The sequence below is a fragment of the Streptomyces sp. NPDC050619 genome (genome assembly GCF_040654815.1).
Lineage (GTDB): Bacteria > Actinomycetota > Actinomycetes > Streptomycetales > Streptomycetaceae > Streptomyces.
Genome location: NZ_JBFAIR010000058.1, coordinates 1 through 47,093 on the forward strand (window position 1 = coordinate 1; position 47,093 = coordinate 47,093).

The 47,093-nt window shown below is 70.9% G+C and carries 41 protein-coding genes and 1 pseudogene; 16 read left to right on the forward strand and 26 right to left on the reverse strand.

Going from position 1 to position 47,093, the window contains the following annotated elements; translation table 11 throughout:
* Positions 1 to 122: 122 nt before the first annotated feature.
* Positions 123 to 620, reverse strand: a complete 498-nt coding sequence (locus AB0I77_RS49390; protein WP_363289548.1) for a hypothetical protein — start codon at positions 618 to 620, stop codon at positions 123 to 125.
* Positions 621 to 953: 333 nt separating this feature from the next.
* On the opposite strand from AB0I77_RS49390, the gene AB0I77_RS49395 reads away from it, so the two are divergent.
* Positions 954 to 1,625, forward strand: a complete 672-nt coding sequence (locus tag AB0I77_RS49395; protein ID WP_363289549.1) for a class F sortase — start codon at positions 954 to 956, stop codon at positions 1,623 to 1,625.
* A gap of 59 nt (positions 1,626 to 1,684) precedes the next feature.
* Here AB0I77_RS49395 and AB0I77_RS49400 read toward each other — a convergent pair whose 3' ends face one another.
* Positions 1,685 to 2,530, reverse strand: coding sequence for a polysaccharide deacetylase family protein (locus tag AB0I77_RS49400; protein WP_363289550.1), 846 nt, complete (start codon positions 2,528 to 2,530; stop codon positions 1,685 to 1,687).
* A 169-nt stretch (positions 2,531 to 2,699) separates the two neighbouring features.
* On the opposite strand from AB0I77_RS49400, the gene AB0I77_RS49405 reads away from it, so the two are divergent.
* Positions 2,700 to 3,170 carry a universal stress protein gene (locus AB0I77_RS49405; protein WP_363289551.1) on the forward strand — a complete coding sequence of 157 codons (471 nt, stop codon included), beginning with the start codon at positions 2,700 to 2,702 and terminating at the stop codon, positions 3,168 to 3,170.
* 168 nt (positions 3,171 to 3,338) lie between these two features.
* Here the strand turns inward: AB0I77_RS49405 and AB0I77_RS49410 are convergent, their stop codons facing one another.
* Positions 3,339 to 4,487, reverse strand: a complete 1,149-nt coding sequence (locus AB0I77_RS49410; RefSeq protein WP_363289552.1) for a CapA family protein — start codon at positions 4,485 to 4,487, stop codon at positions 3,339 to 3,341.
* A 210-nt stretch (positions 4,488 to 4,697) separates the two neighbouring features.
* Between AB0I77_RS49410 and AB0I77_RS49415 the strand changes: the two genes are divergently transcribed.
* From AB0I77_RS49415 to AB0I77_RS49435, 5 genes are all read left to right on the forward strand, one after another.
* Entirely contained in the window at positions 4,698 to 5,243 is a 546-nt protein-coding gene (locus tag AB0I77_RS49415; RefSeq protein ID WP_363289553.1) for a sigma-70 family RNA polymerase sigma factor, read from the forward strand.
* A 146-nt stretch (positions 5,244 to 5,389) separates the two neighbouring features.
* Complete coding sequence (locus AB0I77_RS49420) at positions 5,390 to 5,905, forward strand: hypothetical protein (protein WP_363289555.1); 516 nt, start codon at positions 5,390 to 5,392, stop codon at positions 5,903 to 5,905.
* 158 nt (positions 5,906 to 6,063) lie between these two features.
* Positions 6,064 to 6,717, forward strand: a complete 654-nt coding sequence (locus AB0I77_RS49425; RefSeq protein WP_363289556.1) for a zf-HC2 domain-containing protein — start codon at positions 6,064 to 6,066, stop codon at positions 6,715 to 6,717.
* Positions 6,718 to 6,828: 111 nt separating this feature from the next.
* Positions 6,829 to 7,221, forward strand: coding sequence for a hypothetical protein (locus AB0I77_RS49430; protein ID WP_363289557.1), 393 nt, complete (start codon positions 6,829 to 6,831; stop codon positions 7,219 to 7,221).
* Positions 7,218 to 9,044, forward strand: a complete 1,827-nt coding sequence (locus tag AB0I77_RS49435) for a caspase family protein (RefSeq protein ID WP_363289558.1) — start codon at positions 7,218 to 7,220, stop codon at positions 9,042 to 9,044. The genes AB0I77_RS49430 and AB0I77_RS49435 overlap by 4 nt, the downstream gene beginning before the upstream one ends.
* A 1-nt stretch (position 9,045) precedes the next feature.
* Here the strand turns inward: AB0I77_RS49435 and AB0I77_RS49440 are convergent, their stop codons facing one another.
* Both AB0I77_RS49440 and AB0I77_RS49445 read right to left on the reverse strand, forming a co-directional pair.
* On the reverse strand, positions 9,046 to 9,909 hold the full coding sequence (locus AB0I77_RS49440) for a DNA-formamidopyrimidine glycosylase family protein (RefSeq protein ID WP_363289559.1): 864 nt from the start codon (positions 9,907 to 9,909) through the stop codon (positions 9,046 to 9,048).
* Positions 9,910 to 9,940: 31 nt separating this feature from the next.
* On the reverse strand, positions 9,941 to 12,028 hold the full coding sequence (locus AB0I77_RS49445) for a SpoIIE family protein phosphatase (RefSeq protein ID WP_363289560.1): 2,088 nt from the start codon (positions 12,026 to 12,028) through the stop codon (positions 9,941 to 9,943).
* A 135-nt stretch (positions 12,029 to 12,163) separates the two neighbouring features.
* On the opposite strand from AB0I77_RS49445, the gene AB0I77_RS49450 reads away from it, so the two are divergent.
* On the forward strand, positions 12,164 to 13,585 hold the full coding sequence (locus AB0I77_RS49450) for a lipase maturation factor family protein (RefSeq protein ID WP_363289561.1): 1,422 nt from the start codon (positions 12,164 to 12,166) through the stop codon (positions 13,583 to 13,585).
* Here AB0I77_RS49450 and AB0I77_RS49455 read toward each other — a convergent pair.
* From AB0I77_RS49455 to AB0I77_RS49490, 8 genes are read right to left on the reverse strand one after another with little or no spacing between them, the layout of a single operon-like run.
* On the reverse strand, positions 13,573 to 14,409 hold the full coding sequence (locus AB0I77_RS49455) for an amidohydrolase family protein (protein ID WP_363289562.1): 837 nt from the start codon (positions 14,407 to 14,409) through the stop codon (positions 13,573 to 13,575). The genes AB0I77_RS49450 and AB0I77_RS49455 overlap by 13 nt on opposite strands.
* The gene (locus AB0I77_RS49460) at positions 14,394 to 14,708 is read right to left on the reverse strand and encodes an L-rhamnose mutarotase (RefSeq protein WP_363289563.1); all 315 of its coding nucleotides are present in this window, start codon (positions 14,706 to 14,708) and stop codon (positions 14,394 to 14,396) included. Before AB0I77_RS49460 ends, AB0I77_RS49455 begins: the two co-directional genes overlap by 16 nt.
* Positions 14,705 to 15,727 carry an aldo/keto reductase gene (locus tag AB0I77_RS49465; protein WP_363289564.1) on the reverse strand — a complete coding sequence of 341 codons (1,023 nt, stop codon included), beginning with the start codon at positions 15,725 to 15,727 and terminating at the stop codon, positions 14,705 to 14,707. Before AB0I77_RS49465 ends, AB0I77_RS49460 begins: the two co-directional genes overlap by 4 nt.
* Positions 15,724 to 16,479: an SDR family oxidoreductase gene (locus tag AB0I77_RS49470; protein WP_363289565.1), complete on the reverse strand. Its 756-nt coding sequence runs from the start codon at positions 16,477 to 16,479 to the stop codon at positions 15,724 to 15,726. Before AB0I77_RS49470 ends, AB0I77_RS49465 begins: the two co-directional genes overlap by 4 nt.
* On the reverse strand, positions 16,476 to 17,828 hold the full coding sequence (locus AB0I77_RS49475) for an L-fuconate dehydratase (RefSeq protein ID WP_363289566.1): 1,353 nt from the start codon (positions 17,826 to 17,828) through the stop codon (positions 16,476 to 16,478). The genes AB0I77_RS49470 and AB0I77_RS49475 overlap by 4 nt, the downstream gene beginning before the upstream one ends.
* Positions 17,829 to 17,864: 36 nt before the next feature.
* Positions 17,865 to 18,893, reverse strand: a complete 1,029-nt coding sequence (locus AB0I77_RS49480; protein WP_363289567.1) for an ABC transporter permease — start codon at positions 18,891 to 18,893, stop codon at positions 17,865 to 17,867.
* Positions 18,886 to 20,376 (reverse strand): sugar ABC transporter ATP-binding protein, encoded by a 1,491-nt coding sequence (locus AB0I77_RS49485; protein WP_363289568.1) that lies wholly within the window; start codon positions 20,374 to 20,376, stop codon positions 18,886 to 18,888. Before AB0I77_RS49485 ends, AB0I77_RS49480 begins: the two co-directional genes overlap by 8 nt.
* Complete coding sequence (locus AB0I77_RS49490; protein WP_363289569.1) at positions 20,373 to 21,449, reverse strand: sugar ABC transporter substrate-binding protein; 1,077 nt, start codon at positions 21,447 to 21,449, stop codon at positions 20,373 to 20,375. Before AB0I77_RS49490 ends, AB0I77_RS49485 begins: the two co-directional genes overlap by 4 nt.
* A 163-nt stretch (positions 21,450 to 21,612) precedes the next feature.
* Here AB0I77_RS49490 and AB0I77_RS49495 point away from each other — a divergent pair, with 163 nt between their 5' ends.
* From AB0I77_RS49495 to AB0I77_RS49505, 3 genes are all read left to right on the forward strand, one after another.
* Positions 21,613 to 22,329 carry a FadR/GntR family transcriptional regulator gene (locus AB0I77_RS49495; RefSeq protein ID WP_363289570.1) on the forward strand — a complete coding sequence of 239 codons (717 nt, stop codon included), beginning with the start codon at positions 21,613 to 21,615 and terminating at the stop codon, positions 22,327 to 22,329.
* 19 nt (positions 22,330 to 22,348) lie between these two features.
* A complete protein-coding gene (locus AB0I77_RS49500) occupies positions 22,349 to 23,104 on the forward strand; it encodes a DUF2071 domain-containing protein (protein ID WP_363289571.1) in 756 nt (251 codons plus the stop codon).
* 140 nt (positions 23,105 to 23,244) lie between these two features.
* Positions 23,245 to 24,282, forward strand: coding sequence for an alpha/beta fold hydrolase (locus AB0I77_RS49505; RefSeq protein WP_363289572.1), 1,038 nt, complete (start codon positions 23,245 to 23,247; stop codon positions 24,280 to 24,282).
* Positions 24,283 to 24,294: 12 nt separating this feature from the next.
* Here the strand turns inward: AB0I77_RS49505 and AB0I77_RS49510 are convergent.
* Together AB0I77_RS49510 and AB0I77_RS49515 are read right to left on the reverse strand one after the other, a co-directional pair.
* Positions 24,295 to 25,830, reverse strand: a pseudogene (locus tag AB0I77_RS49510) (alpha-L-fucosidase).
* 15 nt (positions 25,831 to 25,845) lie between these two features.
* Entirely contained in the window at positions 25,846 to 27,690 is a 1,845-nt protein-coding gene (locus tag AB0I77_RS49515) for a family 20 glycosylhydrolase (protein WP_363289573.1), read from the reverse strand.
* Between the two features lie 249 nt (positions 27,691 to 27,939).
* Between AB0I77_RS49515 and AB0I77_RS49520 the strand changes: the two genes are divergently transcribed.
* The gene (locus tag AB0I77_RS49520; RefSeq protein ID WP_363289574.1) at positions 27,940 to 29,283 is read left to right on the forward strand and encodes an amidase family protein; all 1,344 of its coding nucleotides are present in this window, start codon (positions 27,940 to 27,942) and stop codon (positions 29,281 to 29,283) included.
* A gap of 19 nt (positions 29,284 to 29,302) precedes the next feature.
* Here the strand turns inward: AB0I77_RS49520 and AB0I77_RS49525 are convergent, their stop codons facing one another.
* Together AB0I77_RS49525 and AB0I77_RS49530 are read right to left on the reverse strand one after the other, a co-directional pair.
* Entirely contained in the window at positions 29,303 to 29,785 is a 483-nt protein-coding gene (locus tag AB0I77_RS49525; RefSeq protein WP_363289575.1) for a GNAT family N-acetyltransferase, read from the reverse strand.
* Positions 29,786 to 29,842: 57 nt separating this feature from the next.
* A complete protein-coding gene (locus AB0I77_RS49530; RefSeq protein ID WP_363289576.1) occupies positions 29,843 to 30,016 on the reverse strand; it encodes a hypothetical protein in 174 nt (57 codons plus the stop codon).
* 307 nt (positions 30,017 to 30,323) lie between these two features.
* Between AB0I77_RS49530 and AB0I77_RS49535 the strand changes: the two genes are divergently transcribed.
* Together AB0I77_RS49535 and AB0I77_RS49540 are read left to right on the forward strand one after the other, a co-directional pair.
* Entirely contained in the window at positions 30,324 to 30,761 is a 438-nt protein-coding gene (locus AB0I77_RS49535) for a hypothetical protein (protein WP_363289577.1), read from the forward strand.
* Positions 30,762 to 30,786: 25 nt separating this feature from the next.
* A complete protein-coding gene (locus AB0I77_RS49540; protein ID WP_363289578.1) occupies positions 30,787 to 31,602 on the forward strand; it encodes an SDR family oxidoreductase in 816 nt (271 codons plus the stop codon).
* A 25-nt stretch (positions 31,603 to 31,627) separates the two neighbouring features.
* Here AB0I77_RS49540 and AB0I77_RS49545 read toward each other — a convergent pair whose 3' ends face one another.
* The 8 genes from AB0I77_RS49545 to AB0I77_RS49580 all read right to left on the reverse strand — a co-directional run bounded on the left by AB0I77_RS49545 (position 31,628) and on the right by AB0I77_RS49580 (position 42,716).
* Positions 31,628 to 32,662, reverse strand: a complete 1,035-nt coding sequence (locus tag AB0I77_RS49545; RefSeq protein ID WP_363289579.1) for a hypothetical protein — start codon at positions 32,660 to 32,662, stop codon at positions 31,628 to 31,630.
* A complete protein-coding gene (locus tag AB0I77_RS49550) occupies positions 32,659 to 33,330 on the reverse strand; it encodes a hypothetical protein (RefSeq protein ID WP_363289580.1) in 672 nt (223 codons plus the stop codon). The genes AB0I77_RS49545 and AB0I77_RS49550 overlap by 4 nt, the downstream gene beginning before the upstream one ends.
* Before the next feature lie 107 nt (positions 33,331 to 33,437).
* Positions 33,438 to 34,922, reverse strand: a complete 1,485-nt coding sequence (locus AB0I77_RS49555) for an SDR family NAD(P)-dependent oxidoreductase (RefSeq protein ID WP_363289581.1) — start codon at positions 34,920 to 34,922, stop codon at positions 33,438 to 33,440.
* A 118-nt stretch (positions 34,923 to 35,040) separates the two neighbouring features.
* A complete protein-coding gene (locus AB0I77_RS49560) occupies positions 35,041 to 36,369 on the reverse strand; it encodes a wax ester/triacylglycerol synthase family O-acyltransferase (protein WP_363289582.1) in 1,329 nt (442 codons plus the stop codon).
* A 268-nt stretch (positions 36,370 to 36,637) separates the two neighbouring features.
* A complete protein-coding gene (locus AB0I77_RS49565) occupies positions 36,638 to 39,268 on the reverse strand; it encodes a PA14 domain-containing protein (RefSeq protein ID WP_363289583.1) in 2,631 nt (876 codons plus the stop codon).
* A 135-nt stretch (positions 39,269 to 39,403) separates the two neighbouring features.
* Complete coding sequence (glgC, locus tag AB0I77_RS49570; RefSeq protein ID WP_363289584.1) at positions 39,404 to 40,624, reverse strand: glucose-1-phosphate adenylyltransferase; 1,221 nt, start codon at positions 40,622 to 40,624, stop codon at positions 39,404 to 39,406.
* A gap of 134 nt (positions 40,625 to 40,758) precedes the next feature.
* Positions 40,759 to 41,922, reverse strand: a complete 1,164-nt coding sequence (gene glgA, locus AB0I77_RS49575) for a glycogen synthase (RefSeq protein WP_363289585.1) — start codon at positions 41,920 to 41,922, stop codon at positions 40,759 to 40,761.
* Between the two features lie 38 nt (positions 41,923 to 41,960).
* A complete protein-coding gene (locus AB0I77_RS49580; protein WP_363289586.1) occupies positions 41,961 to 42,716 on the reverse strand; it encodes a (2Fe-2S)-binding protein in 756 nt (251 codons plus the stop codon).
* A 210-nt stretch (positions 42,717 to 42,926) separates the two neighbouring features.
* Here AB0I77_RS49580 and AB0I77_RS49585 point away from each other — a divergent pair, with 210 nt between their 5' ends.
* Positions 42,927 to 44,060: a DMT family transporter gene (locus AB0I77_RS49585; RefSeq protein WP_363289587.1), complete on the forward strand. Its 1,134-nt coding sequence runs from the start codon at positions 42,927 to 42,929 to the stop codon at positions 44,058 to 44,060.
* Here the strand turns inward: AB0I77_RS49585 and AB0I77_RS49590 are convergent.
* A complete protein-coding gene (locus AB0I77_RS49590) occupies positions 44,050 to 45,327 on the reverse strand; it encodes a transglycosylase family protein (protein WP_363289588.1) in 1,278 nt (425 codons plus the stop codon). The two genes, AB0I77_RS49585 and AB0I77_RS49590, sit on opposite strands and share 11 nt — an antisense overlap.
* Before the next feature lie 304 nt (positions 45,328 to 45,631).
* Between AB0I77_RS49590 and gndA the strand changes: the two genes are divergently transcribed.
* Positions 45,632 to 47,093, forward strand: a 1,462-nt coding sequence (gene gndA, locus AB0I77_RS49595; protein ID WP_363289589.1) for an NADP-dependent phosphogluconate dehydrogenase, incomplete at its 3' end; no start/stop codon positions are given.

The window sequence follows — 47,093 nt, forward strand, 5'->3', positions numbered from 1 at the left end:
CCCCGGATCCCTGAAGGGACCGGGGCGAAGGCCTGCGCACGTGCGAGCAGCTGTCTGCGGGGTCAGTCGCCTCCTTGGAAGGAAGTCGGAAGGAAGGAAGAAAGAGGGAAAGGAAGAGAGCGTCAGATCCGCTTCTCGGACCGGCGGCGCATCCAGAACACCCCGCCGCCGATGGCGGCCACGGCCACGAGCCCGCCGCCGATGGCCATGTCGGTGGGCGTCGCCCCGCTGGAGCTGCTGCCGCCGAGGCCGCCCTGGACGCCGCCGATGACGGTGAAGGCCGCCGGGTTGCTCAGGGTCTGACCGTCGCACTTGACCGTGATGCTGTGCGAACCCGGGCGGGCGTCGCTCTTGACCGTCGCGGTGCCCTTCGACGTCTGGTTGGCGCCGCCGATGGGCGAGAGCGTGGTCGTCGGGAACGCGTCCGAGCTCATGGTGCCGCCATTCGGGCAGCCGTCGACCGTGACGGTCAGCTGCCCCCCGCGGGCGATGACGCTGGGCAGGGCGACGATGTTGCTCGGGCGAGCGCCCATGCCGTCCAGCGCGACGGCCATGGGGGCGGCGAGCCCGAGAGCGGCGACCGCGGCGCCGGTGGCCGCCAGGGCACGAGTAGTACGCATGTGATCCTCCGCGGGAGGCGCCCCGGGAACCGTCCCCGGTCGATCGGCGAGAAAACGCCTCCCAGAAAGACCCTCAGACGCCTTGCGCGGACCCGCATTTCGGGAATGGTCCGTCCTGGTGAGGGGACACGCCGAGCGAAAAGCGCACAATCGGATATCACCGCAGGTCACGGACCGTCAGAAAATTCCTGGCCACGGCAACTCGGATGGCGCACCGAGGCAGCCGCGGGCCACCCGTTCGCATGCGCCCCGTCGCCGGTTTCGCACGCGGGACTTAGCGTTCTCGTATGCGCGAACAGACGTGGCGACGGCCGCGTCGAGAGGGGAAGTCGAATGTATGCGTCCAACCTGGCCGAACTGGCCGAAGAGGAGGAGCGGCGGAAGAAGCGCGCTCCTTGGGGCGTGATAGCGCTTGTTCTGCTGACCGGCCTCGCGCTCATTCGGAATGGTTCGGGCGAGTTCGACGTCGGGCCGCCGCAGCCCGCGGCCGCCGCCGCGGCGGACACCCGGATGCCCAAAGACACCTTCGGCCGGGCTCCCGAGCCGCTGCCGTACGCCCTGCCCGACCGGGTCGCCATCCCGTCGATCAGGGTCGACGCGCCGATCCTGCCCGTCGGGCTGGACGCGGACGGCTGGGTCGGCGCGCCGCCGCCGGAGGACCCGAACCTGGCCGGCTGGTTCACCGGATCGGTCACTCCGGGCGAGAAGGGCACCGCGGTCCTCGTCGGCCACGTCGACAACCAACAGGGCCCGGCCGTTTTCTACGGACTCGGGGCCCTGAAAAAGGGAAATCGCGTCGAGGTCGCCCGCAAGGACGGAAAGACGGCCGCTTTCGAGATCTACGGCATCGAGGTCTTCGAGAAGAACAACTTCCCCGGCGACCGTGTCTACGGTTCCAAGGGCTCCCCCGAATTGCGGGTCATCACCTGCGGGGGCGGTTTCTCCAAACAGGGCGGCTACAACGGGAACGTCGTCGCCTTCGCCCGCCTGGTCGAGGTCCGCTGAGCGCTCCCCGGCCGGGCGGGCGACGTCCGGTCATGCGTACCGCCGGTGGCGCCCCCCGGTTATGCGTACCGCCGGTACGGCACGGTGATGTGGTAGCCGGAATCCAGCAGTTGCGGCAGATAGTCCCGCAGCGCCCGGACACTCTGGGCGCGGTCGCCCCCGGCGTCGTGCGAGAGCACCACGACACCGGGGGCGGCGCCGCGTTCCACGCGCCGGACGATGGTGCGGGTGCCGGGCGTCGACCAGTCGAGGGTGTCGACGGTCCAGGCCAGCGGTTCCATGCCCAGTTCGGCACCGAGCTGGAAGACCGCCCGGTTCCAGGCTCCGTAGGGCGCGCGGAACCACAGCGGCCGTTCGCCGTACGCCTCCTCGATGACGTCGCAGGTACGTTCCATCTCGGAGCGGATGCGCCCGCGGGTGAGGCGGGTGAGCATCGGGTGGGACCAGGTGTGGTTGCCGACGACGTGTCCCTCGTCGGCCATGCGGGCCAGCAGGTCGCGATGCTCGACCGCCATCTCCCCGCACACGAAGAACATCGCGCGGACGTCGTACTTCGCCAGGGTGTCCAGGATGTCCGGGGTGTAGCGGGGGTCGGGCCCGTCGTCGAAGGTCAGCACCATGGAGCGGCCGCGCCCGGACACGCGCAGGAACGGCTCGCGCCGTACGAGGGTCCGGCCGGGCTCGGTCCGGGGCGGGCTGTATCCGGCCAGGGGCTGAAGGCGGTAGGCGGAGGGCTTGAGCGTGCGGCGCGCCTGGGGACCGGTGGCGGGGGCGGGCCCTGCCGGCTCTCCGCCCGGGCCCAGCGAGAGCAGACCGGCCGTGCCGGCCGCCCCGAGCGCGGCTGCGCCGGCGAGCAACGCCCGGCGCCGCGTGCACAGCCGTGTGAGCAACTGATCCTTCGTCATGACTCATCAGTCGCCCGCGGCGGACCCGACGCACCACAACAACACCGGGCCGGCGGCACGATTCCACCCACGCGGCCTATGACTTGGCGGCCTCCAGGTGGAATCCCGCCCACCCGTCGAGCAGCCCCGCGGGGCGGTGCGACCTCCGTCCTCCGATAGCCTCACAGCCGTGACGGAACAGCACTCGCAGCACTCGCACCAGTTCGAACGGGGCACGGACGGGCCGAAGGTCATCGTGGTCGGCGTGGACGGATCCGACTCCTCGCTCCGGGCCGCGGCGTATGCCGGCGGCCTGGCCCGACGGCAGCACGCGCTGCTCGCCGTGGTGTACGTGCAGCCGGTGATCGCGGGGGGCGCGGCATTCGGGGCACCGGTCGCCGACACGACCGGGGAGATAGCCGAGAACCTCGTGGCGCAGATCCGGGAGGCGGCCGAGCACACCAAGGGGATATTCGACGTGCGCTGGGAGTTCCACACCTTCACCGGCGACCCCTACAACGGCCTGGTGAAGGCGGCCGACCAACTGAAGGCGGACGCGGTGGTCGTGGGCGCCTCCGAGCAGGCCGGGCACCGGATCGTCGGCTCGGTCGCGGTGCGGCTGGTGAAGGCGGGGCGGTGGCCGGTGACGGTGGTGCCGTAACCGGTCCGTGCGTGCCGCCGGGGGGCGCGGTCGGGCTCCCGCTGTCGGTGTCAGTCGGTGTCGGTGTCGCGGCAGGCGCTACGGCCGTCTGTCCCATCCGCCGACCGTCGTCCGTCGCGTCCGTCTCGTGCATCCGTGTGCTCGGCGGGACGCTGACCGGCGAACCGGCTACCGCCCCATGGCGAGCCCGTCCTTCGCCGCGCCCCGGCTCAGCGCCACATCCCGGATCCGGTCGCGCACGGCGCGCATGTCGGCGCCCGCGGCAATCGCGTCGTTGAGGTTCACCACCCGGCCCGCGTCGACGTCGAACCACTGCGGGACGAACTCGGCCTTCGTCACCTCCCAGCGGCCACCCGGCTCGGCGGGCGGGGCGAAGGTGAAGCGGCCGAGGGTGGACTGGTTGCCGCGCGGGTCCTGGGCGCCCTGGTGGTTGAACATCTCGCCGGCGATCTGGTCGCCCATGCCGTAGATCACCCAGGTGCCGTTGACCTTCTCGTACGCCTGCGGGACATGGGCGTGGGTGCCGAGGATCAGGTCGATGTCGGGACGGCCGCCGGTGCGCGCGGCGGTGAGCCGCCGGGCCAGGGCGAGTTGCCGCTCGTCGGGCGCGTCCTGCCATTCGGTGCCCCAGTGCACGGACACGACGACCACGTCGGCGCCCGCCTGCCGGGCCGCCCGGGCGTCCGCGAGGACCTTGTTCTCGTCGATCATGTTGACGGCCCAGGGCTGCCCCTGCGGGAGCGGGAGGCCGTTCGTGTCGTACGTGTACGCGAGATGCGCGACGTTCGCGGGGCCCGCGCGCAGGACCGTGACGGTGCGCGCCTCGGCCTCGGTGCGCGCCGAACCGGCGTGCCGTACGCCCGCGCGGTCGAGGGCGTCCAGCGTGCGCAGGATGCCCTGGGCGCCGTCGTCGAGGCTGTGGTTGGAGGCGGTGGAGCAGCCGTCGTAGCCGGTGGCGGCGAGGCCCTTCGCCACCTCGGGCGGGGACTTGAAGGTGGGGTAGCCGGTGTAGTCGCCGCCCGCGCCGTAGACGGTCTCCATGTGACACAGCGCCAGGTCCGCGCGGGAGACGACGGGTTCGATCCCGGCGAGCATCGGGCGGAAGTCGTAGCCGGTGCCGCCCGCGTCGAAGCGCGCCCGGTCGATGATCGAGCTGTGCGGGAGGACGTCGCCGGAGGCCACGAGTGTGAAACCGCGGGGACCGGTCGCGGACGGGGCCGGCCGCCCCGGCGCCTCGTGCTCGTGGGCCTGACAGGCGGCACCCGCGGCGAGGACGGCCGTGAGGGCCAGGGCCACCTGTCGACTGCGTGCAATCATCAGCTCACCCCTTGTAGTCATATTTACTCACTAAAGGTACGAAGCTGCGCGCGCCCGCAAACAATCCGGCCATTCCTCTTAGCCCGTCCGGGGTACCGGGCGGAGCGGAAGGAACCGTTCACCGAACCGTTCGCCGACGCGATCGACCGTCCGCCGCAGACCTGCGTCCCCGCCCTGTCCAGAAAGGCCTCCTTGTTGTGCCATACGGCCATGACGGCCGGAACCACTCTCACGAACGGGACGACCGCCGAGCACGAGCTCGCCGCACTGCAGCGCGAGCACGGCCGGCCCCTTTTCGCATTGCTCCTCCGGCTCTGTGACGGCGACCGACAGCGCGCCGAGGACCTCGTCCAGGAAACCCTCGTACGGGCCTGGCAGCACCCCGAGGCACTGCGCGCCGACGACTTCGAGTCCGTACGGCCATGGCTGCTGACCGTGGGGCGGCGGCTCGCGATCGACGCGCGGCGGGCCCGGCAGGCGCGGCCGGCGGAGGTCGGCGACGCGATCCTGGAGAACGCCCGGGTGTGCGCCGATCATGCCGAGCGGGCGGCCGCGACCCTCGATGTGCGCGAGGCTGTGAAGACACTCACTCCGGAACACCGTGAAGTCCTGGTGCTGGTGTATTTCCAGGGGGCGAGTGTGGCGGAAGCCGCGGAGGTCCTGGGAATCCCGCCCGGTACGGTGAAGTCCCGTGCGTACTACGCGCTGCGTGCCCTGCGCCGGGTGCTTCCGGGTTATGCGGCCGACCTGCGGTGAAACCGATTGTTGAGTCAAACCTCCGTAAAGCGCCTTGCCCCTGACCCCGGTTGAGTAATCGGCTGTCCTCATCCGTGTTCCGGACTGGGGCCCGATGAGGGCCCGGCGACGGGCGACGCGCACGCACCGGAGGAAGGCAGGAAGGGATGCTCCACAGAGGTCAAGAGAGCACGGACGGCACCGGCGGGGGCGAACTGACCGTCCCCATGGCCTGGTTGTACGCCGAGTACATCGCCGACGAGCTGCTGCGGTCCGGCGATCTGATGCCGCCGACGTCCTTCGAGTTCCGGGCCGGGCGGGACGCGCTGGCGCTGACCGTCTTCCTGTCCGACACCGACGGGGAACTGTCCGGCATCCAGGTCGTCTCCCAGCTGGAGACCTGGCTGTCGCTGACGGCGTACGACCAGCCGTGGCAGGACTGGGTGAGCGAGCGCATGGCCGCGCTCACCGCCGAGGCGGTCGCCGCGAACACTCCCGCGCCCGACCTGGAGCTGGCCCAGGCGGCCTGGCGCTGGCTGGAGGAGACCGAGCTGCTCGCCCCCGATCTGAACGCGGTGCCGGGCGGCGGTCCGGTGGTCGGCGAGGACGAGGGGCCCAAGGTGTGGACGCCGGCCTGGCAGCTCGGGTTGCCTCTCGGGCACCTCGCCATCCACCTTTTTTAGACTCGTTTCGACTGGGACCAATCCGTGGGTCCGGCCGCTCCGAATCCCTTGGTCGCGATTCTGTGTACGCCTTGAGTGATTCGGCTGCCGGGTGCGTACCGGTGGTAGCAGGGAGCAGGGAGTAACCCCGCTCACACCCAACGGCACGAGGATTCGGCATGAGGTCCCTGGAAAGGCATCGCGACGTCGGCGCTTACGCGCTCGGCGTGCTGGACGAGGCGGACGCCTTCCGCTTCGAGGACCACCTCATGGAGTGCACCCGCTGTGCGGTGCACGTGACCGAATTCGGCCCCACCGGCCGGCAGTTGATGCTGTACCGGCGGGCGACGCCGCGTGTCGTGCACCCCATGACCCAGCCCGGCCCCCGGCTGCTGGACCGGCTGCTCGGCGAGGTGGCGGCACGCAACCGGGCACGGCGCAGGCGGCTGCTGTACGCCGTGGCCGCGTCGGTGGTGCTCGCCGTGGCCGGGCCCTGGATCGCCATGTCGGCGGGCGGCGCCGACGAGTCGGCCGTGCGGCTCACCGCGACCGACGAACGGTCGGGTGTGTGGGCGCAGGTCACCACCGAGGGCGAGGCGTGGGGCAGCGGCGTGGAGCTCAAGGTCAAGGACGGAGCGGGTCCCCGCGCCTGCCGGCTGATCGCCGTCGGCCACGACGGCTCCAAGGAGACGGTGACCAACTGGAATGTGCGCCGGCACGACGCCCGGGCCAACACCATGCAAGGCGGCACGGCCATGCACCCCGCCCAGATCGCCCGTTACGAGCTGCGCACGATGGACGGCGAGCACCTGGTGACGCTGGAGTCTCGCTAGGCACCGATTTGCCACCGTCCGGAGCACACCACAAACTGGAACAAATGACGTGGAGCCACCGTTGGTCCGACTCTGCGCCGCCCCGACTCTCACGAACGAGGGGCTGACCCGGTGGAGAAAGAACTGCGAATCCTCCTTTCCGAGGAGGGAGCGGATCCCGAGCGCGTGGCCGATCTGACCAACTATCTGCGCGAGGAACTGCTCCAACTCGACGTGGACGACGTGACAGCCGTGCCCGGCGAGGAAGTTCCACCCGGTGCGCGGGCGGTGGACGTGACCCAGATCGGCTCCCTCCTGGTGGCCCTGGGCACTTCGGCCACCGCCCTGAGCCAGGTGGTGACCGTGCTCCGGGGCTGGCTGGGCCGGAGCCATCACGCCCGCCCGTCGCTGCGCCTGGCGCTGGACGACGACGTCCTGGACATCTCGGAGGCATCGGACGACCAAGTCGCAGCAGCCTTCGACCTCTTCGTGCAGCGCCATTCGACAGTGGAGAGCCAGACATGACGGAATCCCGGCATGCGCTGATCATCGCCAACGACCGTTACGACGATCAGGGGCTCAAGAAACTCCGGGCACCGGCACAGGACGCCGCGGCCCTCGCCGAGGTCCTGCACGATCCCGAAATCGGTGACTTCGAGGTCGATGTCGTACGCAACGAACCGGCCCACGTGATGCGGCGACGCGTCCAGACTTTCTTCAACGACCGCCGACGCGACGACATCATGGTGCTGCACTTCTCCTGCCACGGCATCAAGAGCGAGTCCGGCGAGCTGTACTTCGCCGCCAGCGACACCGATCCCCGGCTGCTCGACGCCACCGCCGTCCCGGCCCAGTTCGTCCGCCAGTGCATGTCCCGCACCCGGGCCGGCAGCACCGTCCTGTTCCTCGACTGCTGCTACGGCGGAGCCTTCTCCCGGGGGTCGTCCTCCGTGCGTGCCTCCGGGGAGGTGAACGTCCTCGAGTCGTTCGAGGCCGACAAGTCGCCCGGCGGGCGGGGCTGGGCGGTCATCACGGCGTCCAACTCCATGGAGTACGCCTTCGAGGGCCCCGACCTCGCCGCGAACTCCGCCCCCCGGCCATCGGTGTTCACCCACGCGGTGGTGCAGGGCCTGGAGTCGGGCGAAGCGGATCTCGACGAGGACGGCAAGATCTCGTGCGACGAGTTGTACGAATACGTCTTCGACCACGTTCGGGACCAGAACCCGAACCAGACGCCCAGCCGGACCATGGAGATGCAGGGGGACCTGCATCTGGCGCACAGCCGGCGCGGCCGTATCAAGATCGCGGGGATTCCCTCGCCGCCTTACCTGCTGGACGCCATCCACAGCGACAACACCCTGACCCGGCAGGGCGCCGTGCATGAGCTGCGAGACCGTCTGCACGACGAGTCCCTCCCCAAGGCCGAAGGGGCACGCCAGGACCTGGAGGAGATCGCGCGCAACGACATCCGGCAGATAGCCGATCAGGCGGTGGGCGCCCTGCATGAGATCCGCCTGGCGCCCCTCCCGGACCACCTGGACTTCGGTTCGGTGCCAGAGGGTTCGGCCGCGCGGCAGCGGTCGGTGGCCCTGGGCGGCCCGCCCCTCGCCCGCCACTGCGTGGCCCAGCCCAAGCAGTCATGGCTGCGGGTCGAGCCGTCCACGTCCGGGCTGAACGTCCGCGTGGAGACGTACACCGAGGGGCGCCTTGCCGGGGAGATCGTGCTGAAGGGCGTCGCCGGGGAGGCGGTGATCCCCGTCGAGGTAGTGGTGGAGCCCGCGCACAAGCCGCCCGGGACGGCTCCCGAGCCGCCGGCGTCCGACGAGACCGCACCGGCGCCGAACGAGGCGGAGACGGTCGTCGTCCACACCCCGCCGCCGGAGCCGCCGCCGAAAACCCCTCCGCAGCAGCCGCCACCTCCGAAAGCCTCAACCGGCCGGGAGGAGCAGAAGCCACGCGGGACTGTGTCCAGGTTCCGCCGAGCCCCCGCCTTCGCCGTCGCCGCCCTCGCCTGCGCCGTCGCCGCGGTCGCCCTGGGCGTCGTAACCGTCGTGGACGCGGCAGAAGCCATCGAGCGCCGAATCAACGAAGGGTGGGAGATCGAGGACCACGTCCGCGACCTCTCGGTACTCGGCCCGCTCAGGTGGGCCCTGATCACCGCCGTGGCGGCACTCGTACTCCGCCCGATCGCCCGGCACGACCTGGACGCGCGGCGGGAGCGCTACACGAAGAAGGAAGCGAACATCACGCGGATCCTGACCACCTGGGCGAAGGGCTTGGCGGTCCCGACCCTGATCGTGACCGTCCTCACGCTCCTCGCCTACCTCGTGGGCAGCAACTGGTGGTGACCTATTTCAGCAGCCTCGACATCCTCCGGTCCGCCAGCGGTTTGCCGCCCGTCTGGCAGGTCGGGCAGTACTGGAGCGAGGAGTCGCTGAAGGAGACCTCGCGGACGGTGTCGCCGCACACCGGGCAGGGCTCGCCGGTGCGGCCGTGGACGCGCAGGCCGCTCTTCTTCTCGGCCTTCAGGCGGCCGGCCGCCACGCCCCGGGAGCGTTCGAGCGCCTCGGTGAGGGTGGTGCGCAGAGCCTCGTACAGGCGTCCGGTCTCCTCGGGCGTGAGCGACGAGGTCGGTTTGAACGGGGACATCTTCGCCGCGTGCAGGATCTCGTCGCTGTACGCGTTGCCCACGCCGGCGATCAGGCCCTGGTCGCGCAAGGCACCCTTGAGCTGCCGGCGCTCGCCCTTCAGCAGGGCGGCGAAGCGGGCCTCGTCGAAGTCGCCGGCGAGCGGGTCCGGGCCCAGGCGGGCCACGCCGGGGACCTGCTGGGGGTCGTGGACGACGTACACGGCGAGGCGTTTCTGCGTGCCCGCCTCCGTCAGGTCGAAGCCCGCGCCGGTCTCCAGGGCCACGCGCAGGGCGAGGGGGCCTTTACCGGGGCGGGGCGGGCCGTCCGGGAGGCGGTCCTTCCAGTGGAGCCAGCCGGCCCGGGCCAGGTGGGTCACGAGGTGCGGGCCGCCGTCCGTGGCGAGGTCGAGGAACTTGCCGTACCGGTGCACGGCGGTGACCTCGCGGCCCTCCACGGCGGTCAGCGGAGGGTCATAGGTCTTCAGGACGCTGATCGCGACGGGCAGCACCCGTACGATCTCGTGGCCGACCAGGTGCTCGGTGAGGAAGTCCTTGAGCGCTTCGACCTCGGGGAGTTCCGGCATAGGTCCAGAGTGCCACCGGACGCCGTCGTCTTCAGCACCGCTGCGGCACCACGAACTCGCACCACACGCACTTGCCGCCGCCCCGCGCCTCCACGCCCCATACGTCGGCAAGCAGGTCGACCAGGAGCAGGCCCCGTCCGGAGACACCCGACTCGCCCGCCTCACGGCGGCGCGGGAGGGCGCTGGAGGAGTCCTCGACCTCGACGCGCAGCCGGCGCTCACTGCCGGCGAGGACCCTGAGGGTGACGATCGCGGAGCCTTCGGTGTGCACCAGGGCGTTGGTGATCAGTTCGTCGGCGACCAGTTCGATCTCGTCGCAGCGGTCGCGGGCCGCCCAGGCGCCGACCGCGGCGCGGATCATGTGCCGGGCCTCGGCCAGGGCCTCGGGGTCGCCGGGTGCCACGTGCTGCTGGAGCCGGCCCCCGGCCCGGGGCGCGTCCAGGCCGCGGCGGCGCAGCAGGAGCAGGGCCACGTCGTCGTCACCGCCGCGTTCCTCGGCCACGTCGATCAGGCAGTCGGCTAGGTCCCGTACGTCCTCGGGGCCGGCGGCGATGAGCGCGGCCAGGACCTTCATGCCGTCGTCGAGGTCGGCGCCGGGCTGTTCGACCAGGCCGTCCGTGCACAGCATCAGGGTGTGACCGGGGTCCAGTTCGATGATGCCGACGGGGTATTCGAGGCGCCCGAACTCGGCGGACAGGCCAAGGGGCAGGCCGCCGTCGACGGCGATCCGGCGGCAGGTGCCGTCGAGCCCGCGGACCAGCGGGTCGATATGGCCGGCCCGGACCACCTGGACCACTCCGGTGGACAGGTCGGCCTCGGCGTACAGGCAGGTCGCGAAGCGGTCGGTGTCGAGCTCGTGGAGGAAGACGGAGGCGCGGGCCATCACGGCGGCCGGGGTGTGGCCCTCGGCCGCGTAGGCCCGCAGGACGATGCGCAGCTGGCCCATGACGGCGGCAGCGTGCGTGTCGTGGCCCTGGACGTCGCCGATGACGGCGCCGACGCGGCCGCCCGGCAGCGGGATCAGGTCGTACCAGTCGCCGCCGATGTCCGGGCCGAAGGAGCCCCCGGCAGTGGCAGCACGGTAGCGGACGGCGACGTCGGCGCCGGGGACGCTGGGGATGGTGCGCGGCAGCATGGCCTGCTGGAGGCCGGTGGCGAGGTCCTTCTCCTGCTCGTAGAACATGGCGCGTTGCAGGCTCTGCGCGATGCTGCTGCCGAGGGCGATGAGGACGTTGCGGTCCTCGGGCGAGAAGCCGCGCCGGTCGCTGTAGAGCAGGCCCACGGCGCCGATCGGCCGGGCCTCGACGATGAGCGGGAGGTAGGCGGCCGAGGTGATGTTCAGGTCAGTGATGTGCGGCCACAGGACCGGATAGCGCTCCGCGAACTCCTCCGGTGACTCGATGAAGCGGGGGCTGAGGGTGCGGACGGCCTCGCTCATCGGGTAGGGCTCGTCGATCCGGGTGATGTCGGTGCCGGGGACGAAGCTGTCCTTCGGGCCCTCGGCTATGAGCCGTATGCGGCCGGCCTCGACCAGGCCCATGACCAGGCTGGTGGCGCCGAGGTGGGTGAGGCCGTGGGTGTCCTTGAGGACGTCGATGACGTCCTGGACGGTGCGGGCGTGCGCGAGGGCGGCCGTGGTGAGCTGGACGACGTTGGTCTGCCGGCGCCGGGCCTCGTCCTGTTCGGCCTGTTCCCGGCGGGACTCGATGTCGTCGACCTCCTGGGTGGCGTCGCGGACGATGCCGATGACCCGGCGGGGACGGCCCGTCTCGTCGCGCCGGATGTAGCCCTGGGTGTGGGTCCAGCGCAGGGTGCCGTCGCGGCAGCGGAGGCGGAAGTAGGTGCCGTAGTTCTCGCTGCCGTCCTTCAGGGCCTGGGCGACCATCGTGTCGAGCCGGTGGGCCTCGGCCCGCGGGATCCGGACGACCAGGGTTTCGGGGTGCCCGTCGTATTCGTCGGGGCGCAGGTCGAAGACCTCGTGGGCCTGGGCGTCCATGTGGAACAGACCTCTGTCCAGGTCCCAGTCGAAGCTGCCCATGCGATTGAGCGCCAGAATCGGATCCGGGTGGGCGGGCCAGTCGTCCGGGAGTATCAGGGCGCTCACTCCCCGATCAACCATGGGGCTACCTTGCCAGGATTTGGCTGATAATTCGACCGGTACGACCGGTCTACGGCTTGCGATGGGAAGGTACACGGAGAGTCACGCAAGGTTCCGGCGCGAGAGTCGCGAGAATGGAGACAGGAGAGCACGGCCGTGGACTGGTTCACCGCCCCCGAGTACTGGATGAGCCGGCTGGTCTTCCAGCGGGCTCTGGCCGGCGTGTACCTCGTCGCGTTCCTCACGGCGGCCCTTCAGTTCCGTGCGCTGATCGGCGAGCGCGGCATGCTGCCCGTCCCCCGCCATGTCGAGCGGATGCCGTTCAAACGGGCGCCGAGCCTCTTCCACCTCCACTACTCGGACCGTTTCTTCGCGGCCTGCGCCTGGGCGGGCTGCGCGGTGTCGGCGGCGCTGCTCGCGGGGCTGGACTCCCGACTGCCACTGTGGGGCGGGATGCTGCTGTGGCTGGTGCCGTGGCTGCTGTACCTGTCGATCGTGAACGTCGGCCAGACCTGGTACGCCTTCGGCTGGGAGTCCCTGCTCCTGGAAGTGGGCTTCCTCGCGGTCTTCCTGGGCAACGACGAGGTACCCCCGCCACTCTTGGTCCTCTTCCTTGCGCGCTGGATCCTGTTCCGCGTCGAGTTCGGCGCGGGTCTGATCAAGATGCGCGGTGACGAGTGCTGGCGGAAGCTGACCTGCCTCGACCACCACCACGAGACACAGCCCATGCCGGGGCCGCTCAGCTGGTTCTTCCACCATCTGCCCAAGCCGCTGCACCGGGCGGAGGTGGCCGCGAACCACTTCACCCAACTCGTGGTGCCGGTGCTGCTGTTCACCCCGCAGCCGGTCGCCACGGCCGCCGCCTCGCTGATGATCGTCACCCAGCTGTGGCTGGTGCTTTCGGGCAATTTCTCCTGGCTGAACTGGATCACCATCGTGCTGGCGCTGTCGGCGGTGGAGTTCCCGAGCGATCCGCCGTCGGTGCCCGAGGCCCCCCTCTGGTACGAGGTGGTGGTCCTCGCGGTCGCCGCGCTGCTCGTGGGGCTCAGCTACCAGCCGGTCCGCAACATGATCTCCCGCCGCCAGGTCATGAACCGCTCCTTCGACCCGCTCCACCTGGTCAACACCTACGGCGCGTTCGGCAGTGTCAGCCGGATCCGGTACGAGGTGGTGGTCGAGGGCACGGCCGACGACGTGCCGCGCGAGGAATCCGACTGGCGGGAGTACGAGTTCAAGGGCAAGCCGGGTGATCCGCGGCACTGGCCGCGCCAGTTCGCGCCCTACCATCTGCGCCTCGACTGGATGATGTGGTTCGCCGCGCTGTCGCCCGCGTACGCCGGGTCGTGGTTCGGCGCGCTGGTGGAACGGCTGCTGGAGAACGACCGCGACACGCTCAAACTGCTGCGCCGCTCACCGTTCCCGCCCGACGCGCCACCCCGCTATGTCCGCGCCCGCCTCTTCCGCTACCGGTACACGACCTGGCGCGAGCTGCGGGAGACCGGCGCGTGCTGGGAGCGGACCTATGTGCGGGAGTATCTGCCGCCGACGCGGCTGACTCAGGCGGCTCAGAGGTCGTAGACCCGGGTGGCCGTGGTCTCGAGGACCTGGGTGTGTTCCTCCCCTCCGATCAACTGCCGTGCGAGGTCCAGCACTTCGGCGTACGTCGCCTCCGTCGTGCACACCGGCCAGTCCGAGCCGAACATCAGCCGGTCGGGGCCGAACGCGTCCAGCACCGTGTCGGCGTACGGGCGCAGGTCCTCGACGGTCCAGGAGGCGGGGGCGGCCTCGGTGACCATGCCGGAGAGTTTGCAGACGGTGTTCGGGAGCGCGGCGAGGGCGCGGACGTCGGACGTCCAGGGTTCGCGCGCGCCGGAGGCGATGGGCGGCTTGCCCAAGTGGTCGAGGACGAAGGTGAGTTCGGGCAGGGAGGCCGCCGCCTTGGCGCAGGCCGGGAGCTGGTGGGGCAGGACGACCAGGTCGTAGACCAGCCCCGCGTCGGCGACGGCGGTCAGGCCGCGTCGTACGTCCGCACGCAGCAGCCACTCCGGATCGGGCTCGCCCTGGACCTGATGCCGGATGCCCTTGAGGTACCGCCCGCCGGGGAGTTCCCGCAGCCGGGCCAGTTCGTCGGCGACGTCGGGGCGGGTGAGGTCACTCCAGCCGACGACACCCGCGATCAGCTCGTGCTCGGCGGCCAGGGTCAGCAACTCCGGCGTCTCCTCGGCCACTGTGACCGTCTGGACGAGCACCGTGCGGTCGACTCCGGCCGCGCGGGCCTCGGGTGCGAGGTCCGTGAGCGTGAAGTCCCGCCGGAGCGGGCTGTCTGCGCCGATCCAGTCCTGGTCCCGGACCGACAGGTCCCACACGTGGTGGTGCGCGTCCACGGTCACGGCAGCTCCCATACGACGGGCAGGCCGGCGTCCGCGCCCTCGCCGGAGTAGTCGTGCACGACGTCCAGCAGGTCGGCCATGCGGGCCTGCCAGGCGACGTTGACCGGGAGTTTCTCCAGCTCGGCGATCAGGCGCGGGTAGTCCTCGCACTCCAGGAGGTGGAAGAGGTCGGTGCCGCTGCGCCAGATCGTCCAGTGGGTGGCGCCGGCGGCGCGGATCGCGTCGGTGAGCTCGACCGGGACCTCGCGGTGGGCGGCCTCGTACTCGGCGATCCGGTCGGCGCGGACCTTGGTGTGCAGGGCGACTCTCATGACGGCTCCTCCGACGGTTCCCCGGACGGCTTCTCCGACGGCTCCTCTGCGGGGAGGGGGGCGTCGGCGGGCACCAGGCCGGTGTCGCGCAGCTCCCGCCAGAAGGCGGCGGGGATCGGGGCCGCGAACTGGTCGGCACAGTCCTGGACTTCGTGCGCCGACCGGACGCCGACCAGGACGCTCGCCACCGCCGGGTGGGCGGCGCAGAAGGCGAGAGCGGCGGCCCGCAGGGTGGTGCCGTGGCGCTCGGCGACGGATTTCAGCCGCAGCGCCCGGTCCAGCACCCCGGCGGGCGCCTGCGCGTAGTTGTACATCGCTCCCGGCCTCGGGTCCGCCAGCAGGCCGGAGTTGAAGGCGCCGCCGACGACGACCGACGTGCCGCGTGCGGCGGCGGCCGGGAGGAGCTCGGTGAGCGCGTCCTGGTCGAGCAGGGTGTAGCGGCCGGCGCACAGCACCACGTCGACGTCCGTGTCGCGGACGAAGCGGGTGAGCATCTCCGCCTGGTTCATACCCGCGCCGATCGCGCCGACCACCCCCTCCGCGCGCAGCTTCTCCAGGGCCGGATAGCCCTCCCGGAAGGCCTGTTCGGCGTGGTCGTCGGGGTCGTGGAGGTAGACGACGTCCACGCGGTCCAGGCCGAGCCGTTCCAGGCTGCCCTCCAGGCTGCGTCGTACGCCGTCCCCGCTGAAGTCCCACACGCGGTGGTGGGTGGCCGGGACCGCGAAGCCGTTGGCGAGGTCGTCGCCGCCTCGGTCCCACGGTTCCAGGCGGCGGCCCACCTTCGTCGAGACCGTGTACTGGGTGCGGGGGTGTTCGCGCAGGGCCGCGCCGAGGCGGCGTTCGGACAGGCCGAGGCCGTAGTGCGGGGCGGTGTCGAAGTAGCGGACGCCCCGCTGCCAGGCGGCGGTCACGGCCGCGTGCGCCTGCTCCTCGCCGACCTCGGTGAAGAGGTTGCTGATGGCGGCGGCGCCGAAGGACAGTTCGCTGACCTCCACGCCGCTCCGGCCCAGCCGGTTCACTGGCCCACCGGACGCAGTCGCAGGCCCTGCATACCGCCGTCCACGGCGAGGGACGTACCGGTCGTGGCGCCGGACAGCGGGCTCGCCAAGTAGGCGATGGCGCCCGCGACTTCCTCGGCCGAGACCAGGCGGCCGGTGGGCTGGCGGGCCTCCAGGGCGGCGCGCTCGGCGGCCGGGTCGGGGGCCTTGGACAGCAGGCGGCCGATCCACGGAGTGTCCGCCGTACCCGGGTTCACGCAGTTGACGCGGATGCCCTCGCGGACGTGGTCGGCGGCCATCGCGAGGGTGAGGGAGTACACGGCGCCCTTGGTCGCGCTGTACAGCACCCGCTGCGGCAGGCCCGCCGTGGCCGCGATGGACGACGTGTTGACGATCGCCGCGTGTGCGGATCGGCGCAGGTGGGGCAGCGCGGCGCGGGCGACACGGACCATGCCGACGACGTTGACGTCCAGGACGCGGTGCCACTCCTCGTCGCCGTTGTCCTCGACGGTGCCCTGGGCGCCGATGCCCGCGTTGTTGACCACGACGTCCAGTCCGCCGAGGTCGGCGACGGCGGCCGCCACGGCCTCGCGTACGGAGGCGTCGTCGGTGACGTCGGCCCGGTAGCCGAGCAGCGGCTTCTCCACGGTCGACGGGTCCAGGTCGAGAACGGCGACCTGGGCGCCGCGCGCGGCAAGCAGTTCCGCGGTGGCCCGGCCGATGCCGGAGGCGCCGCCCGTCACCAGGGCCTTCAGGCCCTCGAAGTCGCTCATGCCGCCTGTCCCTTCTTGTGCGAGTTCTGGGTTTCGGGATCGGCCGCCCAGAAGGCGCCGTCGGGGAAGCTGTACCGCGCGATGGACTCGGGCCGCATGGCGGCCGAGAAGCCCGGCGCGGTGGGTGCCGTGTAGTGACCCTCGCGGATCACCACGGGGTCGAGGAAGTGGTCGTGCAGATGGTCGACGTACTCGATGACACGGTCCTCGGTGGTGCCGGAGAGCGCCACGTAGTCGAACATCGAGAGGTGCTGGACGAGTTCGCACAGGCCGACACCGCCCGCGTGCGGGCACACGGGCACGCCGAACTTGGCCGCCAGCAGGAGGACGGCGAGGTTCTCGTTGACGCCGGCGACCCGGGCCGCGTCGATCTGGACGACATCGACGGCGCCGGCCTGGAGGAGCTGCTTGAAGACGACCCTGTTGTGGACGTGCTCGCCGGTGGCGACCTTGACGGGGGCCACGGCCTGGCGGATCGCCGCGTGGCCGAGGACGTCGTCGGGACTGGTGGGCTCCTCGATCCAGTACGGGTCGAACTCGGCGAGGGCCTTGGTCCAGCGGATCGCCTCGTCGACGTCCCAGCGCTGGTTGGCGTCGATCGCCATGCGGATGCCGGGGCCGACGACCGAGCGGGCGACACGGCAACGCCGGATGTCGTCGTCGAGGTCGGCTCCCACCTTGAGCTTGATCTGCCGGAAGCCGTCGGCCACGGCCTCGGCGGCGAGCCGGGTGAGCTTCTCGTCGCTGTAGCCGAGCCAGCCCGGGGAGGTGGTGTAGGCGGGGAAGCCCCTCTCGAGCAGGTCCGCGGTGCGCTCGGCGGCGCCCTGCCTGCCACGCCGCAGGAGCTCCAGCGCCTCCTCGGGCGTGAGCGCGTCCGTGAGGTAGCGGAAGTCGATCTGGGCGACCAGCCACTCGGGGTCGGCCTCGGCGAGCAGGCGCCACAGCGGTTTCCCGGCGCGCTTGGCCGCCAGGTCCCATACGGCGTTCATCACCGCGCCGATCGCCATGTGCATCACGCCCTTCTCGGGGCCGAGCCAGCGCAGCTGGCTGTCGCCGATCAGGTCGCGGTTCAGGATGCCCGGGTTCGCGCAGAGTTCGTCGACCGACCGTCCGATCACATGGTGGCGCAGCGCGTGGATCGCGGCGACCTGGACCTCGTTTCCCCGCCCGATGGTGAAGGTGAAGCCGTGCCCCTCCGGTCCGCCGTTCTCCTCGGTCCGCAGCACGACGTACGCGGCCGAGTAGTCGGGGTCCGGGTTCATCGCGTCGGAGCCGTCGAGCTCGCGCGAGGTGGGGAAACGGATGTCGTAGGTGTCGACCGCGGTGATGCGGTCGGGCGTCGGGGACACAGAGGGCCTTTCGGTCGGTGACGGGGACGAGGCGGGTCAGTCCTGGGCACGCCCCGTCGTCACACGGGCGATCATGAGGGCGACCAGGATGATTCCGCCGTAGATGGCCTGGATCCAGAACGACGGGACCTGGGCGAGGGTGAGCAGGTTCTGTACGACTCCGAGCAGGAGTACGCCGGTGAGGGCGCCGAACATGGTGCCCTTGCCGCCGTCGAGGCTGATGCCGCCGATCACCGCGGCCGCGAACACGGTGAAGATCATGTTCTGGCCCTGGTTGGCGCTGATCGCCCCGACGTAGCCGGTCTGCATGATGCCGCCGATCGCGGCGAGGGCGCCCGCGACGACGAACACGCCGAGCATCACGCGCTCGACGCGGATACCGGCCGCGCGGGCCGCGTCGGCGTTGCCGCCGATGGCGTACAGGGCGCGTCCCACGCGGTGGTACTTCAGCACGAACCCGGCGACCGCGAAGGCGACCGCGGCGAACCACACCGACATGGGGACGTTCAGGAAGGTGGTGGTCGCCAGCGAGTAGAAGCTGTCGGGCATGCCGAACAGCGTCTTGCCCTTGGTCGCGCCGACGAGCAGGCCGCGCAGGACGATCAGCATCGCGAGCGTCACGATGAACGCGTTCAGCTTGAACTTGACGACCAGGACGCCGTTGAAGGCGCCGATCACCGCGCCGGCGACGACGACCGCGAGCAGGGCGAGCGCGGCCGGGAACTCGGTGCCCCAGCCGGACTGGGCGACGGGCAGGACGAGGAGCGCGCCCACGGCGGGCGCGATACCGACGACCGATTCCAGGGACAGGTCGAACTTGCCGGTGATGAGCACCAGCGCCTCGGCCAGCACCACCATCGCGAGGGCGGCGGACGCGCCGAGGATCGAGATCAGGTTGCGTTCGGTGAGGAACGAGTCGTTGACCACCGTGCCGAGCACCATGAGCAGCAACAGGGCGGGGACGAGGGCGAGTTCGCGGGCCCGGCGCACCAGGACGGTCCGGGCCGAGCCCGGGGCGGTGGCCCCGACCCGGGCGAGCGGCGGGGCCGCCTTGAGGTCAGCCATGGTCCACTCCTTCGATGGAGGCGATCAGCTCGTGGTCGCGCCAGCCCGCCGGGTGCTCGGCGACCACGCGACCGTGGAAGAGGACGAGGACGCGGTCGCAGCGCCTGAGGTCGTCGAGTTCGTCGGAGACGACGAGGACGGCGGTGCCGTCCTCGCGGGCGCTGTCCACGCGGGCGAGCAGGGACTCCTTGGACTTCACGTCGACGCCCGCGGTGGGGTTGATCAGGACCAGCAGGCGCGGGTCGGAGGCGAGGGCGCGGGCCATGACGACCTTCTGCGCGTTGCCGCCGGACAGGTCGGAGACGGGCTGTTCGGGCCCCTCGGTGTGGATGTCGAGGCGCTCGATCAGCTCGGTGGCGAAGCCGCGTTTGCGGTCGGTGCCGACGAAGCCGTAGCGGCCGAGCCGGTCGAGGACGCTGAGGGTGGCGTTGTCTCCGACGGTCATGCCGAAGACCAGGCCCTGGCCGTGGCGGTCGCGCGGGACACAGCCGACGCCGGCGCGCAGAGCGGCCGGTACATCGCCGAACGGCAGTTGTTCTCCGCCCAGTCGAGCCGTCCCGCTCGTCGGCGTGTGCAGTCCGGTGAACGACTCGGCCAGCGCGATCTTGCCGCTGCCACTGGATCCGGCGAGCCCGACGACCTCGCCGCCGCGCACGGTCAGGTCGATGTTCTCGTACGACTCGGAGGTGAGGCCGTGCACGTCGAGGAGGACGGGAGCACCCTCGTCAACGGCCCTGTGGTGCAGGGCCTGTTCGGAGATGACCTCGCCCGCCATGGCCTCGACCAGGGCCGCCTTCGGCAGGTCGGCGACGGGTGCCGTGGTGATCCAGCGGGCGTCCCGGAGGACCGTGACGGTCTGGCACACCTCGTACACCTCCTGGAGGTGGTGCGAGATGAACAGGAAGGTGACCCCGGACTTCTGGAGGGCGCTCATGCGGGTGAAGAGCCGCTCGATCTCGCGGTTGTCGAGCTGGGCAGTGGGTTCGTCGAGGACGATGAAGCGGGCGCCGAAGCTCAACGCCCGGGCGATCTCCACCATTTGACGGTCCTCGACCTTGAGGTCGGCGGTACGCGCCTGAGGGTCGACGTGCACGTCCCAGGCGTCGAGGAGTTCGGCGGCCTGGGCCTTGAGCCGACGCCAGCTGATGAACCGGTTCTTGAGCGGCTGGCGGTTGATGAACAGGTTCTCGGCGACCGTCAGCTCGGGGACGACCGTGGGTTTCTGGTAGACGCAGGCGACCTTGCGGCGCCAGGCGTCCCGGTCGCCGAGCGGGGGCGCGGCCTCGCCGTCGAAGCGGATCGTGCCCTCGTCGGGTGCCTGAAGGCCGGTGAGAAGGGTGACGAGGGTGGACTTGCCGGCGCCGTTGCGGCCGACGAGGGCGTGGGACTCGCCGGGCAGGACGGTGAGCTGCCCGTCGGCGAGGGCGGTGGTGGGGCCGTAGCGCTTGACGATGCCCCGTGCTTCAACCAGGGGGGTGCTCATTTGACCGTGTTGCCCCACAGCTCGGAGTCGTCGACGTTGTCCTTGGTGACCAGGGGCGCGGGCAGCTGGTCCTCGAGGATGCCGCTGGGCAGCTTGACGATCGTCGAGTTGTGGTCGGTCGGGCCGGGCTTGAAGGTCTTTCCCTGCATCGCGGCCTTGATGTAGTACATGCCGTACTTGGCGTAGGCGTCGGCCGGCTGGGAGACGGTGGCGTCGATCTCGCCCTTGCGGATGGCGTCGAACTCCTGCGGGATGCCGTCGTTGGAGATGATCGTGATGTGGCCCGGCTGCCCGGCCTTCTTCAGCATGCCCTTCGACTTGAGGGTCTGCACGGTCGGCGCGAGGTAGACGCCGCCCGCCTGCATGTAGATGCCCTTGATGTCGGGATTGGCATTGAGGAGGGTGTCGAGCTTGGAGGCCGCGGTGTCGGACTCCCACTTGGCGGGGATCTCCAGCACCTTGAGCTTCGGGAAGCTCTTCTTCACGCAGGAGCGGAAGGCCTCCGAGCGCTCGCGGCCGTTGACCGAGGCGAGGTCGCCCATGATCTGCACGACCTTGCCCGAGGGAATCTGTTCGCCGAGGTACTGGCAGGCCTTCTCGCCGTAAGCCACGTTGTTGGCGCGTACCACCATGGCGACCTTGCCCTTGTCCGGTGCCACGTCGACCGCGACCACCGGCACGCCCTTGCGCTCGGCCTGGTCGAGGCCGGCCTCGATGGCGGCGCTGTCCAGCGGGGCGACGACCAGACCCTTCACCCCTTGGTTGAGCTGGGTGTTGATGTCGGTGATCTGCTGCGAGGGGTCACTGTTGGAGTTGACCGTCTTGAGCGCGTCGACGCCTTCGGTCTTCGCCATCTTGGGCACGTAGTCGTTGTACGACTGCCAGAACGGCGAGGTGAGCAGCGGCAGGATCACGCCGACCTTGCCGGTCCCGTCGCCTCCCCCGCCGCCTTCCGAGCCGGCGGAGTCCTTGGTGCTGCCGCACGCGGCGAGCACGAGCGAGGCGCTGGCGGCCGCGGCCACCGCACCGATGATCCGAAACCTGTTCCGGTTCCCCACTGTCCTGCCGGGCATCTGGTGGCTCCTCGTTGAGCGTGTTCGAGCAGATGTCCGCATACTTATCAGACCACTCCCCCGGAAGAACACCCTCCGAGGCACATTTCCCCGACTTTTAGCCGTAGTGGTCCGACCACCTTGGTGATTAGACTGCGGCGCACCTGGTGAGTGGAGGAATGGCGTGGACGACGAGACAGCCCCGCAGAAAGGCACCGTGACGCAGCGCGCCATCGACCGGATCAAGGCGATGATCGGCGAGGGCCGGCTGGAGCCGGGCGAGCGCCTGCCCACCGAGCGCGAGCTGGCCGTCCAGCTGGGCATCTCCCGCAGCTCGATGCGCGAGGCGATCCGCGCGCTCACGGTCCTGGGCGTGCTGGAGGCCCGGCACGGCTCGGGCATCTATGTGACGCAGCTGGAGGCCGGCGATCTGCTGGAGACCTTCGGCGTGGTGGCCGACCTTTCGCGCGGCCCGCGCCTGGTGGAACTGCTGGAGGTGCGTCGGGTCCTGGAGTCGACGGCGACCGCGCTGGCCGCCGCGCGGATCACCCCGGACCAGCTCGCCGAGGTGGAGAAGCATCTGACGGCGATGAACGCCACGGAGGATCCTGAGGTGATCCTCGCCCACGACCTGGCCTTCCACCGCGAGATCTCGACGGCCGCCGGCAACGAGACCATGGCCGCGATCCTGGACGGCCTGTCCTCCCGCACTTTCCGCGCCCGCGTCTGGCGCGGCTACCAGGAGGAGGGCGCCTTCGCCCGCACCCGCCGCGAACACGCCGCGATCCACCGCGCGCTGGTCGCCCGCGACCCGGAGGCGGCGCGGGCGGCGGCGGCCGCGCACGTGGGGGAGGTCGAGGAGTGGCTGCGCTCACAACTCGACCACGACTCCATTTCTTGATCACGTGGGACGCTGCGGTATGGAGATCGAGCCGATCACCCTGTCCACGCCACGACCCGTGCGGCGGCCCACCCTGGTGCAGGGCTGGTACGAACTGACCTTCCTGCACTGGCCGGTGGAGCCGGAACGGGTGGCGGGGCTGCTGCCGCCCGGCACCCGCCCGGACACTCTGGACGGGGTCACCTACGTCGGGCTGGTCCCGTTCCTGATGCGCGGCGTGGGCCTGGGGCCGGGACCGGGGCTGCCCTATCTCGGCACGTTCTGCGAGACGAACGTACGGCTGTACTCGGTGGACGACCAGGGCCGGCGCGCCGTGGTGTTCCGGTCCCTGGACGCGGCCCGCCTGCTCCCCGTACTGGCGGGCCGGCTCGGCGTCCGGCTGCCCTACACGTGGTCGACGATGCGCATGCGCCGCGACCGCGAGGTGATCACCTACAGCTGCCGGCGACGGCGCGGCGCGACCCGGGGCCCGGAGAGCCGCGCCGTGGTGAGAACAGGCGAGCCGGTCGCACAACCCACGCGGCTGGAACGGTTCCTGACCGCCCGCTGGGGTCTGCATGTGTCGTGGTACGGCCGCACGGTGCACCTGCCGAACGAGCACGCGCCGTGGCCGCTGCGCCGGGCCGAACTGCTCCACCTGGACGACGGTCTGGTCACCGCCGCCGGCCTGCCGCACCTGGCAGGGGCGCCGGTCAGCGTGCTCTACTCACCGGGCGTCGCGGTCCGGTTCGGAACGCCCTCGGTGCTGTCGCCGCGCCTGCGCCGGGGCCGATAGACAGTTCTTCGTCCACCCGGGCGGCGCGGTCCGACCGAGGCGGGGGGGCGCCGCCGGCGCGCACGGGGGGGCGTGAACGCGGAGGACTTGAAAGCGCGGGTACGGGCGCCGGTCGCCTCCGCTCGGGGCACAATGACGGTATGCGGTCATGGAGTACGGCCTGCGTCGCCGTCGCACTGGTGCTGGTGGCCGCGACGGGCTGCACCGGAGACGGCGACGGCGACGATGCCGCGCGCAGCAGCCCGCCCGCCTCGACCCGCACCGCGAGCCAGGCCCCCACCGCGACGCCCTCCCCCACCCGCACACCGGCCGACCCGGTGTCGATCCCGGGCCTGATCCAGCGCGAGCACACCGGTTCCGGCCTCGAACTCGGCGCCGTGATCACCCGCACCTCCGCCTACACCAGCTACCAGGTGACGTACGAGGCGAACGGGCTGACCATCTCGGGCCTCATGAACATCCCGGCCGGCAAGGGCCCCTTCCCGGCACTGGTGCTGGCCCACGGCTACATCGACCCCGCCGTCTACACCACCGGCCGGGGCCTGGCCCGCGAACAGGATCTCCTGGCCCGCAACGGCTACGTGGTCCTGCACACCGACTACCGCAACCACGCCCGGTCGGACAAGGACCCCGACAACGACGTCAACCTCCGCCTCGGCTACACCGAGGACGTCATCGCGGCGGCGAAGGCCCTGCGGTCGTCCGGGCGGCCGGAGATCGACGGCGACCGCCTCGGACTGCTGGGCCGGTCGATGGGCGGCGGTGTCGTCTACAACACGCTGGTGGTCGCCCCGGGCCTGTTCGACGCCGCCGTCGCCTTCGCACCGGTCAGCTCGCGACCGGAGGAGAACATCGACCAGTTCCAGCGCCCCGAGGGGGACCCGATCGTCGCCGAGATCGAGGCCGAGCACGGTACCCCGGAGGAGAACCCGGCCTTCTGGCGGGAGGCCTCGCCGATCACGTACGTGGACCGGGTGACCGAGCCGCTGCTCATCCACCACGGCACCGAGGACGACACCTGCCCCATCGCCTGGACCCGGCAGACCGTGGCCGCGTTCGAGAAGGCGGGCAAGGACGTCCAGCTGCGCACCTACTCCGGCGAGGGCCACACCTTCTATCCGCAGTGGCAGCGCTCGATGGACACCACCATGGCGTTCTTCGAGCGCCACCTGCGCTGAAGCCGAAGCCACTCAGACCCGCGAACGGTACAGCCCGAACTCCGCGATCCGTACGGCATCCCGGGCCCCTGTCACCCGAACCCGCCACCGCCGCGCCCGCACCGCAGCGGGCAGCAGCAGGATCCGGCTCGCGCCCATCGTCCCGGCCCGGGCGACCTCTCCCCACGCGCCGTCACGGAAGGCCTCGACCACGAAGGCCTCGACCTGCTGGCCGTGCCCGATGTCCTCCGCCAGCCGGACCCGGTCGGCCTCCCGTTCCGTGCCGAGGTCGACGGTGACGCGCCCGGGTGCGGTGGTCGTACGCCCGGTGCGCGCCAGGTCCTCCGGCAGCTCCCGCTCGATCCGCTCGCGGAACTCGCGCAGCCGGGTCACGTCGGTGGCGTGCAGCAGGCCCTCCGTGTCCGGCGGGACGTTGAGGAGCAGGACGGCGTTGCGACCGACCGAGCCGAAGTAGATGTCCGTCAACGCGTCGACGGACTTGGGTTGCTGTTCCGCGTGGTAGAATCAGCCGTCGCGGATGGAGACATCGCACTCGGCGGGCCACCATTGCAGGTAGTCCGTGACCGGCTGCGCCTTGACGAGCGCGGCGCGACCGCCCTCGTCGGGGGTGTCGTAGGACAGGGCCCAGTCCGTGCGTCCGTACTGGTTCTCCTTGACCGGGATGACGCTCCACTCGTCCTCGCGCGCCAGCCCGCCCTCGTTGCCGACCCAGCGCACGTCGGGCCCGGTCACGGCGATCGACGCGTCCGGGGCGAGGGTCCGCACGAGCGTGTACCAGCTGTCCCAGTCGTAGTTCTCCACCTTGTCCGGCGGGATGTGCCCCTGGGCGCCGTCGAACCACACCTCGTCGACCGTCCCGTACTCGGTGAGGACCTCGTAGAGCTGGTTGAGCATGTGGGCGCCGTAGTCGGTGGCCTGGAGGGTGTACGACCGCAGCGGTGTGCGGTCGTCTCCGTCGACGAGGGTGGGGATGGTGTGCGTGGCGCGTGCGCTGCCGTTGGCGTACACCCCGTGCAGGTACTGGTTCTCGTCGGCGGGTGAGATGTAGACGCCGACCTTGATGCCGTACCGGCGCATGGAGTCGGCGAAGGAGCGCAGTACGTCGCCCTGTCCGTCGCGCCAACTGCTCGACGCGACCGAGTGGTCCGTGTAGCGGGACGGGTAGAGCACGAAGCCGTCGTGGTGCTTGACGGTGAGGATGGCGAGCTTGAAGCCGCCGTCGCGCAAGGCCCTGGCCCACTGGTCGGTGTCGAGGCCGACCGGCTGGAACACGTCCGGGTCCTCGTCGCCGGTGCCCCACTCCAGGCCGGTGAAGGTGTTCACGCCGAAGTGCAGGAACGCGGTCCGCTCCAGGCGCTGCCAGGCGATCTGCCGTGCGGTGGGCCGCACCTGGGAGGCCTTGCGGACCAGCTCGGCCTCGGAGTCGTCGGGCGAGACGGGGATACGGCTACGCGGGTCTTCCGGTGCGGCGGACGCCGGCGGCGCCGGGATGCCGGTCACGGCGAGCGCGGTGGCGGCGGTGACGAAGAGTCGTCTGGAGACAGTCATGCGAGGGCACTCTCCTCAGGTCAGGTGCCAGACGACCGGCGGGCGCCGGTCCGGCGGGTACTGCACGAGCCGGCCGTCGTCCAGGCTCACCGTCATCTGGGTGATGGCGTTGACGAGCCGGTAGCCGCCGCCCGTGGCGGGCACCAACTCCCAGCGCTGCAAGGTGTTCTCGGCGTCACAGGTCTGCCCGGTCACCTCGACGCCCGGCTGGAGCGGCACGTTGAGCGTGAGCTTGCCGCCGCGTACCTCCAGGCAGCCGTCGGCGGTCCGCAGGGTCGCGTAGCCGTCCGCTGTGTGCCCCACCTCCGCTTCGAACGACGAGCCGTCCGTCTTGAAGGTGTACGTCCCGTCCGCCACCGGCACCCGGGTCAGGTCCCGCCAGTCCGGCGCGTGCCCCACGGCCGTGCCGCGTGCGGTGAACTCGGCGTAGGTGGCGTCGGGGTGCGGAGCGCCCCAGGTGGCCTGGGCGATGTGCCGCAGCGCGGGCCACAGCTCGGCCGAGACCTCGTTCTCGGTCTCGCCGCGGCCGTTGTCGGGCCAGAGGCTGATCTTCGCGCCGGTGATGCCGTCGCGGGAGGCCAGCTTCTCGCCCTCGAAGCCGCGCGGGTCCCAACTCTGGTCGTACAGCGCCTTGGTGTCGCTGTGGAAGCCGCCTCGGACGAGGTACAGCGAGTAGGCCGCGTTCATCAAGGGGTAGCCCTGGGCGAGGAGCTGGCTCGGTTTCGTCGCCACGTTCAGCCAGTGCTCGACCGTCGTGCCCGCCGCGACCGGCACGGTGTTGGCGCCGGTGAGCCCGTCGTTCCAGATGCGCAGCTTCTTGCCCTTGGCCGCCGCATAGGCGTGGACGCGGTTGACGAAGTCGATGAACGCGTCCTGAGGTGTGGCGTCCGGGCCGTACTTCTCCTGGGCGTACCGCAGGACCTGCGGGTACTTGGCGAAGTCGGAGCCGAGCATGTACTCGTCGGCCCCCATGTGCCAGGAGCCGGCGGTGAAGACCTGGGCATACTCGTCGATCAGGCTGGTGTAGTAGTCGAAGGCGGCCGGCTGGGTGATGTCGAGGCGCGAGGGCTGCCTGGCGCCGTCGGAGTCGGTCAGCTGGAGATCGGGGCGGTTCTCTATCCACGGGTCCATGTGTCCCGGGGAGTTGATCTCGGGGATGATCTCGACGTGGTACCGCTCGCCGAGCGCGACGAGGCGGCGGATCTCGTCCTTGGTGTAGTAGCCCCAGGTGTTGGCCTCGGGGTGGGCGTCGCTCTTCACCTTCAGTTCGAGGAGCAGCTGGTTGAGCTTGTGGTACGCCATCTCGCGGACCAGGTTCTCCAGCCAGGGCAGGGAGATGTGGACGTAGCAGGCGCAGACGCCGACGCCCCGCTCCCGGTAGCGCGGCACGTCGACGGTGCGTCCGGCGGGGATCCGGTCGCCCTGCGCGAGGAGCTGGAGGAGGGTCCGGGTGCCGTAGAAGGCGCCGGTCTCGCTCGCGCCGGTCACCGACAGGCGGGCGCCGGCCCGCAGTTCGTAGCCCTCAGCGCCGAGCTCCGCCCGGGACGGCCGTACGTCGATAACGATGTCACCACTGCGGGCGCCGCTCGTCACGACCGGGACCGTGCCGTGCCCCGCCGCCCGCAGATCGCCGGCCAGGGTGTCGGCGACCCGTCGTTCGGCCGGGCCGTCCGCCACGAGGCGGGCGCCGGGCCGGTAGACGTAACTGCCGGATGCGGGTGTCCAGTCGGACAGGGCGGGCACGGTGACAGGCGGCCCCTGCTCCTGCCGCGCGAAGGCCGGAATCGGTGCCAGGAGCAGCATCAGCACCGCCAGGACGCCGACCAGTCTCAGTCGTTCCAGTCTCAGTCGTTTGCTCATGAGCGACTCCCATTCATCGGAGGCCTGATGATTGGTCGGCCCCTTCGACGTGTCAATGGGGTCCGACGGCACGCGAGTTGGGCCCTTTGATCGGATGACCTGCTGACATTTGGGCGACGGTCGACCGCCGGAGCTCGAAAAGTCCAACAAGACCGGTCCGAATGTCCAAGCGCGAGCCCTCTCGACGCGGCGCCCCCGCCCGGGCAGAGTTCTCCCTATGTACTCGCGAGTAGCCAACGAGGAGCGCCCGTGACCAGCTGGGTCGGCCGGACCGCCGCCGAGATCGCCGCCGCCGTTCGGGATAAGCACGCCACCCCACGCGAGGTGGTGTCCGAGCACCTGGCCCGGATCGAGCGGCTCGACGGCCGGGTCGGCGCCTTCCGCACGGTGCGGGCCGAGGCCGCCCTCGCCGAGGCCGACGAGGTCGCCGCCCGGGGCGACCTGGCCGAACTGCCGCTGGCCGGGGTCCCGGTGGCCGTCAAGGACAACCTCGCCGTGCGCGGCGAGGCGAGACGCCTCGGCACCGAGGCGACGCCGGACACGCCCTGCGCCGACGACCATGTCACCGTGGCCCGGCTGCGGGCGGCGGGTGCGGTCGTCGTGGGCCTGACCACCATGCCGGAGCTGGGCGTCTTCGGCACCACGGAGGGCGCCCACGGCACCGCCCGCAACCCGTGGGACACCTCCCGCACGGCGGGCGGCTCCTCCGGCGGCGGCGCGGCCGCGGTCGCCGCCGGCCTGGTGCCGATCGCCCTCGGCAACGACGGCATGGGCTCCCTGCGCATCCCCGCGGCCAACTGCGGCCTGGTCACCCTGAAGCCGGGCCCCGGGGTGGTCCCGGCCGGCATCAGCGACGGCGACTGGTTCGGCATGTCGGAGAACGGCCCCCTCGCGACGACGGTCGAGGACGTGCGCCTGATGCTGTCGGTCCTCGCCGACACCGAGTTCGTACGACGGGACGGGCCCACCCCCTACCGGGTGGCCGCGTCCCTGCGCAGCCCGATCGCCGGTGTCGCCGTCACCAAGCCGTATACGGCCGCGGTCCGGGAGGCGGCCGGGCTGCTCATGAAGGCAGGTCACCAGGTACGCCGGGCCGACCCGCCGTATCCGATGTCGCTGAGTTTCACCTCACTGGCCCACTGGACGGCGGGCACGTTCGTGGACGCGCGGGGCCTGGACCGACGGCAGCTCGCCCGGCGCACCCGGGTCCACGCGAGCGTCGGCCGCGCCTTCCTGAACGGCGTGCGCACCGGCAAGGGGCGGGAGGCGCTGCGCCGGCACCTGGAGCCGTTCTTCGCCGAGTACGACGTGCTGCTCGCCCCGGCACTCGCCCGCCGCTCCCCCAAGTCCGCGCCCTGGCACGAGCGGGGCTGGCTGCGCAATGTCCTGGCCAACACGAACTACTCGCCGATGACCCCGCCGTGGAACCTGACCGGCTGGCCGGCGATGTCCGTCCCCTTCGGCACCCTGCCCTCCGGCGCCCCCTGCGCCGTACAGCTGGTGGGGCGGCCGGGCTCGGAGGCGGACCTGCTGGCGGTGGCCGAGCAGTTGGAGCAACGGCGGCCGTGGCAGCGGACGGCGCCGCTCGACTAGGACAGGTCCTAGCCCTGGGCTACAGCGCCTTGTGCATGATGTGCAGGCCCACCCAGCCGTGCCGGGGATGTTCGTACGCGTCCGGGACCGTGCCCAGGACCGTGAAGCCGAGGGACGTCCAGAGCTTCACGGCCGGGTTGGTCTCGACGACCGCGTTGAAGACCATGCCCCGGTAGCCGGCGGCCTCGGCGGCGCTCAGGAGGTGTTCGGCGAGGGCTCGGCCGATGCCGCGGCCGGCCTGGTCGGGGTCGACCATGAAGCCCGCGTTGGCGATGCGGGCGGCGGGACCGCCGTAGTTGGGGGTGAGGTAGGCGGAGGCCACGACGGCTCCGGTGGCGTCCTCGACGACGTAGACGGTCTTGGCCGGGGCCATCCACAGGGCGCGGGCCGCCGCCTCGGAGGTGTCCGGGTCCCAGGCGTAGGTCTCGGCGGCGGCGACGATCCGGTGCCAGAAAGGCCAAATCCGTGGCCAGTCCTCGGCCACGGCTTCTCTGATCAGCATGGGCGTGAGTCTCGCACGCCCATGCGGTCGGCGATCGCGACGGGGCAGCCCCCGGCGTCAGTCCACGCTGGGCAGGATGTGGGGCTCGGCGAGGTCGTCCTCGTAGCCCGCCAGACGGATCGGGGCCGACCGGGCCCATACGTCGAGGCTGCCGATCTCTCCGGGCCGGCCGCCCGCGCGCTCCGTGCGTTCCTTGGGGCGCTGTTCGCGATTCGTCTTCTCCGGTGTCACCGCGCACTCCTTTTGTGTCGGGTCACCCTCGGGGCATACCTGCCCGGCCCTTGTGAACCGGCGTGTCCCATGACGGACCATGGGTGTGGGGAGGACCCCTGTACTGCTGTCCGTCCGCTATAGATTAACCAAATGAGCGGCCCCCCGCTCGATGGGGCTGAAAACAAGGGGTAACTATCCGGAGTCGGCCCGTGTTCGACCGGACCTGGCGAAGGGGCGGCGCAGTTCAAGTCCCGTTGGCCGAATCGCAAGCCGGCCATGGTCTGCTGACGGACGGCAACGGCTTGTCCGGCGGGAGGACTGGCGCATGGAGCTGCGCAGTGTCGAAGAGCTGATGGATCTGCTGTACGCCTGCCGAGGCGCCCGGAGCGCTCCCGGCCTCGGCGCGGGCCACGTCGATCCGCATCAACACGCGCTGCGAACGGCCGCGCTGCTGCGCCGCACCCGGCCCGCCGACAAGGAGCTCCAGATCGCGGGCCTGGTGCACCCCATCGGACCGCTGCTGCGGCCCGGTGACGAGGCCGCGCACGCGCGCTGCGCGGCCGACGCGGTCCGCCCGCTGCTCGGCGAGCGGGTCTACCGCCTCGTCCGCGGACACGCCCCCGAGGACGACGACCTGCTGCGTCTGCGCCAGGCCGTCGAGGAGGGCCGGAGCGCCGACTTCGACGCGGGGGTCCTGGAGGACTGGCGCACCGTGCTGGGGCTGGTTGCGGCACGCAACTCCCGTCTGGGGGCTGTCGACTGACGGTCCGTCATGAGACGGTACGGCGATGACGTCGTCGTACGGACTCGCGGGCCGGGCCGCTGTCGTCACCGGGGCCACGCGCGGGATCGGGCGGGCCGTCGCCGAACAGCTGGCCGCGGCCGGGGCGCTGGTGTGCGTGACCGGGCGGGACACCGACGAGGTCCGGCGGACCGCTCAGCGGCTCGGCGGAATCGGCCTGGCGGGCAGCGTCGCCGATCCGGACCACCTGCGGGAGGTCACGGACCTGGTGATGCGGGAGTTCCACCGGATCGACGTCGTTATCAACAACGCGGCGACCAACCAGCCGTACGGACCGCTCATGGACGCCGACCCGGACGCCTGGCGCAAGGCGTTCGCCGTCAATGTCGAGGCACCCCTGCGGCTCGTGCAGGGGGCCTGGCGGGCGTGGATGAGGGAGCACGGGGGCTCGGTCGTCAACATCTGCACGGAGGGCGCGGAACACGTCGGTCCGCACGTGGGCGCGTACGGCACCAGCAAGGCGGCCCTCCTGCATCTGACGCGGCAACTCGCCGGCGAACTCGCCCCGGGGGTGCGCGTGAACTCCGTGTCCCCCGGCCTCGTGCGCACCGAGATGGCGCGCTTCGTGTGGGAACGGGCCGAGCGGGAGGTGGCCGCGGGGCTTCCTCTGGGACGGATCGGGGAACCGGAGGATGTCGCGCGGGCCGTGGTGTGGCTGGTCTCGGACGCCGCCGAGTGGGTCACGGGAGCGGACCTGCTGGTGGACGGGGGCACGCGAGTGCGGGCGGCGCGCGGCGCGGACGGTGACGCCGTACACGAGCGGCTGCGTTCGGCCGCGCCGGGAAGGGATCCCGGCGGCTGAGCGCCCAGGAGCGGGTTCCGGTCGCTCAGAAGATGTCCCGTTCGTCGATGCCGGCCGCGCGCAGCTGGTCGCGGAAGTGCGTGAACCGTTCGTCCCGTCGCCGGCGCAGTTCCTCCAGCGGCGTGCTGCAGCCGAGCTCCGCCAGCAGGTCGGTGAACTCCTGGTCCGACCCGATGACGTGCCCGGTCTCCGTCCCGAAGCGGATGACCCTGCTGGCGAACTTGCGGGTCATGTCCATGCTGGCGTGGTAGGCGCGATAGGGCCGGGTCTTCGAGGAGAACTGGAGGTTCTCGGGGTATTCGGTGCCGTCGAGGTAGTAGGTGAGGAACATCCCGTCGTCGAACATCTCGCATCTGAAGAACGGCAGGTCGCGATGGAGGTAGACGGTGGTCGCCAGGGCCGCGCGCAGGTCGTGCAGGGCGGTCAGGGAGACGAAGACACGCATCCGGAGCACCTCGATCTCGCGGTCGACGTCCTGCGTGGTGGTCGCGCCCTGTTCGCGCAGCCGCATCGTCACATGGGCCCGCAGGCACTCCTCGGCGCCGGGGTCGAGGATGCACAGCCTGATCTGGTCCAGGCGGCGGAAGGCACGCTTGTCGCTGCCGAGGGCGAGCCGGAACGTCGCGAACTCGGCGGCACCGCCCTTGCTGTCGTAGCGCGTGGACGACTCCAGCAGCATCTGGAACGCTTCGCGGAAGCCCCGCTTCGGTACGTCCGCCGACTCGAAGACACCGCTGGGCAGGGACGCCTCGAAGCGGTCCCGGAACTGGGAGTGGGCGACGTCGATCGCATAGCCGGCCAGCTCCTGGGCTTGCAGCCGCTGCCGGAGCGGGTCGAGGAAGAGGGAGACCATGACGTAGATGAAGACCGAGGCGATCACGGATTCGCCGATGGCGGCCAGCGCCGTCGACCACTCCTGGTCCAGGTCGAACACCAGGCCCCACACGATGAGCACCACGCCCACCACGGTGGCCACGAGCATCACCAGTCCGGCCCACAACCGCGTGTACTGGGCGAATATGCGAACACCGTCGGGGTTGCCCGAAGCGGGAAGGGTCATGCCTTCAGCCTTTCTGCCACGAGTTCCATCAGGTCGGCGATCTCGTCGGCCCCGAGCCGGCTGATCGCCGTCGGCCCGGTCCGCTCCTCTGGCTCTGTGGCGGGGACGACCGTCGTCGTCCGGGCGACGTCGCGGCCCTGTAGGACGACGGTGACGACCGGGTGTCCGCTCTCGGGGTCGGCGCGGTGCAGGACACGGTGGTCGAGGGTGTACGACTGCCCGGTCCGGTGCCGGACGGTGCGGGTCGGGCGGAGCCGGCCGGTGCCGTCGGGCGTGTGGTGGTAGGCGCCCGCCGCGTCCTTCGAGAGCCGGTGGACGGGCGTGTCACCGGACGTGCGGTCCAAGGCGAACTGGTTCTCCAGAAGCACACCGGAGACGACATGGGAGGCGAAGTCCCAACGGTGATCGTGCACATCGGAGGGCGGGACGGGACGGTCCCACACATGCACGCGCAGCGCCCAGGAATCGGCACTCGGGGAGAGCAGCTTCATCTTGTAGAAGCCGTTCGGATGCCGGTAGCACAACGTGTCGGAGAGCGAGGCCCTTTCTTTCACCGCGGCCATCAGGTACTCGCGGAGCCGGCCGCTGTCGCAGACCGCGGAGAGCGTCGGCAACAGATCCTCCGAGCCGGACACCGCGGAGTCGATGAAAGTGAGCAACTCGGTCATGAGCGGCATGCTACTGCCCGACCGCACCGGGTAACTCCCGCTACGGCAAGGCCGTTCGACGTTTCCGGCGGCCGCCGGTCGGATGCGTCACCGGCCGCGGCGCCGGCTCACCACTTGCCCGGCGCGTAGTCCTTCAGGAAGACGCCGTACAGGTCCTCGCCCTCCTCGCCGCGCACGATCGGGTCGTAGACGCGGGCCGCGCCGTCGACCAGGTCGAGCGGGGCGTGGAAGCCGGCCTCGGCGAGGCGGACCTTGTCGGGGTGGGGCCGCTCGTCGGTGATCCAGCCGGTGTCGACGGCCGTCATGAGGATGCCGTCGTTGTCGAACATCTCCTGGGCGCTGGTGCGCGTGAGCATGTTCAGGGCGGCCTTGGCCATGTTGGTGTGCGGGTGGCCCGCGCCCTTGTAGCCGCGGGCGAAGACGCCCTCCATGGCGGAGACGTTCACGATGTAGGTGCGGCGGGACGCCGAGGCCGCCATGGCCGGGCGCAGGCGGCTGATCAGGATGAAGGGCGCCGTGGAGTTGCAGAGCTGGACCTCCAGGAGCTCGATCGGTGTGACCTCCTCGACCGTCTGGATCCAGCTGTTGGTGTCGTGCAGGTCGGGGACGAGCCCGCCCGCGTCGATGGCCGTGCCGGCCGCGATCCGCTCCAGGGACGCAGAGCCGGAGACGAGGGCGAGGTCGGTGACGTCCTGGGCGGTGAGCGCGCCGCCGCCCGCGACCGGGAGGGCGGGCACCGCGCCGGAGCCGAAGGTGCCGATCACCTCGGCGGCGGGCAGTTCACCGGCGGGCAGCGGGCCAGACTCGGCGGTGAGCAGTTCGCTGTAGGCCTGCGGGGAGCGCCGTACGGTCTGGGCCGCGTTGTTGATCAGGATGTCCAGCGGGCCCTCGGCGGCCACCGACTCGGCCAGGGCCACCACCTGCGCCGGGTCGCGCAGGTCGATGCCGACGATCTTCAGGCGGTGGATCCAGTCGGCGCTGTCGGGCTGGGCCTTGAAGCGGCGGATCGCGTCGCTGGGGAAACGCGTGGTGATGGTGGTGTGCGCGCCGTCGCGCAGCAGACGCAGCGCGATGTACATGCCGATCTTGGCGCGGCCTCCGGTGAGCAGCGCGCGCTTGCCGGTGAGGTCGGCGCGGGCGTCGCGGCGGGCCCGGTTCTCGGCCGCGCACTTCGGGCAGAGCTGGTGGTAGAAGTAGTCGACCTCGACGTAGCGGGTCTTGCAGGTGTAGCAGGAGCGCGGGCGCTGGAGGATGCCCGCCACCTGGCCCTCTCCCGTGACGGACGACGGCAGGATGCCCTCTGTCTCGTCGTCGACACGCTGCGCGGAGCCGGTCGCCGTGGCCTCCGTGACCGCCTTGTCGTGCGCGGTCTTGGCGGCCCGGCGCTCCTGACGACGGCGCTGCTTGACGGTGCGGTAGACGCCCGCGGTGGCCCGGCGCACCGTGATCGCGTCGGGGTGGTCGACGTCGATCTTGTCGAGTTCTTCCAGAACGCTGAGGCAGACCGCGAGCCGTTCCGGGTCGATGCCGGGGCCATACGAGGACTCAGCCACCTCGTCCATGGTCGCCGAGCCGTTGTCTGTCACCGTCATGGCCGCTGCCGTTCCCTGGTCTTCCGCGCGGCGCTCCGACGGCAGCCGCTTTCGAACAGCGAATTTTAACGGAGCGCCGGGCCGGACCGCCAAACCAGTGCCGCGGCACTGGCGACGATCAAGGCTCGCAGGCGGTGATCAGCGTCTGCACCTCCTCGGCGACGGCGTGTGCCAGACGGTCCAGGTCCGGTACGGCCCGGGCGTCGGCGACGAGTCCGTAGTGGACGCGTCCGCGGTAGGTGGAGATGGCGACCGCGAGGGACTGGCCCCGGGCCAGCGGAGCGAAGGGGTAGACCGCGGTGACCGGGTTGCCGCCGAGCTTCAGGCCGAAGCTCGGCAGGGGCACGCTGGTGACCAGGATGTCGAACCAGAGCCGGGCGGCCTGGCCGACCAGCGGCCCGCCGAGCCGGTGACCGAGCGCCGGGACGTGGTCGGCGAGCAGGGCCACGGCACCGGCGCCCCGATTGGGTCCTGCGTTCTTGTTGCGGTCCATGGCCGCGCGGACCGTGGCCAGGCGGCCAAGCGGGTCCGGGTCGGCGACGGGCAGCCGCATCAGATAGCCGGAGAGCCGGTTGCCCTGCGGGTGAGCGGTGCGCGGGCGCCGTTTGGAGACCGGGATCAGGGCCCGGGGTGCCACGCCGTCGCTGCCGTCGCCGCGCTCGTCCAGCCAGCGGCGCAGGGCGCCCGCGACGACCGCGATCACGACGTCGTTGACGGTGCCGCCGACGACCTTGCGGACGCGGTGCACATCGTCGATGTCGACGACCACGCCGGCGGTGCGCCGGGTGCCGGTGGAGACGGCGGTGAGGGCGGCCGAGGAGCGTACGTCCAGGCCGGAGCGGGCGACCGAGGCGCCGATGTCGAGGGCCCGGCCCACGTCGGACAGGGCGCCGCGCACCAGATCCGGCAGTCTGCGGACGTCCGGGACGAGGCCGCGCGAGGGCGGCTCGGGGCGGGGGCGCGGCGCGGGCAGGTCCATCGGGTCCAGGACGGCGGCGGCCAGTCCCAGCGCCCGCAGGCCGTCGGCCAGCGCGTGGTGGAACTTGAACAGCACGGCGAACGAGACGCCGTCCTCCCCCGGCAGCACATGCGCCTCCCACGGCGGGCGCGCCCGGTCGAGGGGCCGCTGCATGAGCCGGCCCGCCTCGGTGTGGAAGTCCGCGGTGGGGGCGTGCAGCAGGACGTGGTCGAGCGGGTCGAAGCCGGGGTCGGGCTCACGGGCGGCGCCGCCGAAGACCGACGGGAAGCCGAGCGGCCACACGTCCCGGATCCGCATCCGCAGTCCGGGCACCGCGGCGGCCCGGGCGGCGAGCAGGTCGGCCGCGTGGGCGCCCGCGGTGGGCGAGTGTGCCGAGAAGACGCCGAGCGCGCCCAGGTGCATCGGGTGCTCGGCGGATTCCATGTTCCAGAACGCCAGGTCGAGGGGTGCGAGCAGGTCAGGAGTCAATGGCTTGCCTCGCGTCGACGAAGGGTGGGAAGACGAAGGGTGAGAAAACAGTCAATCGCTCTCTGGTGATTACGGTCAAGTGCGATCAAGTTACGCACAGTTAACAGCACATTAAGTCCCGCCTCTCTGAGAGGGGCGGGACTCATGAGGTGCCTGCGGATACTCGGTGCGGGCGGCACCGCCTGAGGTGACGTTCCCCACTCAGACGGGTGCGGGCCGACCGTGTCGTGCCGCCGGTCCCGACGAACGGATTGGTGTCAGGTCCAGGTCATCGCGCAAGGCCTCCGTTCGAAAGGCCTACGCTCGCCGGGCAGCCCGCCGGCGTCGCCCGGGACGCGTCCCGGATGAGCGCCTGGTGCGCGGCCTTCAGCCGCTGGACGTCCGGCTTGAGGATCTCGCGGTCGTAGGTCAGCAACCCGTTCAGCTCCCCCTCGACGTCGGAGATCTGGGTGTAGACGGCGCCGTTGCCGCCCCGGCAGGCCAGCGCGCGGACCTCGTCGAGCTTCGCCAGGTAGTCGTCGGTGTAGGTCGCCGGGTCGACGTCGACGTACGACTGCTGCACGGACCAGGCGTGTCCGGGCACGGCCAGTCCGAGGCCGCCGTACTCGCCGCTGACCAGGGCACGTTGGCCGTCCGGGCGGGGTGGCAGGGCGGGGCTGGGGTAGCCGTGCTCGTCCATGAGGTCGCCGGCGCTGCCGTCGGCCCCGAGGTTGAGGCCCGACTGGTTGTTGACCAGGCGGGTCGGGTCCCAGGCCTTGGCCTGCTGGGCGACGCGCCCGATGTCGTACTGGCCCCAGCCCTCGTTGAAGGTGACCCACATGACGACCGAGGGGCTGCTGATGTGCTCGTCGATCATCTGCTTCATCTCGCGCTCGTACTCGGCGCGGGCCTCGGCGCTCGGGTTCACCCCCGCGGTCATCGCGGGCATGTCCTGCCACACCAGCAGGCCCAGCCGGTCGGCCCAGTAGAACCAGCGGTCGGGCTCGACCTTGATGTGCTTGCGCACCGAGTTGAAGCCCAGTCGCTTGTGCGCCTTCAGGTCGTACGCGAGGGCCTCGTCGGTCGGCGCGGTGTGCAGGCCGTCGGGCCAGAAGCCCTGGTCGAGGGTGGCCATCATGAAGGCTGGCTCCCCGTTGAGGACCGTGCGCGGCACACCGTTCACCTTCTCGACGGCGATGGAGCGCATCCCGAAGTAACTGCCGACGCGGTCGGCGCCGACGGTCACCTTCAGGTCGTAGAGGAACGGGTCGTCGGGCGACCAGAGGTGCGGTTCGTCGATCGTCAGGGTCAGCGGACCGCCGGTGCGGCCGCGCGCCGTGGCGACCTCGCGCTGTCCGTCGTACGCCGTCGCGGTGATCGGTACGCCGGCCCGGACTCCCTGTGCCTCGACGGTGAGCTGTTCCTCGGCCACGTCGGGGGTGAGCTTGAGCGAGTCGACGTGGTCGGGGGCGACCGGCTCCATCCAGACCGTCTGCCAGATGCCGGAGGACGGGGTGTACCAGATGCCGCTCGGGTCCAGGCGCTGCTTGCCGATCGGCGGGTTCTCGCCGTTCGCCGCGTCCGTCGGGTCGTACACGCCGACGATCAGCTCCTGGGTGCGGCCGGGCCTGAGCGCGTCGGTGATGTCGGCGCCGAACTTGTCGTAGCCGCCCTTGTGCGCGGCGACCTGGGTGCCGTTGACGTACACCTGGGTCTGCCAGTCGACGGCGCCGAAGTTGAGCCGCAGTCGCCGGCCGGAGCCGATGTGCCAGTCGGCGGGGACCGTGAAGGTGCGCCGGTACCACATGCGGTCCTCGTGCCGTTCGATGCCGGAGAGCTGGGACTCCACCGGGTACGGGACGAGGATGCGCTCGGCCAGGGTCTTACCCACGGGCGGGCTCTCACCGGCCTCGGCGGCGGCGAACTGCCAGCGGCCATTGAGGTTGCGCCACGCGCTGCGGGTCAACTGCGGGCGCGGGTACTCGGGATGGGCGTTGTCCGGGCCCACCTCGTCGGCCCACCGCGTGCGCAGCTCGTACGTGGAGTGGTTGGGGCCGCTGCTCCAGAAGGCCTTGACAACGTTGCCGTCCACGTCCGTGAGGCCGCCGTCCCCGTCGTAGCGGAGGTCCGCGGTGCCGCGTGCCGTGCCGGTCTTGTTGCCTACGACGGGTTCGTCGAGGGTGACGAGGAGGGCCCTCGGGTCGGCGGGATCCGGCTTCGCCGCGCCCAGAGGCCACTTGGCGCCGCCGATCACCGCTTCGAGATGGCCGGACAGGCCTGCCGTGGGCGGGGCGAGTCGCTGGGCGAAGTCGAGCTTGAGGGTGCGGCCGTCGGCGAGGACGGTGGTCGCGATCGCTCCGTCGTAGTCGAATCCGGCGGGGAGGCGGAACGCCGACTGCGGGACGGCTTCCTTGCTGCCGCCGGGCTCGGTCCAGCGCAGGTGGAGGTTGGAGCCGCCGTAGTGCTCGAAGTACTCGACCTTGATGTCGTAGTCCGTGCCGGCCCTCAGTTCGACGGGCTCGGCACTCTGTTCGCGGTCCCAGTCGTCGACCCAGTGGTCGATGAGGAGCTTCCCGTCGATCCAGAGGCGGAAGCCGTTGTCGCCGATGATCGAGAAGGTGTGCGGGCCGGTCTTCTCCGGCACGATCCGGCCGGTCCAGCGGACGCTGACGTCGTCCGGGCGGCCGGCGGCGGAGGCCAGGCGCGGCTCCAGGTTGTCGAAGTCGAGCGCCGGGTCGAAGGCGGTGGCCTTGAGCTCGTGGAAGTCGAAGGCGCCCGGGGCGGACTGCGTGTAGTACTCGCCCTTCAGACCGTGGGCCTCGACGGGGTCGTCGGCCAGGGCGGGGGCCGCGGTGAGGCTGGTCAGTCCGGTGAGGCCGAGGAGTAAGGCGAGTCGGTTTCTGAGACGTCTGGTGTGCACGGATCCTCCATAACAACGTTGTCATGGACAGCAGTTGGCATGACAACACGGAATCCGCTTTCCGTCCAGGGACATGACAAGGCATGACAACGGCCCCGGCGCCAAGGCAACCGGGGCCGTCCGTCGTACCAGTCCCTACGAGACGAGCTGGCCCTTCCCGAGCGCGATCACTCCGCCCTTGGAGACGGTGTACAGCTCCGTGTCCCGCTCCGGGTTGACGCCGATCGTCGCTCCCGGCGGCACCTCGACGTTCTTGTCGAGGACGGCGCCGCGCACCACCGCGCCCCGCCCGATGTGCACGTTGTCGTGCAGCACCGAGCCCTGGACGACGGCCCCCGGGTCGACCACGACACCCGGGGAGAGCACCGACCGAGTGACCTGCCCCCGGATCAGACAGCCCGCGCTGATGATGGACTCGCTGGCCATCCCGCCGGCGTTGAAGCGGGCCGGCGAGAGCTGGTAGGAGTGCGTGTAGATGGGCCAGCTGCGGTTGTACAGGTTGAAGGCGGGGCGCTCGGCGATCAGGTCCATGTGGGCGTCGTAGTACGCGTCGAGGGTGCCGACGTCCCGCCAGTAGCCCTGGTCGCGGGTGGTCTCGCCGGGCACGTGGTTGGCGGTGAAGTCGTAGAGCTGGGCCTCGCCGCGCTCGGTGAGCTGGGGCAGGATCGAGCCGCCCATGTCGTGCACGGAGTTGAGGTCCTCGGCGTCCCGTTGCAGCGCCTCGATCAGGGCCTTGGTGGTGAAGATGTAGTTGCCCATCGAGGCGAACACGCGCTCGGGGTCGTCGGGCAGGCCGGGCGGGTCGGCGGGCTTCTCCAGGAAGCTGTCCACCATCTGGCCGTCCGAGCCGGGGCTGATCACGCCGAACGACGGCGACTCGCCGCGCGGGACGCGTATCCCGGCCACCGTCACGCCCGCGCCGCTGTCGATGTGCTGGGCGAGCATCTGCCGCGGGTCCATGCGGTAGACGTGGTCGGCGCCGAAGACGGCGACGTATTCGGGGCGTTCGTCGTAGATCAGGTTCAGGGACTGGAGGATCGCGTCGGCGCTGCCCAGGTACCAGCGCGGGCCGAGGCGCTGCTGGGCCGGTACCGGGGTGACGTAGTTGCCGAGCAGGCTGGACATCCGCCAGGTGGTGGTGATGTGCCGGTCCAGCGAGTGCGACTTGTACTGCGTGAGGACGCAGATGCGCAGGACGTCGGCGTTGACGAGGTTGGACAGGACGAAGTCGACTAGTCGATATGTGCCTCCGAAGGTGACCGCGGGTTTCGCGCGGTCAGCGGTCAGGGGCATCAAACGCTTGCCCTCTCCGCCCGCGAGCACGATTCCCAGCACCGAAGGACCACCACGACGCATGGCCGCTCCCCTCACCCTGTTTGATCCATGCCTGCCCCTGAGCAGGTCGTACTAAGCCTGATCGAGGATCTCCACGCCGTAGCGATCCTGTGTCACGTGTGCTTTCTACGCACGTGTTTTCAGGCGTAGGTTTTCTACGTCTGTTTCAGGATCTCCTCGTAGAGCCGGACCGTGCGCCGGGCGACCGCGTCCCAGCCGAACTCACCCACCGCACGCTCTCGTCCCGCCTCGCCCATCCGCCGGGCGGTCTCCGAATCGCCGAGGACCGAGTCCAGTGCCCGCGCGAGGCCCCTCTCGAAGTCGTCGTCGAGGGAGACGAGCATCCCCGTCCTGCCGTCGTCCACGACCTCGGGGATGCCGCCCACCCGGGAGGCCACGACGGGCGTGCCGCAGGCCATCGCCTCCAGGTTGACGATGCCGAGGGGTTCGTACACCGAGGGGCAGACGAACACGGCCGCGTGCGTGAGGAGTTGGATCACCTCGGGGCGGGGCAGCATCTGCGGGATCCAGTGCACGCCCTCGCGGACGCGGCTCAGCTCCTGGAACAGGTCGCGGAACTCCTGGTCGATCTCGGGGGTGTCCGGGGCACCCGCGCACAGGACGACCTGCGCCGCCGGGTCGATGTCCCGCACCGCGCGCAGCAGATGGGGCACGCCCTTCTGGCGGGTGATGCGGCCGACGAACAGCACGTACGGGCGGTCCGGGTCGAGGCCGATGCGACGCAGGACGTCGGTGCCGGGGTCGGGCCGGTAGAGGCTCGTGTCGATGCCGTTGTGCACAATGTGGACCTTGGCCGGATCCAGCATCGGATAACAGCCGAGGATGTCCTCGCGCATGGCCCCGGAGACGGCGATGACGGCGTCGGCGGCCTCGATCGCGGTGCGCTCGGCCCAGCTGGAGAGGGCGTATCCGCCGCCGAGCTGCTCGGCCTTCCAGGGGCGCAGGGGCTCCAGGGAGTGGGCCGTCATCACGTGCGGGATGCCATACAGGAGTTTGCCGAGGTGGCCGGCGAGATTGGCGTACCAGGTGTGGGAGTGGACGAGTTCGCGGCCTTCGAGGCCGGCGGTCATCGCGAGGTCCACGGAGAAGGTGCGCAACGCGTCGTTGGCGGTGTCCAGCGCGGACCAGGGCCGGTGGCGGATCACGCCGGCCGCCTTCTCCGCGAGGGAGACCTCGCCCCAGCAGTGCACGTCGAGGTCGACGAGGGCTCTCAACTCCCGGGCGAGGAACTCGACATGGACGCCCGCACCGCCGTACACATCCGGCGGGTACTCCCGGGTCAGTAGTCCCACTCGCACCCGGAACCCCCTGTCTCAGCGGCTGGTTGTCTTCATGGTCACCCAGATGCGGCGTGTGGGGAAGAGCGCGGGGGTCGTGCGAAGCAACAGTCGCCGCAGACGCCCCCGCCGGGGACGCGGTAGTAGAGGCAGCAACTGCGGCGCCGGAAGGCGGTGCCGGTGAGCGTGCCGGTGCCCGCGAGCAGGGGGTGGCCGAGAAGTTCCGCCGTGAGGGAGCGCGCCCGGGCGGCGACGTCCGTACGGCCGTTCGCCCGCGCCCATCCGTCCAGCTGCCGGGCGGCGCCCGCCAGCGCGGATCCCGCGTTGCCCCACAGCAGGCCCTCGGCGATCCGGTACCGGGTGTGCAGCGATTCGGTCAGCGGGCGCAGGTGGCCGTCCAGGACGACGCCCACGACGCTCTTCGCGTCCGCGGGCAGCGGTCGCAGGGCCGACAGCCACAGGTCGTCGGGGGCACTGCCCTCGGGGTCCCAGTGCAGCAGCCTCGGGTCGAGGTCGGGGATCCGGCCGTAGAGGCAGGCGCAGCCCAGCGTCACCGACCACAGGCGCGCGGCGAGTCCCTGTTGGGCCACCGAGGCCGCGATCCGCACCTCGGGGGCGCGGAGAGTGTGCGCGACTTTCCGGATGCGGAAAGTCATGGAATTTCCGTAAAAGTCCGACGACCTGTCGTCGTGGACGGGTGCCAGGGTCGGTCGCGATGAACACGGCACTCCTCCCATCCGTAGTACGAAGAAGCCGCCGAGCGGCTCCAGCGCGGCAAGTTCGGGGTCGAGGTCCACGAGGAGCATTAGTACCAAGGTCAGCGGGGGTGTCCCCCCAGGGGGTCCGTACTGAGGTCGCCCACCCTGGGGAGGATGGCGGGGCGGTCCTACTCCATCGGCAGTAGGACCCATTGCGTGCTCAGGTACGACGACGGGAATGCCTTTTCGCGGCATCGTGTTGGTTATGGAAGCCGACCGTTCGCCGCGCCGGGCCCCGTGGCCCCGCCTCACGCAGAGGAGCCCCTCATGAGCGCCCTCGCGTTGTCCGTGTTGCTGTCGCTCGTCTCCGCCGTCGCGTATGCCGGCGGAGCGATCGTGCAGGAGCAGGTCGCGGTGTCGTCCCCGGGTCAGCAGTACGCGCCGCTGCGCAGGCCCATCTGGTGGGCGGCGGTGGCGCTGAACGGCCTCGGCGGAGTGCTGCACGTGGCGGCGCTCGCCTACGGTCCGCTGAGCCTGGTCCAGCCGCTGGGCGCGCTGACCATCGTGTTCGCGCTGCCCATGGCGGCTCTCTTCGTGGGCCGCAAGGCCGGTGCGACCGCGTGGCGGGGCGCGATCATGGCGACGGTCGGCCTCGCCGGTCTGCTGTCCCTGGTCGGCGCCTCCGACTCGCAGTCGCTGGGCACCGCCCAGCGGGTGGCCGTGGCCCTGGTCACCGCCGCCGCGGTGCTCGCGCTGATGATCGCGGGCCGGGCCGCGCACCGGCACCCGGCGGTGCGCAGCATGCTGCTCGCGACCGCGTCCGGCATAGCGTTCGGCATGTCCTCCGTGTTCACGAAGACGGTCGCCGTCGACTGGACCGGCGGTGTGACAACCGCCGACGTGCCGTCCCTGGCCGTGATAGGCGTGCTGGCCACGGCCGGCATGATGCTGTCGCAGGCCGCCTACCGCGGCGCCGGTCTCGCCGCCCCGCTGGCCACGCTCACGGTGGTGAACCCGGTGGTGGCTGCAGCGGTCGGCATCACGATGTTCGGCGAAACCTTCCGCTACGGCTCCACGGGCACCGCGCTCGCCCTGAGCTGCGGTGTGGTGGCGGCGGGCGGACTGATCCTGCTGACCACGGAGCGGCTCGGGCGCACGCACCCCGCCCCGGTGGAGGTGGAGTCGCTGCCCGAGCCCGTGGCCGCCGAGCCGGCCCGCGCCGGGGAACTGCTCGCGCGACTGCCCGAGCAGTCCGTCCCCCCGCTGCGGGAGGGCGTACTCATCCCGGCCCCGGCCGCGCCGGTCCCGGAGGCGGTACTCGTCCCGGTCCCGGAGGACACTCACGAAGCCGGGGACACCTCGCGTCCCGACGCGTCCCCGAGCCTCTTGGTCCCCGTCTACGGCGGCCCCTACGTTCCGATACCGGTCTTCGACCGGCGTCGGACACGCGTCAAATCCTGACGCCCCCGGCCCTCAGGTAGGCCACCGGGTCGACGTCCGAGCCGAAGCCGGGCCCCGTCCGCACCTCGAAGTGCAGATGCGGGCCCGTGCTGTTGCCGGTGGATCCGGACCGCCCGATGCGCTGGCCGCCGCCCACCGTCTGCCCGGACTTCACGGAGATCGCCGACAGATGGGCGTACTGGGTGTAGCGGCCGTCGGAGTGCCGGATCACCACCTGGTAGCCGAAGGAGCCGCCCCAGCCGGCGGTGACGACCTTGCCGGCCCCGACCGCCTTCACGGACGTGCCGGTGGGCACGGCGAAGTCGACGCCGGTGTGGTAGCCCTTCGACCAGGAGGAGCCGGTCTTGCGGTACGGCGTGCCCGTGGCCGCGTTCACCGGGGCGAACAGGGTGCGGCTGTCGGCGGCTTTCTCTTTCTCTGCGGTGTCCGAACTATTCGACTTGGTTGATTTGTTTGCTTTGTTTGCTTTGTTTGAGTTACTTGAATTATTCGAGTTGTCCGTGTCGGTCGAAGGGGCCTTCTCCGTCGCGGACTTGCCGGGGTTCTGCGTCGTCGTGGTGGCGGCCTGCCCACGCAGCTTCAGCCGCTGGCCCGGCATGATCAGGTCGGGGTCCGGTCCGATGGTCTTCCGGTTGGCCGCGTACAGCCCGCGCCAACCGCCCTGGACGCGCCGGTCGTCGGCGATCTCGGAGAGCGAGTCACCGCGGACCACCGTGTACATCTGGGCCTTTCCGGCCCGGGACTGGGGCGTGGTCTGCGGCTGCATGTCCTGAGCGGAGGTGCCCGCCTTCTCGGTGACCTTCTCGGTGACCTTCTTGGTGGCGCTCTCGGCGGTCCCGGCAGTCCCGGCGCTCCCCGCGGGATGAATGTCCGGGGTGTCCCCGCCCCGGGTCAGTCCGGCCCGCACCGAGCACACCGGCCAGGCGCCCGGCCCCTGCCCGTCCAGCACCTGCTCGGCGACGGCGATCTGCTGGTCCTTGGTGGCCAGATCAGCGCGCGGCGCGTAGCGCGTGCCGCCGTAGGCCTCCCAGGTGGACTGGGTGAACTGAAGTCCGCCGTAGTAGCCGTTGCCGGTGTTGATGCTCCAGTTGTGGGTCGACTCGCACGCGGCGACCTTGTTCCAGGTGTCGACGTCGGCGGCCTCGGCGGCGCCGGCGCCGGCGCTGATGAGCGGGATCGCCATGCCGGCGCCGCCCGCCGTGAGGGTGAGCGAGGCGCGGTTGATCCTGTTCGGCTGATACCGGCGGTGCCGGCCGCGTACGGCCATGGAGAGCCCCCTCGACATGCGTCAGGAAGGGGCAAAAGTAAGCGCTGCGAACTGGCCATGACAAGACAGCAATCGGCCGTGCTTCCCGCTCAAGCGGCCAGGAATAAACGCCTGTTGTGGAACAGCTGAGGCCGGTGAGCTTCCCGTGCGTATCTGCAGGTGAAACATCGACCAGCCCGGATGTGCGGGTAGCGTATCGGCACGTCAGGATGGTCACTGGACAATACTGGCGGGCACGACCGGAACCACCCGGCACCACCGACAACCGAACAACCCTCAACAGGATCCTTTAGGAGCCAACGGCATGAGCAAATCAGCCCAGATCGGCGTCACAGGACTCGCGGTCATGGGCCGCAATCTCGCCCGCAACTTCGCCCGCAACGGCTACACGGTCGCGGTGCACAACCGTACGGCGTCGCGTATGCACGCCCTGGTCGAGGAGTTCGGCAGCGAGGGCGACTTCATCGCGGCCGAGACCGCCAAGGACTTCGTGGCGGCGCTGGAGCGGCCGCGGCGGCTGGTCGTCATGGTGAAGGCGGGCGAGCCGACCGACGCGGTGATCGAGGAGTTCGCCCCGCTCCTGGAGCCCGGCGACATGATCATCGACGGCGGCAACGCGCACTTCGCGGACACCCGGCGCCGGGAGCGCGAACTGCGCGAGAAGGGCATCCACTTCGTCGGCATGGGCGTCTCGGGCGGCGAGGAGGGCGCGCTGCACGGGCCGAGCATCATGCCGGGCGGTCCTGTCGAGTCGTACGACTCGCTCGGTCCGATGCTGGAGAAGATCTCCGCGAAGGCGGCGGACGAGGCGCCGTGCGTGACCCACGTCGGTCCTGACGGGGCCGGGCACTTCGTGAAGATGGTGCACAACGGCATCGAGTACGCCGACATGCAGCTGATCGGCGAGGCGTACCAGCTGCTGCGTGACGTGGCCGGATACTCCCCCGCGCAGATCGCGGAGATCTTCCGCACGTGGAACACGGGCCGCCTGGATTCCTATCTGATCGAGATCACGGCCGAGGTGCTGTCGCACGTGGACGCGGCGACCGGTGAGCCGTTCGTGGACGTGTTGGTGGACCAGGCCGAGCAGAAGGGCACCGGCCGCTGGACCGTCCAGATCGCCCTCGACCTCGGCGTTCCGGTCTCCGGTATCGCGGAGGCGGTCTTCGCCCGCTCGATCTCCGGCCACGCGGCGCTGCGTGAGGCCTCGCGCGGGCTGGCCGGGCCGAAGTCCTCGCCGCTGAGCGAGTCCGAGGCGGGGGCCTTCGCGGACCGGGTGGAGCAGGCGCTGTACGCCTCGAAGATCGTCTCGTACACGCAGGGCTTCCACGAGATCGCCGCGGGCAGCGAGGAGTACGGCTGGGACATCGACCTGGGGGCCGTCTCCTCGATCTGGCGGGGCGGCTGCATCATCCGCGCGGCCTTCCTGGACCGCATCCGGGCCGCCTACGACGCCCGGGCCGACCTGCCGAGCCTGCTGTCGGACGAGACGTTCGCCCAGGAGATCGCGGCGGCCCAGGACGACTGGCGCGAGGTCCTGGTCGCCGCGACCCGCCAGGGCGTCCCGACACCGGGCTTCGGGGCGGCCCTCGCCTACTATGACGCCCTGCGCGCGGAGCGGCTGCCTGCGGCACTCACCCAGGGCCAGCGGGACTTCTTCGGCGCCCACACCCACCCTCCAGGTCTTCACCGAGCCGATGGCTCTGAAGCCGCTGACCAACGGCCTCTCCACGACCTGGAGTCCGCTGATGGCCATCTACGACAGC

Coding starts and splice junctions, on each gene's coding strand:
- AB0I77_RS49390 (WP_363289548.1), bottom strand. CDS start 620: ATGCGTACTACTCGTGCCCTGGCGGCCACCGGCGCCGCGGTCGCCGCT.
- AB0I77_RS49395 (WP_363289549.1), top strand. CDS start 954: ATGTATGCGTCCAACCTGGCCGAACTGGCCGAAGAGGAGGAGCGGCGG.
- AB0I77_RS49400 (WP_363289550.1), bottom strand. CDS start 2,530: ATGACGAAGGATCAGTTGCTCACACGGCTGTGCACGCGGCGCCGGGCG.
- AB0I77_RS49410 (WP_363289552.1), bottom strand. CDS start 4,487: ATGATTGCACGCAGTCGACAGGTGGCCCTGGCCCTCACGGCCGTCCTC.
- AB0I77_RS49415 (WP_363289553.1), top strand. CDS start 4,698: ATGACGGCCGGAACCACTCTCACGAACGGGACGACCGCCGAGCACGAG.
- AB0I77_RS49420 (WP_363289555.1), top strand. CDS start 5,390: ATGCTCCACAGAGGTCAAGAGAGCACGGACGGCACCGGCGGGGGCGAA.
- AB0I77_RS49425 (WP_363289556.1), top strand. CDS start 6,064: ATGAGGTCCCTGGAAAGGCATCGCGACGTCGGCGCTTACGCGCTCGGC.
- AB0I77_RS49435 (WP_363289558.1), top strand. CDS start 7,218: ATGACGGAATCCCGGCATGCGCTGATCATCGCCAACGACCGTTACGAC.
- AB0I77_RS49440 (WP_363289559.1), bottom strand. CDS start 9,909: ATGCCGGAACTCCCCGAGGTCGAAGCGCTCAAGGACTTCCTCACCGAG.
- AB0I77_RS49445 (WP_363289560.1), bottom strand. CDS start 12,028: ATGGTTGATCGGGGAGTGAGCGCCCTGATACTCCCGGACGACTGGCCC.
- AB0I77_RS49455 (WP_363289562.1), bottom strand. CDS start 14,409: ATGGGAGCTGCCGTGACCGTGGACGCGCACCACCACGTGTGGGACCTG.
- AB0I77_RS49460 (WP_363289563.1), bottom strand. CDS start 14,708: ATGAGAGTCGCCCTGCACACCAAGGTCCGCGCCGACCGGATCGCCGAG.
- AB0I77_RS49470 (WP_363289565.1), bottom strand. CDS start 16,479: ATGAGCGACTTCGAGGGCCTGAAGGCCCTGGTGACGGGCGGCGCCTCC.
- AB0I77_RS49480 (WP_363289567.1), bottom strand. CDS start 18,893: ATGGCTGACCTCAAGGCGGCCCCGCCGCTCGCCCGGGTCGGGGCCACC.
- AB0I77_RS49485 (WP_363289568.1), bottom strand. CDS start 20,376: ATGAGCACCCCCCTGGTTGAAGCACGGGGCATCGTCAAGCGCTACGGC.
- AB0I77_RS49490 (WP_363289569.1), bottom strand. CDS start 21,449: ATGCCCGGCAGGACAGTGGGGAACCGGAACAGGTTTCGGATCATCGGT.
- AB0I77_RS49500 (WP_363289571.1), top strand. CDS start 22,349: ATGGAGATCGAGCCGATCACCCTGTCCACGCCACGACCCGTGCGGCGG.
- AB0I77_RS49505 (WP_363289572.1), top strand. CDS start 23,245: ATGCGGTCATGGAGTACGGCCTGCGTCGCCGTCGCACTGGTGCTGGTG.
- AB0I77_RS49515 (WP_363289573.1), bottom strand. CDS start 27,690: ATGAGCAAACGACTGAGACTGGAACGACTGAGACTGGTCGGCGTCCTG.
- AB0I77_RS49525 (WP_363289575.1), bottom strand. CDS start 29,785: ATGCTGATCAGAGAAGCCGTGGCCGAGGACTGGCCACGGATTTGGCCT.
- AB0I77_RS49535 (WP_363289577.1), top strand. CDS start 30,324: ATGGAGCTGCGCAGTGTCGAAGAGCTGATGGATCTGCTGTACGCCTGC.
- AB0I77_RS49540 (WP_363289578.1), top strand. CDS start 30,787: ATGACGTCGTCGTACGGACTCGCGGGCCGGGCCGCTGTCGTCACCGGG.
- AB0I77_RS49545 (WP_363289579.1), bottom strand. CDS start 32,662: ATGACCCTTCCCGCTTCGGGCAACCCCGACGGTGTTCGCATATTCGCC.
- AB0I77_RS49550 (WP_363289580.1), bottom strand. CDS start 33,330: ATGACCGAGTTGCTCACTTTCATCGACTCCGCGGTGTCCGGCTCGGAG.
- AB0I77_RS49555 (WP_363289581.1), bottom strand. CDS start 34,922: ATGACGGTGACAGACAACGGCTCGGCGACCATGGACGAGGTGGCTGAG.
- glgC (WP_363289584.1), bottom strand. CDS start 40,624: ATGCGTCGTGGTGGTCCTTCGGTGCTGGGAATCGTGCTCGCGGGCGGA.
- AB0I77_RS49585 (WP_363289587.1), top strand. CDS start 42,927: ATGAGCGCCCTCGCGTTGTCCGTGTTGCTGTCGCTCGTCTCCGCCGTC.
- AB0I77_RS49590 (WP_363289588.1), bottom strand. CDS start 45,327: ATGGCCGTACGCGGCCGGCACCGCCGGTATCAGCCGAACAGGATCAAC.